Genomic DNA, 44743 nt, shown 5'->3' on the forward strand with positions numbered 1-44743 from the left:
GTTTTAGGCAGCCTGCTAAAGCGCGTACTGAGCGGGTGTAAGCGGCCAGCGCCCGTGCCTGGCGCACGTTCCGACAATCTGAAGTATGACCTGTATCACCCGCCGGCTCTCGGTGTTTTACGCGGAACGTGATAAAGTAACAGATTCAAATTCACGCAACCTGAGGATGCTCATGGATAAGACCCCTTCGCAAGAGATGTTAGCGCATGCTGAAAAGCTTTGTGCGCAGCGCGGCGTACGCCTGACTCCACAGCGTCTGGAAGTGTTGCGCCTGATGAGCCTGCAGCAAGGGGCGATAAGCGCCTACGATCTGCTGGACCTGCTACGTGAGAAAGAGCCACAGGCTAAGCCGCCAACGGTCTACCGTGCGCTGGAGTTTTTACTTGAACAGGGCTTTGTTCACAAGGTGGAATCGACCAACAGCTATGTGCTGTGCCATCTGTTTGACCAGCCGACTCACAGCTCGGCCATGTTTATCTGCGACCGCTGTGGCGTGGTAAAAGAGGAAGCGGCGGAAGGGGTGGAAGATATCATGCATACGCTGGCGGCCCGCATGGGTTTTGCCCTGCGCCACAACGTGATTGAAGCCCACGGTCTCTGTGCGGGTTGTGTGGAAGTGGAAGCCTGCAGCACACCGGGACACTGCCAGCACGATCATACCATCCAGCTCAAAAAGAAAGCCCGCTGAGCGTGAGCCGCAGCGGGAAAAAGGGTTAACGGCGCGTCCCTGCGCCATTCAGACAGGCACTAACACAAATGCTTCACTCTTCGGGTCAGGGAACGCTACCAGCGGTAGTCGTTCTTATGCTCCCAGTCTGAGACTTCTTTCTCAGCCTGATCCTTCGCATAGCCGTAACGCTCCTGAATTTTGCCGACCAGCTGGTCGCGCTTCCCTTCGATTACGGTCATATCATCATCGGTAAGTTTGCCCCACTGTTCCTTGGCTTTACCTTTCAACTGTTTCCAGTTACCGCCGATTTCGTCTTTATTCATGATAACGTCCTCATCATTCGGTGGGTTTACAGCCCGTTTTGTGCCGGACATGGTATTAACTATAGATGAGAATGCTGGGGTGGATTCGTTATTCGGAATTTTTAACCATCCTACCGATTGATAAGGCTGAGGGGATTTTCCCGGCTTACGCTACCCTGAGCCGGGCCACTGAGCTGCCCCGGTAAGCGGCGCGCAACCGCGGGAATTCACGGCTAGCCGCGATGAACGGAAATGATTAGTTAAACCAGGTGCCGCGCCGCCAGTGGCGACGCCAGATCAGCGCCAGCGACAGGCCGCGCAGGGCGAGGAACACCGCCAGCGCCAGCCACAGACCATGGTTACCGAGCAGTGGGACCGAAAGCAGCGTTACAGCAAACCCCGCCGCGGCTACCGCCATACTGTTACGCATCTCTGCGCCGCGCGTGGCGCCGATAAACATGCCGTCCAGCAGATAGCACCAGACGCCGACCACCGGCAGGATGGCCTGCCAGATCAGATAGCGATCGGCCAGCTGCTGCAGAGAAGGCAGCGAGGTTAGCAGAGCGATGATGTACTCCCCCGCCAGGCTGTAAATCAGGGCAAACGCCAGCGCCACCATGCCAGACTGCCGGCAGGCCGCCCGCCAGACTTCCAGCAGCTGGCTACCGTCGCGGGCGCCGTAGGCCTGGCCGGAGTGGGCCTCCACGGCATAGGCAAAGCCATCCAGCGCATAGGCGGTAAAGGTCAGCATGGTCATCAGTACCGCGTTAACCGCCACAATGTCGCTGCCCAGACGGGCGCCGAACACGGTCAGTGCGCCAAAACAGAGCTGCAGCAGCAGAGAGCGCAGCATGATATCCCGATTCAACGCCAGCAGCCGGCGCAGATCCCCGCGCCAGGCATTTTTTAACATCAGCAGCGACACGCCGCGCAGCGTCAGCACTCGCTTCGCCATCACCAGGCCAATGATCAGGGTTGCGTACTCGGCGGTAACCGTGGCCAGCGCCGCCCCCTGGACGTTCATCCGCAGGCCCATCACCAGCCACAGGTCGAGCACAATATTGAGCAGATTACCCACCACCAGCAGAATCACCGGCGCCCGGGCGTACTGGACGCCCAGCAGCCAGCCGAGCAGCACCAGATTGGCCAGCGAGGCGGGTGCGCTGAGCCAGCGGATTTCGAGAAACCGTCTCGCCTGCTCAAGCACCGCCTCACTGCCGCCGACAATATGCAGGGCAAGGTTAATCAGCGGCAGGCGTAGCGCAATAATCAGCACCCCGGCACCCAGCGCCAGAGCCAGCGGTTGCACCAGCGCCCGCGCCAGGCGCTGCGGATCTTTGGCGCCCCAGGCCTGCGCGGTCAGCCCGGTGGTGCTCATACGCAGAAACAGCAGCAGCATGAAAAGGAAACTGGTGGCCGTCGCCCCGACCGCCACGCCGCCGAGGTATACCGGGCTGTCCAGGTGGCCAATCACGGCCGTATCCACCAACCCCAGCAGCGGAACGGTGATATTGGAGAAAATCATGGGTAGCGCGAGGCGCCACAGTGCTTTATCGGCGGCGTTGAGCAGCATGAAGAGGGACCAGACAGAGGAGAAACATCGCAGCGTCATGCATCATGATGACGCTGCGTTAAGACGGGAGTTACAGCCACTCCCCGTTACGGATCACGCCGACGGCCAGGCCTTCAATGGTGAAGCTCTGCTGGCGCAGATCGACGACGATCGGAGAAAACTCGCTGTTTTCCGGCAGCAGTTCGACGACGTTACCCTGTTTTTTCAGGCGTTTCACCGTCACTTCCTCGTCAATGCGCGCGACGACGACCTGGCCATTACGCACGTCCTGGGTTTTATGGACTGCCAGCAGATCGCCATCCAGAATGCCGATGTCTTTCATCGACATCCCGCTGACGCGCAGCAGGAAATCGGCGTTGGGTTTAAACATCGACGGGTCGACCTGATAGTGGCCTTCAATATGCTGCTGCGCCAGCAGCGGTTCACCGGCGGCAACGCGGCCGATCAGCGGCAGGCCGTGCTCTTCTTCCGTCAACAGACGAATACCGCGAGAGGCACCGGAGACGATCTCGATCGCGCCTTTACGCGCCAGCGCTTTCAGGTGTTCTTCCGCCGCGTTTGGGGAACGGAACCCCAAGCGCTGAGCAATTTCCGCACGCGTCGGCGGCATGCCCGTCTGGCTGATATGATCCCGAATGAGATCAAACACCTCTTGCTGCCTGGTCGTTAACGCTTTCATTCCGCCCCCTGGGTGTATATACAGTTATGCTGTGAGTATATACAGCTAACGGTGATTTTGGAACCACATGGCACACAAAAATCGGCAGAGTGTTTAGATTTTGCGAGGGTTAGCGAAGAACGTTAGTGATAATGGCTCCACAGCAGCGTCCCCCAGGTGATCAGCGCGATGATAATCGCCAGCAGAACCGCCGCCGACCCCATATCTTTGGCGCGCCCTGAAAGCTCGTGAAAATCCGAGCCGATACGATCCACAACCGCCTCAATCGCGCTGTTGAGAATTTCGACTATCATCACTAGCAGGACCGAGCCAATCAGCAATACGCGGGTGATGGCGTCGACGTCCAGCCAGCAGGCGATCGCGACGGCCACGATGGCGGCGACGCCCTCCTGACGAAACGCGGCCTCGTTGACCCACGCCGCGCGAAATCCTTTCCAGGAGTAACCTGCCGCTTTAATGATTCGGGTTAACCCGGTGGTATTATTGGCCATCACAAAACCTTTTTTATGTAAATGACGTCGATGAGTGTACGCGTTTGCCGCGCGGTAACGGAAATTTTGCCCGCTTTCTGTTATTCTTGCCGCGCATTTGCATGATTAACCAGAGGCTTCACATCGTTTATGTCCGGCTGGCAACGAATTTACTATAAATTACTGAATTTACCATTACGGGTGCTGGTAAAAAGCAAGTCTATTCCGGCAGAACCCGCCCAGGAATTAGGACTCGATACCTCGCGTCCGATCATGTACGTCCTGCCCTATAACTCGAAGGCGGACCTGCTGACGCTGCGCGCCCAATGCCTGGCGCATGATTTACCTGACCCGTTTGAACCGCTGGAGATCGACGGCACGCTGCTGCCGCGTTACGTATTCATCCACGGCGGGCCACGCGTGTTTACCTATTACACGCCAAAAGAAGAGTCCATCAAGCTGTTCCACGACTACCTCGATCTGCACCGCAACCATCCGGATCTCGATGTGCAAATGGTGCCGGTCTCGGTGATGTTTGGCCGCTCGCCGGGTCGCGAGAAAGGGGAAGTTAATCCGCCGCTGCGGATGCTCAACGGTATCCAGAAATTTTTCGCCGTCTCCTGGCTCGGCCGCGACAGCTTCGTGCGTTTCTCGCCTTCCGTGTCGCTGCGCCGCATGGCCGATGAGCATGGTACCGATAAGATCATCGCTCAGAAGCTGGCTCGCGTCGCCCGCATGCACTTTGCCCGCCAGCGCCTGGCCGCCGTCGGCCCGCGTCTGCCAGCCCGCCAGGATCTGTTTAATAAACTGCTGGCCTCGAAAGCGATCGCCCGCGCGGTAGAAGACGAAGCGCGCAGCAAGAAAATTTCTCACGAGAAGGCCCAGCAGAACGCTATCGCGCTGATGGAAGAGATTGCGGCGAACTTCTCATACGAGATGATCCGCCTGACCGACCGCATTCTCGGCTTCACCTGGAACCGTCTGTACCAGGGTATCAACGTGCATAACGCCGAGCGCGTTCGCCAGCTGGCGCACGACGGCCATGAAATTGTCTATGTCCCCTGCCACCGCAGCCACATGGACTATCTGCTGCTCTCCTATGTCCTGTACCATCAGGGACTGGTCCCCCCACATATCGCGGCGGGCATCAACCTCAACTTCTGGCCAGCCGGGCCGATCTTCCGTCGCCTCGGCGCCTTCTTTATTCGCCGTACCTTTAAGGGCAACAAGCTCTATTCCACCGTGTTCCGCGAATACCTTGGCGAACTGTTCAGCCGTGGTTATTCGGTGGAGTACTTTGTGGAAGGCGGCCGCTCCCGTACTGGCCGGCTGCTCGATCCGAAGACCGGTACGCTGTCGATGACCATCCAGGCGATGCTGCGCGGCGGCACCCGACCGATCACTCTGGTACCGATTTACATCGGCTATGAGCACGTGATGGAGGTCGGAACCTATGCCAAGGAGCTGCGCGGCGCCACCAAAGAGAAAGAGAGTCTGCCGCAGATGGTGCGTGGCTTAAGTAAGCTGCGCAATCTTGGCCAGGGTTACGTTAACTTCGGCGAACCGCTGCCGCTGATGACCTACCTGAACCACCATGTGCCGGAGTGGCGGGAAGCAATCGACCCGATCGAAGCGGTCCGCCCTTCCTGGCTGACGCCGACGGTAAATAACATTGCCGCTGACCTGATGGTGCGCATCAACAACGCTGGCGCGGCCAACGCCATGAACCTGTGCTGTACGGCGCTGCTGGCCTCGCGTCAGCGTTCGCTGACCCGGGAGCAACTGACCCAACAGCTGGAGTGCTACCTCGCGCTGCTGCGCAATGTGCCCTATGCGCCAGATGCCACCGCGCCGTCCGCTTCGGCCAGTGAGCTCATCGACCACGCGCTGCAGATGAACAAGTTCGAGGTCGAGAAGGACACCATCGGCGATATCATCATTCTGCCGCGCGAGCAGGCGGTACTGATGACCTACTATCGCAACAACATCGCCCATATGCTGGTGATGCCGTCGCTGTTAGCCGCCCTGGTAACTCAGCATCGCCACCTCAGCCGCGCCGAAGTGCTGCGCCATGTCGAAACGCTCTATCCGTTCCTCAAAGCCGAGCTGTTCCTGCGCTGGGAAAAAGCGGAGCTGGCCGGAGTGGTGGATGCGCTGATTGCCGAGATGCTGCGTCAGGAGCTGATCGTCGTCGATGGCGATGTGATGAGCCTCAACCCGTCTCATTCGCGCTCCCTGCAGCTGCTGGCCGCCGGCGCGCGCGAGACGCTGCAGCGCTATGCCATCACCTTCTGGCTGCTGAGCGCCAACCCGTCGATCAACCGCAGTTCGCTGGAAAAAGAGAGTCGTACCGTGGCCCAGCGTCTGTCGGTACTGCACGGCATCAATGCGCCGGAGTTCTTCGACAAAGCGGTGTTCAGCACCCTGGTGTTGACCCTGCGTGATGAAGGCTATATCAGCGACACTGGCGACGCCGAGCCGGAAGAGACCCTGAAGGTCTACCGGATGCTGGCGGATTTGATTACATCGGATGTGCGTCTGACCATTGAAAGCGTCACGCAGGACGACGCGTAACGCGGCGGTTGCTGCCCTCACTTCCCCCCGCGATGCCGGGGGGAAGTAGACAGGGAGTTACAGGTAGCTCATCGCCAGGCCCAGGAACAGCACCAGCCCGACGTAGTTATTGTTCATAAACGCTTTAAAGCAGTTATCGCGGTCGCGATTGAAGATAAGCTTCTGCTGCCAGCCAAACAGGCCCGCCGCCACGAACAGCGACCAGTAATATTCCCAGCCCAGCCCATTCAGCCAACCCACCGCGCCCATCAGCGCCAGCACGGCTACCTGCAGAATACCGATAATCAGTCGATCGTTTTCGCCGAACAGGATCGCCGTCGATTTAATGCCGATCTTGAGGTCGTCATCGCGATCCACCATCGCATACTGGGTATCGTAGGCTACCGCCCACAGAATGTTGGCGAGGAACATCAGCCAGCAGCTCAGCGGCAGTGATTCACTGACGGCCGAGAAGGCCATCGGGATCGACCAGCCAAAGGCGGCCCCCAGCACCACCTGCGGCAGATGGGTGTAGCGCTTCATAAACGGGTAGACCCATGCCAGCGCCAGCGCCGCCACTGACAGCAGAATGGTCATGGTGTTGAGGGTGAGTACCAGCAGAAAGGAGAGCAGCACCAGCACGATAAACAGCGTTCGCGCCTCTTTCTCGGTGACATCGCCGCTCGGCAGCGGACGACGGGCGGTACGCTTCACGTGACCATCAAATTTTCGATCGGCATAGTCATTCACCACGCAGCCGGCAGCGCGCATCAGCCAGACGCCAGCGATAAATACCGCCAGGATCCACAGCGGCGGGACGCCCGGCGAGGCCACCCACAGCGCCCACAGCGTCGGCCACAGCAGCAGCAAGGCGCCGATCGGTTTGTCAGTGCGCATCAGGCGATGAAACGCCAACAGCTTATTCTGCGACAGACTCCACTCCATTTTTTTCTTCCTCTCAGTACAACGGCGACGCAGGCAAAAACAGCTCGGTCAGCAACAGGGGTTTGCCGCTCAGCCGCAGGCGGGAACGACGTCCCCACAGCGCTGCATCGCGACCAATTTCAATAAAATCGCGGGTTAACGTCGACGACGTGAACAGGTATCGGCCCAGCGGGGTCTGCCCGAGCTGCTGTAGCGCCAGCTCCGGACCACACAGCGTCGACTCCGGCACCACCGTGCGCCCGGCCAGCCAGGGCTCACCATCGGCATTGAGTATAATCTCCCGCAGCCAGTAGCGCGGCTCGGCGGGCAGCAGCGCCGCTTCATCAGCCAGCGCCTCACGTCCGATATACCCTTCGTTAACCAGGGTCACGGTGACCTGCTTTCCTTGTTGTTCAAAGCGCTGGGTCATTGAGTCCTCCAGCAGCAGCCAGTCACTCAGCGGCGGCGCCAGGGGGGGCATAACGGCAAAATAGCGCAGCGCACGCAGTCGCGTAAGCGCAGGATGGGACATGCCTGATTCTCCGGTACATAACGTGAAAGCATTGTATCGCAGAATAGGCGGTTGGTGGCGGGCAAACGTCAATATACGATCATTCACGCAACAGCCATGCAACAGGCTGCCGCGCGTGCAAAAAAAGGTGCATCCCGCGGGATGCACCTAAAGGCTGTGCCTAAACATCAGCATTGTGGGGAGACGATTACCCCTTGCCTTTTACACTGCTGATAAAGGTGGAACGAGCGGATTTCGAGCCGAGGCGCTCAGCTTCGTTCATCAATTTCAGGGCTTTGTCGATGTCACCTTGTTTCACCGCCTGCTTAATACCATTGTTGAAGTAGGTTTCGGTGTCGCTGAGCATCGGTTCGCTTTTGGCTGCCGGCGCCGCAGCGGCGGCTGCAGCGGCTGGCGCGGCTACCGGCGCCGCGGTGTTGCCGACGGTCACCGGCCCCGGGCCGGAGGAACCAAACAGCGGGCCCACCAGCACGCTGGAGGTACTGTTGGTTTTCACTTTCAGCTTCAGCACACCATCGGTGGTATGTTTGGCGATCGGGTCCGGGATATCCGGCGCCGCATTGCCTGCGCCTTTGGCATAGGCTTTCGCCGGATCCAGCAAGGTCGTGGTCTGCTGGAGATCTTTTTCAGTGGTAAATACCAGCACGTAGAGCTTCTGCTGGCCCAGCGCCGGGGTCAGGCGCATCACGCCGCCCAGGCGATCGGCGGTCATCACGCCCGGCTGCTGATAGGTAAAGTAGTTGCTGGGGAAGAACGCCGCGGGCGTCATGTTCTGATCGAGAATCAGCACGTTCGGCGCAAAAATCTGCTTGTGTTTGTTCAGTTCGCTGTCGAGGGTCAGAGTCAGCTCACCGATATTGGCCGGCACGCTCCAGGCGGCGACCGGCCCGACGATCCCCGGGACATCCAGGCGTTGACCGCCAGTGGTTAAATCAACGCTCTGCGTCTTTGATTGATCGGCAGGCGTCCAGATCAGCTGCTGCAGCGCACTGGCTGGAATAGACGGCGCAGCGCTGGTGTTCTGCGGTACAAAGTTAACATCGGCAAGGCTCATCCCCGGCACGCATGCCAACATCCCTGCGGATAAACACAGAGCGACGAGAGTTTTCTTCATTTTCATTCTTCTCACCTTGGATAGCATCGGTTTAGCGGTAGCCAGGCAATAGCGCGCTAACCCTGAATAATCAGGAGGGGCTGACGCCCCTCCCAGGTTACACTCGTCCTGCGGACGGTATTACCACCACACTTCCATCTGGGCACCGAAGGTAACTTCGCTGTCGTCACCACGGCTGGAGGTGAAAGCGCCGCTTCCGCTGCTGTCTTTTGTCTGCAGACCGGAGGTGTTGCTGTAACCCCAGTTTTCATCCCACTTCGCGTAGGTTGCGAAGATACGGATAGCCGGACGGGACCAGACGCTGTTACCTGCCTGCCATTGCTGAGCCAGGGTAATTTTGTACTGGTTGTTGTTTTCGCTGGTACGCTGGGATTTGACGTTATCGTAACCGATTTCCAGCTGGGTGCTCATGATCGGCGTCCATTTGTACATCGGACGGACACCCACGGTGTACCAGGTAGAACCGTTCTTGCTGTCCAGATCCACGTCCTGGTACATCGCCACGTACATCAGGCCCCAGTCATCGTTGAAGTCCATCGCGCCGTGATCCAGAACGCGGATCATGCTGCCGTTGTTATCAATGCTGGTCCCCTGAGAGTGACCGCTGTTCCAGGAGGTCATAGCGTCAGTGGCGTACTGAACGACAAATTTGTTGAAGCCGCCCCAGATAGACTGAGTATGTTCACCAGTCCACATCCAGCCGTCTTTCGACGCGCCGTCTTCCAGACGGTAATCATCCTGCGGGTTCGCACGGCCGTAATCGACACCTAACTCCAGCACGCCGCCCGGGTTGGTTTCCAGGCCCGCCAGACGGATGTCAAAGACGTCGTTGGCAGTTTTCGCGGCATATTTTTTGGTGTCATCACTGGAGAAGGTATAAGAACCGCCGCTTTCTGAGTTACGGGTAGCGGCCAGAGAGAGCTTACCGAAGCCAAGGTCAACGTTTTCCAGACCAGCACCCGGGCCGGAGATATCCCAGTAGTAGAAGTCGATCATGTGAACGTCATGACGCTGATAGAAGCGTTTACCCGCCCACAGCGTAGAGCCCGGCAGCCAGTCGATCAGGTTTTTACCCTGGATGTTGGCTTCACGGAACGCCGGAGAGGTGCTTTCCCAGTCATCTTCCTGATTCACGGAATAGGCAACGTTAGTATCGAAATAAAAACTCTTATCCCCTTCCTTCCACAGCTCCTGGCCCAGCTTCAGTTCCGCATAGGTTTCACATTCGTTACCAAGACGGTATTTACTTTGAGCACCGGTCGCTTTGAAGCACTGTTGCTCGCCGCCGCTACCGGTCCAGCCAATGCCGGAACGTGCGTAGCCATGGAAATCGACAGCCAGCGCCTGAGCAGACATCACGCCTGCTGCGACGGCGACCGCCAGAGGAAGTTTGCGCAGAGTAATCATCATTCTATCTCCTGAGATCATTGCTTTTCTTTGCACGCTTCGCCGGTGTACCGCCAGCCGGGTTCGCGCCTTTTTTTAATGGGAAGCCTTACACGCCCGGCTCTTTATGCAGCCGACGACAAGCGGTGCCATCCTCACGGAATAAGTGGCAACGTTCTGGCGGCAAACCGATGGCGAATGTGGCTCCCTCTTCTACCAACACCACGTCGTTCTGGCGGTAAACCAGGTTTTGACGGATGGCGGGGATCTGGATATGAATTTGCGTTTCGTGACCGAGCTGTTCGACGACCTGGACCTCACCTTCGAGGGTCACATCGGCGATGTCGCTGGGCAGTAAATGCTCCGGGCGGATACCTAAGGACATGTTGGCGCCCACCTGCACGTTGGCGCTGTCCACCGGCAGCCAGATTTGCTGACGGTTCGGCAGTTCAACCTGCACCTGATCGATAGCCGTTGCGGTAACTTTGACCGGCAGGAAATTCATCTTCGGTGAGCCAATGAAGCCAGCAACGAAGCGGTCAGCCGGATAGTGATAGAGCTCCAACGGTTTCCCAACCTGCGCCACCCGGCCGGCGTCGAGAACCACGATCTTGTCGGCGAGGGTCATCGCCTCCACCTGATCGTGGGTGACATAAATCATGGTGCGGCCCAGTCGCTTATGCAGACGCGAGATCTCAATACGCATCTGGACGCGCAGCGCGGCGTCGAGGTTGGAGAGCGGCTCATCCAGCAGGAAGACGCTTGGCTCTGCCACCAGCGTACGGCCAATCGCTACACGCTGGCGCTGACCGCCGGAGAGGGCTTTCGGTTTACGCTCCAGCAGATGGGCCAGCTGCAGCACTTCCGCAACCTGGGTCACCCGCTGGTTAATCAGATCTTTTTTCGCACCGGCCAGCTTCAGGCCAAACGACATATTTTCCGCAACGGAAAGGTGGGGATAGAGTGCATAAGACTGGAATACCATCCCAACGCCGCGTTCTGCCGGTGGGATTTCATTCATGCGGGTGTCACCGATAAACAGGTCCCCGCTGGTAATAGTTTCTAACCCGGCAATCATACGCAGCAGGGTAGATTTGCCGCAGCCCGATGGCCCGACAAACACGACGAATTCCCCTTCGTGGATATCGAGATTGATATCTTTCGATACCACCACGTCACCCCAGGCTTTCGTTACATTTCGCAGCTGTACGCTCGCCATGCCCTTCTCCCTTCGTTACAACCTGTCACTAACAGTCACATTCAAGATGGGTCGACTATGCGGCATTCATTGACCAGGCAAATCCTCCACCCCCCGGCTTTTTTATGGGGGAGGAGATGGGAGGATGAGAGATTGGCTCTCGCCGCGGGGGATGGCGGCTGGCGGGTGATTTCGTGATGGAGGCAACAAAATTGGGCACTTTTTTCTGTGCTCCAGGACGCAATACGGCCGTTTTTGCAATGGAGATCACACAACCAGCGGGTGGGGCGTAGACCCGGGGAGGATGGAAAGGGGTTGTTAAAAAAGGAAACTCATCATCGTTAAGCCACCGAAGTGTATCCACGAGTACATCACCAAAAAGGACGGGTATATGAAAATCAAAACTGGCGCTCGCATCCTCGCGCTGTCGGCACTGACCACGATGATGTTTTCCGCCTCTGCCCTCGCGAAAATTGAAGAAGGTAAGCTGGTTATCTGGATTAACGGCGATAAAGGCTACAACGGCCTCGCTGAAGTGGGTAAAAAGTTTGAAAAAGACACCGGCATTAAAGTTTCCGTAGAACACCCGGACAAGCTGGAAGAAAAATTCCCGCAGGTTGCGGCAACCGGCGACGGCCCGGACATCATCTTCTGGGCACATGACCGTTTTGGCGGCTACGCGCAGTCCGGCCTGCTGGCGGAAATCACCCCGGACAAAGCGTTCCAGGACAAACTCTACCCGTTCACCTGGGATGCGGTTCGCTATAACGGCAAACTGATCGCCTACCCGATCGCGGTCGAAGCCCTGTCCCTGATTTACAACAAAGACCTGGTGCCGAACCCACCGAAGACCTGGGAAGAGATCCCGGCTCTGGATAAAGAACTGAAAGCGAAAGGTAAGAGCGCGCTGATGTTCAACCTGCAGGAACCGTACTTCACCTGGCCGCTGATCGCTGCCGACGGTGGATACGCGTTCAAGTTTGAAAACGGCAAGTACGATGTGAAAGACGTCGGCGTGGACAGCGCAGGCGCGAAAGCGGGTCTGACCTTCCTGGTTGACCTGATCAAGAACAAGCACATGAATGCCGATACCGACTACTCCATCGCCGAAGCGGCCTTCAACAAAGGCGAAACCGCGATGACCATCAACGGTCCATGGGCATGGTCTAACATCGATAAGAGCAAGGTTAACTACGGTGTAACCCTGCTGCCAACCTTTAAAGGCAAACCATCTAAACCGTTCGTTGGCGTGCTGAGCGCGGGGATCAACGCCGCCAGCCCGAACAAAGAGCTGGCGAAAGAGTTCCTCGAAAACTACCTGATGACCGATCAGGGTCTGGAAGCCGTTAACAACGACAAACCGTTGGGTGCGGTAGCGCTGAAATCCTTCCAGGAAAAACTGGAAAAAGATCCGCGCATCGCTGCCACCATGGCGAACGCCCAGAAAGGCGAGATTATGCCTAACATCCCGCAGATGTCTGCCTTCTGGTATGCCGTTCGTACCGCGGTTATCAACGCCGCCAGCGGTCGTCAGACTGTCGATGCTGCACTGAAAGATGCACAGAGCCGTATCACTAAGTAAGAAAACGGCGGGTGGCGCTTGCGCTTACCCGCCCTACCACTACGGCTCGGACCGTAGGTCAGGTAAGCAAAACGCCACCTGACAAATAAGTTTTCACCGCTGTAGAGGATGATCCCCATGGATGCCGTTAAAAAGAGACACTGGTGGCAAAGTCCGCAACTCACATGGTCTGTGATTGGCTTACTGTGCCTGCTGGTGGGTTACCTTGTTGTTTTGATGTACGCCCAGGGGGAGTACCTGTTCGCCATCATGACGCTGATTTTAAGCTCAGTTGGCCTGTATATTTTCGCTAATCGCAAGGCGTATGCCTGGCGCTATGTCTATCCCGGCCTCGCCGGTATGGGCCTGTTTGTCCTGTTTCCGCTGATTTGTACTATCGCTATCGCGTTTACCAACTACAGCAGCACCAACCAGCTGACCTTTGAGCGTGCGCAGCAGGTGCTGATGGATCGCTCCTTCCTGGCTGGCAAAGCCTATAATTTCACGCTGATCCCGGCGGGTGACGACTGGAAACTGGCGCTGATCGACGGCGAAAGCGGTAAAAATTACCTTTCTGACGCCTTTAAATTCGGCGGTGAGCAGAAGCTGACGTTAAAAGAAACCGACGCCCTGCCGGAAGGCGAGCGCGCCAACCTGCGCGTGATTACCCAGAATCGCACCGCGCTGAACCAGCTGACCGCGGTGTTGCCTGATGACAGCAAAGTCATCATGAGTTCGCTGCGCCAGTTCTCCGGTACCCAGCCGCTGTATACGCTGGGCGAAGATGGGGTACTGACCAACAATCAGACCCACGTCAAATACCGTCCGAACAACGATGTCGGCTTCTACCAGTCAATTAACGCCGACGGTAGCTGGGGCAATGAGAAGCTGAGTCCGGGCTACACTGTGACTATCGGCTGGGACAACTTTACCCGCGTCTTCCACGATGAAGGCATTCAGAAACCGTTCTTCGCGATTTTCGTCTGGACGGTGGTGTTCTCGGTCCTGACCGTAGTGCTGACCGTGGCAGTGGGGATGATCCTCGCCTGCCTGGTACAATGGGAAGCGCTGAAAGGCAAAGCGATTTATCGCGTCCTGCTGATTCTGCCGTACGCCGTACCGTCGTTTATTTCGATTCTGATTTTCAAAGGGCTGTTCAACCAGAGCTTTGGTGAAATCAACATGATGCTCAGCACCCTGTTCGGCATTAAGCCGGCCTGGTTTAGCGACCCGACCACCGCGCGCACCATGATCATCATCGTCAACACCTGGCTGGGCTACCCGTACATGATGATCCTGTGCATGGGGCTGCTGAAGGCGATTCCGGACGATCTGTACGAAGCGTCGGCAATGGATGGCGCCGGCCCGTTCCAGAACTTCTTTAAAATTACCTTCCCGCTGCTGATTAAGCCGCTGACGCCGCTGATGATCGCCAGCTTTGCCTTTAACTTTAACAACTTCGTCCTGATTCAGTTGTTGACCAACGGTGGTCCGGACCGTCTCGGCACCACCACCCCGGCCGGTTATACCGACCTGCTGGTGAGCTACACCTATCGCATCGCCTTTGAAGGCGGCGGCGGTCAGGACTTCGGCCTGGCGGCGGCTATCGCAACGCTTATCTTCCTGCTGGTTGGCGCGTTAGCGATTGTGAATCTGAAAGCCACGCGCATGAAGTTTGATTAATTGGAATTACCAGGCGTTATTGGCGCGGACAGTTTGGACTCGGCCAGCGCGGAAGAACCGGAGCGTACACGTAGTACGTGAGGATTCTGAGCACTGCCCGAGTTCAAAATGGCAAGCAAAATAGCCTGGAGCGAAGTCAAGGGGAGTAAAATTACAATGGCTATGGTCCAACCCAAATCTCAAAAGCTGCGTCTCTTTACCACGCATCTTCTGTTACTGATTTTCATCGCCGCGATTATGTTTCCGCTGCTGATGGTTATCGCTATCTCGCTGCGCGAAGGCAACTTCGCCACCGGCAGCCTGATCCCGGAGACCATCTCCTGGGAACACTGGCGCCTGGCGTTAGGCTTCAGCGTGGAGCATGCGGATGGCCGCGTCACGCCGCCGCCGTTCCCGGTGCTACTGTGGCTGTGGAACTCGATTAAGGTCGCCGGGATCACCGCGATCGGTATCGTCGCCCTCTCCACCACCTGCGCTTACGCTTTCGCCCGTATGCGCTTCCCGGGGAAAGCGACCCTGCTGAAAGGGATGCTGATTTTCCAGATGTTCCCGGCAGTGCTGTCGCTGGTAGCCCTGTACGCGTTGTTTGACCGCCTGGGCCAGTACATCCCGTTTGTCGGCCTTAACACCCACGGCGGCGTGATCTTCGCTTATATGGGCGGTATCGCGCTGCACGTCTGGACGATTAAAGGCTACTTCGAAACCATCGATGGTTCGCTGGAAGAAGCGGCGGCGCTGGATGGCGCGACCCCATGGCAGGCCTTCCGCCTCGTGCTGCTGCCGCTGTCGGTGCCGATTCTGGCGGTGGTGTTTATTCTGTCGTTCATCGCAGCCATCACCGAAGTGCCCGTCGCCTCGCTGCTGCTGCGCGATGTGAACAGCTATACCCTGGCGGTAGGTATGCAACAGTATCTCAACCCGCAGAACTATCTGTGGGGCGACTTCGCCGCCGCGGCGGTGCTCTCCGCCATCCCGATCACGGTGGTCTTCCTGCTGGCGCAGCGCTGGCTGGTTAACGGCCTGACGGCGGGCGGGGTGAAAGGTTAAGTTTTTTTGTAACACCGGCCCCAAATTTCAGAGGAGGGCCGACGGTCTAGCCGCAATACACGACCCCAACCGGGTATTGTTGCCGTCGCCCTCAGCTGAAAAAGTAAGGTCAATGCCACTGCTATCCTCAACTGGACCCTACATAAATTCTATTTGTGACTGTTGGTCAGCGGCCCTGGAGGCCGCTTTTTTTTATTCGCGTTTCAGGCGATTGGAGTTACACAGCCAGAGCGTAATCACCAGGATCAGGATCGCCGCGGAGTAAATGAGCACCGCCAGCGGCGATTCATGATCGATGATGATCAGACGCACAATCGCGGTGATACCGATATAGACGAAATAGCGCAGCGGAAAGTGGAACCCCGACTGAAAATACTTGACGATCAGCGCGATAAACTCGAAGTAGAGGAAGTAAACCACCAGACCTTCCACCAGCCGGTATTTACTGGTTGGCTCCGGGGTAAAGAGGACATCGGCCAGATGCAGCGTCTCTTTACCGAGGAAGACGATCAAAATAATCCCCAGACACAACAGCCCAAGATTTAAAACCGTTTGCATCGCAGTGGCGATAAAATTCACCAGAGGGCGATAAACCGACGACATACATTCACCTCATCATTATGATTCTTTGAGACCTGTATAACGCAAAAATGTGATCCAGATCGATATTATTCGCTAACTTTTTGCCACCCTCGGCCAGGATGTAACAATCACAGGCCAGACGGACGGGGTAAAAAGGAAACAACCATGCTAAAAATTCGTACCGCACTGGCAGAGGATGCGGCTTTGCTCAACGAAATGGGTAATGCCAGCTATCGCCATCACTTTGCTCACCACTGGCATAACGCCGATGAGCTGGCGCATTACCTGCAACAAGAGTATTCCCTGGCCTCTTTGCAACGTAGCCTGACCGATTCGCAGTGCTGTTGGTTGATTGCTGAAGCCCCCCACCCTGTCGGCTTTGCTAAGTACACCTGTTGTCAGGCGTTGAGTGCCGAAGGTCCGTCCGGCACGCTGCTGCACAAGCTCTATCTGCTGCCGGGTGAGACCGGCCACCGCTACGGCGAGCAGATATTTCACGCCGTCGAGACGCGAGCAAAAGCGGCCGGTGAAAGCTGGCTGTGGCTGGAGGTACTCGCTGATAATCCCGCCGCGCGCCGTTTTTACGAACGCCAGGGGATGCAGTACGTGAAAGATGTCACCTTTCATTCCGCCAGCCAGCAAAGCACCTTACATATTCTGGCCAAACCAATCTGAGAGGCAGTATGCATACTCTTCGGGAAACGGCGATCCGCAACGTCACCAGCGGCGAAAACGTGGTGATCTACCAGCCCGCCAACCTCTACGACTGTATCCTTGGCGATAACGTGTTCGTCGGGCCATTCGTTGAGATCCAGGGCAATACCCGCATCGGCGCAAACAGTAAAATTCAATCCCACACCTTTATCTGCGAGTACGTCACCATCGGCCAGCGCTGCTTTATCGGTCACGGCGTGATGTTTGCCAACGACCTTTTCCGCGATGGCAAACCAAACGCCGACCGCGCCAGCTGGGGGCGGATCGAGATTGGCGATGACGTGTCGATCGGCAGCGGCGCCACGATTCTGGCCGTCAGCATCTGCGATGGGGTGGTGATCGGCGCGGGCAGCGTGGTCACAAAGTCCATTACCGAGAAAGGGGTGTGGGCAGGGAATCCGGCGAGGCTGTTGCGGCGGCTATAAATAAGAATGCCGACCAAAGGGTCGGCATTCCGTCTTAGCTGCGCATACGTTATGCGCGCCAGGCTTTATAACGGTTAATCAGACCGTTAGTAGAGCTGTCGTGGCTGCTAACTTCGCTGCCGTCTTTCAGCTCCGGCAGGATGCGGTTAGCCAGCTGTTTGCCGAGCTCAACGCCCCACTGGTCAAAGGTGAAGATGTTGAGGATCGCGCCCTGGGTGAAGATTTTGTGCTCGTACAGGGCAATCAGCGCCCCGAGGCTGAACGGGGTGATCTCACGCAGCAGGATGGAGTTGGTCGGGCGGTTGCCTTCGAACACTTTGAACGGCACCACGTGCTCCAGAGTCGCCGGATCTTTACCCTGATCGCGATATTCCTGCTCGACCACTTCACGGGATTTACCGAAGGCCAGGGCCTCAGTCTGGGCGAAGAAGTTGGACAGCAGCTTCGGATGATGGTCGGACAGCGGGTTGTGGGTGATAGCCGGAGCGATGAAATCGCACGGTACCATTTTGGTCCCCTGGTGGATCAGCTGATAGAACGCGTGCTGACCGTTGGTGCCCGGCTCGCCCCAGATGATCGGGCCAGTCTGGTAGTCCACCGCGTGGCCGTTACGATCAACATACTTACCGTTGGACTCCATGTTGCCCTGCTGGAAGTAAGCGGCAAAGCGGTGCATGTACTGGTCGTACGGCAGAATCGCTTCGGTTTCTGCACCGAAGAAGTTGTTGTACCAGATACCGATCAGCGCCAGCAGCACCGGCAGGTTTTTCTCCGCCGGGGTGGTGGAGAAGTGCTTATCCATTGCATGCGCGCCGGACAGCAGCTCAACGAAGTTGTCGAAGCCCACGGAGAGAATAATGGACAGGCCAATCGCTGACCACAGGGAGTAACGGCCGCCCACCCAGTCCCAGAATTCGAACATGTTGGCGGTGTCGATACCGAATTCGCCAACCGCTTTCGCGTTGGTGGAGAGCGCGGCGAAGTGTTTTGCCACGTGCTTGTCGTCGCCCGCGGTCGCCAGGAACCAGTCGCGCGCGCTGTGGGCGTTGGTCATGGTCTCCTGAGTGGTGAAAGTCTTGGACGCCACCAGGAACAGGGTGGTTTCCGGGTTGACGTTCTTCAGCACTTCGGCGATGTGGGTGCCATCGACGTTAGAGACAAAGTGCATGTTGAGGTGGTTTTTGTACGGACGCAGCGCTTCGGTCACCATAAACGGACCAAGATCGGAGCCGCCGATACCGATATTCACCACGTCGGTGATCGGTTTGCCGGTATAGCCTTTCCAGCTACCGGAGATAATCGCTTCGGAGAAGGTTTTCATCTTCTCCAGCACGGCGTTCACTTCCGGCATCACATCTTTACCATCAACCACAATCGGCGTATTGCTGCGGTTGCGCAGCGCGACGTGCAGTACCGCACGGTCTTCCGTACGGTTGATCTTCTCGCCAGAGAACATCGATTTAATGGCGCCTGCCAGGTCAGTCTCTTTCGCCAGGTCCTGCAGTTTAGCCAGCGTCTCTTCGGTGATGCGGTTTTTGGAGAAATCCACCAGCATCAGATCGTCGAACGTCGCGGAAAACTTGGAAAAACGGTCGCTATCTTTAGCGAACAGCTCGCTGATAGTGACATCTTTCATTTCGTCGAAGTGTTTCTGTAATGCCTGCCAGGCAGAGGTCTGCGTTGGGTTGATGTTTTTCATTAGCAATACTCTTCTGATTTGAGATTGTGACTTCGGTCGATTGTAGCGCCGGTGACGGAAAATTGTGATGATTTTTGTGACTTGTCCCTGACGCGGGTCAGGAATCGGGTCAAAACGGAGTAAAAAGCCCCATTAGTATAGCTATCATAAGGCTTTTTTCTGTTAGCCGCAGGGGCATGAAAAATCCGCATAACCGCAGCGTTGACATAGCTGGTGTTAAGCCTTTATATATCCGCAGTGCCTACGTATTAGTAGGTATCTATTGCTCGCGCATTTCACGCTACAGCGAAAGGGTATTCGTGGGGGATATAATGTCCCGGCTCCCCCGGCCAGGTGAAAGACGTCGGTAATTGCCAGAAGAGGTGCGTTGCCCAGGTAACCGTATTGGAGGAACCAGTCCGGGGAAAATACGTGAGGGGGAGCAACGCCGAGGTGAAAGAGCGTCTGGTCGCGCTCCTCACCGGCCACAGGGGCTGAATCCCCTGGGTTGTCACCAGAAACGTTCGCAGTCGGGCGTTTCATACCCGAACACCTCAGCGCCCAGAGCGGTGAGTCGGGTCTACAAGGTGGAGCACTTCTGGGTGACATCGTAGTTGTTTATCACTCTGCGCCACCCTGTTTATCGCTCTTCCCTTGTGCCATGGCTGAATAATTTGGCCTGGCTTATTAAGACATTTTGTTGCGATCCGGCGGCGTCCAGCCCCTGCCAGGATCGGTGGTCAGGAATCGTTTTAATAAGTCAGGCCCCCTGACACGAGGTTGTTATGACAGATCTAGTCGTCGCCAAATTTGGCGGCACCAGCGTTGCTGATTTTGACGCGATGAACCGCAGCATTGATGTGGCGCTGCTCGATGCCAATACCCGTATTGTTGTGCTCTCCGCCTCTGCCGGCGTGACCAACATTCTGGTGGCCTTAGCGGGCGGGCTGGAACCCACCGAACGTTTTTCCCAGCTGGATGCCCTGCGCCAGATCCAGTTCAATATTCTGGAGCGTTTGCGCTATCCCAACGTGATCCGCGAAGAGATTGAGCGCCTGCTGGAAAATATCACCACGCTGGCAGAAGCCGCCGCGCTCGCCTCCTCCACCGCCCTGACCGACGAACTGGTCAGCCATGGCGAACTGATGTCCACCCTGCTGTTTGTGGAAATTCTGCGTGAGCGCGGTATCCAGGCGCAGTGGTTTGACGCCCGTAAGGTGCTGCGTACCAACGATCGTTTTGGCCGCGCCGAACCGGATATCGCCGCCGTCGCCGAACTGACCCAGCAGCAGCTGGCGCCACGCCTGGCGGAAGGCCTGGTGGTAACCCAGGGCTTTATCGGCAGCGAAGCGAAAGGCCGCACCACCACTCTCGGCCGCGGCGGCAGCGATTATACCGCCGCTCTGCTCGGCGAAGCGCTGCATGCCACCCGTGTCGATATCTGGACCGATGTCCCGGGGATCTATACGACCGACCCGCGCGTCGCGCCAGCGGCGAAACGCATCGACGTCATCGCCTTTGAAGAGGCGGCGGAAATGGCCACCTTTGGCGCCAAAGTGCTGCACCCGGCGACCCTGCTGCCTGCCGTGCGCAGCGATATCCCGGTGTTTGTCGGCTCCAGTAAAGAGCCTAAAGCGGGCGGTACGCTGGTATGTAAAACCACCGAGAACCCGCCGCTGTTCCGCGCGCTGGCGCTGCGTCGCCGCCAGACGTTACTGACGCTGCACAGCCTGAATATGCTGCACTCCCGCGGCTTCCTCGCCGAAGTGTTCGGTATTCTGGCGCGCCATAACATCTCCGTCGATTTGATCACCACCTCCGAAGTGAGCGTGGCCCTGACCATGGACACCACCGGCTCAACCTCTGCGGGCGATACCCTGCTGACCCAGGCGCTGCTGACCGAGCTCTCCTCGCTATGTCGCGTGGAAGTGGAGGAAGACCTGGCGCTGGTGGCCCTGATTGGCAATGCGCTGTCGAAAGCCTGCGGCGTAGGCAAAGAGGTCTTTGGCGTCCTCGAGCCGTTTAACATCCGCATGATTTGCTATGGCGCCTCCAGCCACAACCTCTGCTTCCTGGTGCCTGGCGCCGATGCGGAGAAAGTTGTGCAGAAGCTGCATCATAATTTGTTTGAATAAAATTCATTAGCACGATAAACAATACCTATAGCCGGGCTCGAACCCGGCTTTTTTATAACAACATCAACACAACCAGCTGACCTGCTCGCCGCCCCATCGGGATGGCGCGGCCCGGTTCGCGTATCGCAAGGAACACAACATGCTCGCAACTTTGACGCGGCTGTTCCCGTTATGGGCACTGCTGCTCTCCGTTCTGGCCTATTACACCCCCACCACCTTCACCCCGATTGGCCCATGGGTCACCACCCTGCTGATGCTGATCATGTTCGGTATGGGCGTCCATCTGAAGCTGGAAGATTTCAAACGCGTCCTGTCGCGCCCGGCGCCGGTCGCTGCGGGGATCTTTCTCCATTATCTGGTGATGCCGCTCACCGCCTGGCTGCTGGCGCTGCTGTTTCATATGCCGCCGGAGCTTTCCGCCGGGATGGTGCTGGTCGGCAGCGTCGCCAGCGGGACCGCCTCCAACGTGATGATCTTTCTTGCCAAAGGGGATGTGGCGCTGTCGGTGACCATCTCCTCGGTCTCCACCCTCGTCGGCGTCGTGGCGACACCGCTGCTCACCCGTCTGTACGTCGACGCGCATATTCAGGTCGACGTCATGGGCATGTTGCTCAGCATTCTGCAGATTGTGGTCATCCCCATCGCGCTGGGACTGATTGTCCATCATCTGCTGCCGAAGGTGGTGAAAGCGGTAGAGCCGTTCCTGCCCGCTTTCTCGATGGTATGCATACTGGCGATCATCAGCGCGGTGGTGGCGGGTTCCGCCGCCCATATCGCCTCCGTCGGCCTGGTGGTGATTATCGCGGTGATCCTGCATAACACCATTGGCCTGCTTGGCGGCTACTGGGGCGGACGTCTGTTTGGTTTTGATGAATCCACCTGCCGTACGCTGGCGATCGAGGTGGGGATGCAGAACTCTGGCCTGGCGGCCGCGCTGGGTAAAATTTACTTCGGCCCGCTGGCGGCGCTGCCAGGCGCGCTGTTCTCCGTCTGGCATAACCTGTCCGGTTCGCTGCTGGCCGGGTACTGGTCAGGAAAGCCTATCGCCAAAAAAGCCGACAAGCGCTGAGCGTGATACGTCCGGGCGCAGGCCCGGGCGTGTGCGTTATCCAATCTGCAAACGTACTGGTTTACCTAACTTCATTAACATCATGACTAACGCATCCAGGGTAAACTTACTGGTTTTCTGATTGACCACATCTGAAATACGCGGGCGCGAAATGCTCAACTTCGCGGCAGCATCGGCCTGCTTCAATTGATGTTCATCTATCCACTCAGCGATTTCCTGCATTAACTGTCGTTTAAGCGCCATCAACTGCTCAACTTCTTTTTCCGCTTGTCCCCGAAGCTGCTCTGCGTCAGCATCATCAAAGCCCAGTTCACTGAATATATTGCTCTCTTCAGAGGTCACATGACGAATACCATCCACCCTCTTACGATTCATTTATGACTCCTGTGTTCCTGCTGTATTACCTGCAAACGGTTTCTGACAATCTGTTTTTCGTGTTCGGCGGTACGCCGCGTCTTTTTGTTAAAACAGTGCAGGACATATATCGCCTCTGCAAAACGGGCCAGATAAATTACCCGATATGCACCGGAAAAGTGGCGCAGGCGGATTTCTTCAACGCCCCGCCCCAGTTGAGGCATCGCTTTCCAGTCCGCAGCCTCTAAACCCGACTGTAAACGATAAAGCTGGAATCCGGCATCTCTGCGGACGTCCTCAGGAAACTGGCGCAGATCGTCAAAGGAAGAGCCCATCCAGACGATACGCCTTAATCTCTGTTGCTGATTGAGCATATCACATCCTTGTATAAAATTTTATACATCACCCACCCAAAATTTGTCGTCATTGGACGGTAGACGTGCCATTACCCTAAGCCAGACCCGCTCACTGGTCACGAACGAGGGAAATATTCTGCGAGGCGCTTTCCGGATGCGTTCTATTTTGCGCTGATTGCCGTACACTGGGTGCTCTGGTCTGACTGAGGGCACCACCATGGCACTCCCCCGTATTACACAAAAAGAGATGACCGAGCGCGAACAGCGCGAATTGAAAACGCTGCTTGACCGCGCGCGCATTGCGCATGGCCGCCCGCTGAGCAATGCGGAAACGAACAGCGTGAAAAAGGAATATATCGATAAGCTGATGGCGCAGCGTGAAGCGGAAGCGAAGAAAGCCCGCCAGGTGAGAAAACAGCAGGCTTACAAAACGGACAAGGAAGCGACCTTTTCCTGGTCGGCGAATACGCCGACCCGCGGCAGGCGTTAACGCCCTTTCTTTTTACGTCCCGGCTGGGTGAAACGTTTCCCGTTACCAGCCGGGCGACCCTTATCGTTGCTATTTTCCATCTTCACCACCGGGCGCTTGATCCCGGGAGTCGCCGCTTTGGCCTTCGGCCTGGCTTTCGGCTTCGCTTCGGAAGAGGAATTTTCAATCAGCTTGAACAGGTCGATCAGCTCGTCATCGGTTAGATCACGCCATTCACCCAAGGGGATCCCCGTCAGGCTCACGTTCATGATCCGCGTACGCTCAAGCTTCGTCACTTCATAGCCAAAGTGCTCGCACATACGCCGGATCTGGCGATTCAGCCCCTGCACCAGAGTGATGCGGAAAACGAACGGCGCCTCTTTCTTCACCTTACATTTTTTCGTCACCGTCCCGAGAATCGGCACCCCTGCGCCCATGCCGCGAATAAACTCATCAGTCACCGGCTTATCGACCGTCACCAGATACTCTTTTTCATGGTCGTTGCCGGCGCGCAGGATCTTGTTCACCAGATCGCCGTGGTTGGTGAGGAAGATCAGCCCCTGAGAATCTTTATCCAGACGGCCGATAGGGAAGATACGCTTGCTGTGGTTGACGAAGTCGACAATGTTGTCACGCTCGCCATCTTCGGTGGTGCTCACAATACCGACCGGCTTATTCAGCGCAATCAGCACCAGATCATCCGCTTCACGCGGCTCAATCAACCGTCCGTTCACTTTGACCAGGTCACCAGGCTTCACCTGATCGCCAATAGTGGCGCGCTTGCCATTGATAAAGACGTTGCCTTGTTCAATAAAGCGGTCCGCTTCGCGACGCGAGCAGATGCCGCTTTCACTGATGTATTTATTTAATCGGGTTGATGAGTCGGGCAGCATAGATTCTCCTGTAAAAGCGAAATATACCCTACCTTGTGGGCGAGAAAAAAGATGTGCCTTTGCGCCCTCCGGCGCAAGGTGTGATCGACTACGCCTTTTTTCACAAAAGTGTCCCGCTCAACGTCTGGCAACTTTGCGTAATGAAATATCACAGAATCAGCGGCTTAGCGCGCAATGCACAAAGGTGCCAACAACCCACTATTGATAACGCAAATGTGCAAGATTATTCGCCAGATTAGGGTGATGAAATAAAAGAAAATCCCTTTAAACGGCGGCTCTAATAGGGTTATATCAGATCAACAGCACAAACCCGCGATTTGCACAAATGTGCAGGAGCCAGCAGATGACTATGGAAAATAGCGATGATATCCGGTTGATTGTCAAAATCGCCCAGCTCTATTACGAGCAGGATATGACCCAGGCGCAAATCGCTCGCGAGCTGGGGATCTATCGCACCACCATTAGTCGCCTGCTGAAGCGCGGCCGCGAGCAGGGCATTGTCACCATTGCCATCAACTATGACTACAACGAGAACCTGTGGCTCGAACAACAGCTCAAGCAAAAATTTGGTCTGAAAGAGGCGGTGGTTGCCAGTAGCGATGGGCTGCTGGAAGAAGAACAGCTGAGCGCGATGGGCCAGCATGGCGCCCTGCTTGTCGATCGGTTGCTGGAACCCGGCGATATTATCGGTTTTTCATGGGGCCGCGCCGTGCGTTCGCTGGTGGAGAACCTGCCGCAGGCCAGCCACTCACGCCAGGTGATCTGCGTCCCCATCATCGGCGGGCCTTCCGGTAAACTGGAGAGCCGCTACCATGTGAACACGTTAACCTACGGTGCGGCAGCCAGGCTGAAAGCGGAATCCCACCTTGCCGATTTTCCAGCCCTGCTGGATAACCCGCTGATCCGCAACGGCATCATGCAGTCCCAGCACTTTAAAACCATCTCATCCTACTGGGACAGTCTGGATGTCGCGCTGGTGGGTATTGGTTCACCGGCCATTCGCGACGGCGCAAACTGGCACGCCTTCTACGGCAGCGAAGAGAGCGACGATCTCAACGCCCGCCACGTCGCCGGGGATATCTGCTCGCGTTTCTACGATATTAACGGCGGGTTAGTCGATACCAATATGAGCGAAAAAACGCTGTCGATCGAAATGGCGAAGCTGCGCCAGGCGCGTTATTCCATCGGCATCGCCATGGGGCAAGAGAAATACTCGGGCATTCTTGGCGCATTGCACGGACGCTATATTAATTGTCTGGTGACAAACAGAGAAACAGCTGAATTATTACTGAAATAACACACAGGATATGATTTCACGCAGCACGCGCTGCGGGGGATCCCTTTATCTAAAGAAATGGGAGAGCATAATGAATACCTGGTTAAATTTAAAAGATAACGTCATTATCGTAACCGGTGGCGCCTCAGGAATTGGGCTGGCCATTGTCGATGAATTATTATCCCAAGGCGCTCATGTCCAGATGATTGATATTCACGGCGGCGATCGCCATCACAATGGCGATAATTATCATTTCTGGCCGACGGATATTTCCAGCGCGACAGAGGTACAGCAGACTATCGATGCCATTATTCAGCGCTGGTCGCGTATTGATGGCCTGGTCAATAACGCCGGCGTGAATTTCCCACGTTTATTAGTCGACGAAAAAGCACCGGCCGGCCGCTATGAATTAAACGAAGCCGCTTTTGAAAAAATGGTCAATATCAACCAGAAAGGGGTGTTTTTCATGTCGCAGGCGGTGGCACGTCAAATGGTCAAACAGCGCGCCGGGGTGATTGTCAATGTTTCGTCGGAGAGCGGTCTGGAAGGCTCTGAAGGTCAAAGCTGCTACGCCGCCACCAAGGCCGCGCTCAATAGCTTTACCCGCTCCTGGTCTAAAGAATTGGGTAAATATGGGATCCGTGTGGTCGGCGTTGCGCCGGGGATCCTCGAAAAAACCGGCCTGCGGACGCCGGAATATGAAGAGGCGCTGGCCTGGACGCGCAATATCACCGTCGAGCAACTTCGCGAGGGATATACCAAAAACGCCATTCCCATCGGGCGGGCGGGAAAACTCTCGGAAGTCGCTGATTTTGTTTGCTATCTCTTGTCATCACGCGCCAGCTACATCACCGGAGTCACCACTAACATTGCCGGCGGAAAAACGCGCGGTTAAGGAGGCAGTATGGTTCACGCTATCTTCTGCGCCCACGGCCAGCTGGCCGGGGCCATGCTTGATTCGGTACGCATGGTCTACGGCGAGGTTAACGTCAGCGCCGTCGCGTTTGTCCCCGGCGAAAACGCGGCGGATATCGCCATTAACCTGGAAAAGTTAGTAAGCGCACACATCGATGAGGAGTGGGTCATCGCGGTAGATTTGCAGTGCGGAAGCCCATGGAATGCCGCAGCCGGTCTGGCAATGCGTCACCCGCAGATCCGGGTGATTAGCGGCCTGTCGCTGCCGCTGGCGCTTGAGCTGGTGGATAACCAGCATACCCTGAGCGCCGATGACTTATGTCAGCATCTGCAAACCATTGCCAGCCAGTGCTGTGTGGTCTGGCAGCAGCCAGAAACCGTTGAGGAGGAGTTCTGATGCATATTACGCTCGCCCGTATTGATGACCGACTCATTCATGGGCAGGTCACCACCGTCTGGTCAAAAGTCGCTAACGCCCAGCGGATAATTATCTGCAATGACGAGGTATTTAACGATGAAGTTCGCCGGACCCTGTTGCGCCAGGCGGCACCGCCAGGCATGAAGGTAAATGTTGTCAGTCTGGAAAAGGCGGTAGCGGTCTATCATAACCCGCAATATCAGGATGAGACCGTCTTTTATTTATTTACCAATCCACACGATGTTTTAACGATGGTGCGCCAGGGTGTGCAGATCGCCACGTTAAATATTGGTGGCATGGCCTGGCGCCCCGGAAAAAAACAGCTAACCAAAGCCGTTTCTTTGGATCCGCAGGATATTCAGGCATTCCGTGAACTCGATAAACTGGGCGTAAAACTCGATTTACGCGTGGTCGCATCAGATCCGTCAGTCAATATTCTCGACAAAATTAACGAAACAGCTTTCTGCGAATAAAAAATAGCGCCTGTTGTGATATGCCGTAGCAGGCAGGATGACTCACACCTTAAAGGTCATAAATTATGGAAATTAGTACCCTACAGATAATAGCCATATTTATTTTTTCCTGTATTGCCGGAATGGGCAGTGTGCTGGATGAATTTCAGACCCATCGGCCCCTTATCGCCTGTACCGTGATTGGCCTCATCCTGGGCGATTTAAAAACCGGGGTTATGCTCGGCGGTACGCTGGAGCTGATCGCCCTCGGCTGGATGAACGTGGGGGCAGCGCAGTCGCCCGATTCGGCGCTGGCCAGCATTATCTCCGCCATTCTGGTGATTGTGGGCCACCAGAGCATTGCCACCGGTATCGCCATTGCTCTGCCGGTGGCCGCCGCCGGGCAGGTGCTGACCGTTTTCGCCCGTACCATTACCGTGGTGTTCCAGCACGCCGCGGACAAAGCGGCCGAGGAGGCGCGCTTTCGCACCATCGACCTGCTGCATGTCTCCGCGCTGGGGGTGCAGGCACTGCGCGTGGCAATCCCGGCGCTGGTGGTCTCGCTGTTCGTTAGCGCGGACATGGTCAGCAGTATGCTCAGCGCAATCCCGGAATTCGTCACCCGCGGCCTGCAGATTGCCGGTGGTTTCATTGTCGTCGTGGGCTACGCGATGGTGCTGCGAATGATGGGCGTGAAGTACCTGATGCCCTTCTTTTTCCTCGGTTTTCTCGCTGGCGGTTATCTCGACCTCAGCCTGCTGGCTTTCGGCGGCGTGGGCGTCATCATCGCGCTGATCTACCTCCAGCTCAATCCGCAGTGGCGTAAGGCTGAACCCGCCGCCTCCACCGCCCCCTCTGCACCCGCCCTTGACCAGCTTGACGACTAACGGAGCCGAAAATGGAACAGAAAAAAATCACGCAAGGCGACCTGGTGAGCATGTTTCTCCGCTCCAACCTCCAGCAGGCCTCCTTTAACTTCGAACGTATTCATGGCCTGGGATTTTGCTACGACATGATCCCGGCGATCAAACGCCTGTATCCGCTCAAAGCCGATCAGGTCGCGGCGCTGAAGCGTCATCTGGTGTTCTTTAATACCACGCCGGCGGTATGCGGCCCGGTGATCGGCGTCACCGCCGCCATGGAGGAGGCTCGGGCCAACGGCGCGGCCATTGACGATGGCGCTATTAACGGCATCAAGGTGGGTCTGATGGGCCCGCTGGCAGGCGTCGGCGACCCGCTGGTCTGGGGCACGCTGCGGCCGATTACCGCGGCCCTCGGCGCCTCGCTGGCCCTCTCCGGCAATATTCTGGGGCCTTTGTTATTTTTCTTTATTTTCAACGCGGTGCGATTGGCAATGAAGTGGTACGGCCTGCAGCTGGGCTTCCGTAAGGGGGTCAATATCGTCAGCGATATGGGCGGTAACCTGCTGCAGAAGCTGACCGAAGGCGCCTCCATTCTCGGCCTGTTTGTCATGGGGGTGCTGGTGACCAAATGGACCACCATCAATGTGCCGCTGGTGGTCTCCCAAACGCCCGGTGCTGACGGCGCCACCGTCACCATGACCGTCCAGAACATCCTCGATCAGCTCTGCCCCGGCCTGCTGGCGCTGGGCCTGACGCTACTGATGGTGCGTCTGCTGAATAAGAAAGTGAATCCAGTCTGGCTGATTTTCGCCCTGTTCGGCTTAGGCATTATCGGCAACGCTCTCGGCTTTCTGTCCTGATTATTCCGCCCCGGCGATGCCGGGGTGACGTCAACAACATAGCCCCGAAAGATGAAGGGGATGAGGTGGTTTATGCAAACAACAACGGCCCTGCGCCTGTATGGCAAACGTGACCTGCGCCTGGAAACCTTTACCCTCCCGGCGATGCAGGACGATGAGATCCTCGCCCGGGTGGTCACTGACAGCCTGTGCCTTTCTTCATGGAAAGAGGCCAATCAGGGTGCCGCTCATAAAAAGGTGCCAGATGATGTGGCCACCAGGCCCATTATTATCGGCCATGAATTCTGCGGCGAAATCCTCGCCGTCGGTAAAAAGTGGCAGCATAAGTTTCAGCCTGGGCAGCGCTACGTGATCCAGGCCAACCTGCAGTTGCCCGACCGGCCCGACTGCCCCGGCTACTCATTCCCATGGATCGGTGGCGAAGCCACCTATGTGGTGATCCCCAATGAGGTGATGGCGCAGGATTGCCTGCTCACCTGGGAGGGGGATACCTGGTTTGAAGGATCGCTGGTCGAGCCGCTCTCCTGCGTCATTGGCGCCTTCAACGCCAACTATCATCTGCAGGAGGGGAGTTACAACCACGTGATGGGGATCCGTCCGCAGGGGCGCACCCTGATCCTGGGCGGGACGGGGCCAATGGGGCTGCTGGCCATCGACTATGCGCTACACGGCCCCATCAATCCTTCACTACTGGTAGTGACCGATACCAATAAGCCGAAGCTCAGCTACGCCCGCCGTCATTACCCCTCTGAGCCGCAGACGCTGATCCACTATCTCGACGGCCATGAGGCCAGTCGCGATACGCTGCTGGCGCTCAGCGGCGGCCATGGCTTCGACGATATCTTCGTGTTTGTGCCAAACGAACAGCTGATCACTCTGGCCTCCTCGTTGCTGGCCCCGGACGGCTGCCTGAATTTCTTTGCTGGCCCCCAGGATAAGCAATTCAGCGCCCCGATCAACTTCTACGACGTGCACTACGCCTTTACCCACTACGTCGGCACCTCCGGCGGCAATACTGACGATATGCGCGCCGCGGTGGCGCTGATGCAGGCGAAAAAGGTCCAGACGGCGAAAGTGGTCACCCATATTCTCGGCCTGAACGCCGCGGGCGAAACCACCCTCGATCTGCCTGCCGTCGGCGGGGGGAAAAAGCTGGTATATACCGGAAAAGCCTTCCCGCTCACGCCGCTTGGCGAGATCGCCGATCCCGAACTGGCAGCGATTGTGGCACGTCACCATGGGATCTGGTCCCAGGAGGCTGAAGCGTATCTGCTGGCCCACGCGGAGGATATTACGCATGATTAACCGCGATACGCTGCTGTGTATCTCTCTGGCGGGTCGCCCCGGCAACTTCGGCACCCGCTTTCATAACTATCTGTATGAAAAGCTGGGGTTGAACTATCTCTACAAAGCCTTTACGACAACGGATATTGAGGCGGCGGTAAAAGGGGTTCGCGCATTGGGTATCCGCGGCTGTGCGGTCTCCATGCCGTTTAAAGAGAGCTGCATACCGTTTCTTGACGCGATCGACCCGTCGGCAAAAGCCATCGACTCCGTCAACACCATCGTCAATGACGACGGGAAGTTAACCGGGCTAAACACCGATTACATCGCGGTTAAAAGCCTGATCGCCAGCCATCGGCTCGATACCAACGCCAGAGTGATGATTCAGGGTAGCGGCGGCATGGGGAAAGCCGTCATTGCCGCCTTCCGTGATGCCGGTTTTCGCGATGTGATCATTGCGGCCCGCAATCGCCAGCGCGGCCTGGCGCTGGCAAAACAGTATGGCTTTCAGTGGCAGCCCCTGCCGGAAGGGATCGCAGCTGAGATTCTGGTCAATGTTACACCGCTGGGCATGGCAGGGGGAGCGGAAAGCAACACGCTGGCGTTCAGCGAGGCCATGGTGGCCCAGGCCAGCGTCGTGTTTGACGTGGTCGCGTTGCCGGCGGAAACTCCGCTGATTCGCCTGGCGCAGCAACGGGGTAAGCAGACCATTAGCGGCGCGGAAGTTATTGCCCTGCAAGCTGTCGAGCAGTTCGCCCTTTATACCGGCGTACGGCCGGATAACGAGCTGGTGGCAGAAGCCTCGGCGTTTGCCAGAAGCTAGTGTCTCCCTCCCGGGAAAGGCGTCAGCCACCTCCCGGGAGGGCTATCGCGCCACAAAAGAAGCGACATAAACGGGGAAAATAATCCGTCTCAGTAGTCATCCCGTTCGTCGTCTTCATCCGGTTGCTCCATCACGCTGTAGGCCACCGAGCAGAACAGGCTGTTCAGGCGCTTCATATCCCCCAGCAGCGCCAGATGCAACGTACTGGTTTCGATACTCTGCACGTTCTGCTGATGCAGACGGTCAACGTGCGCATGCGAGTAGCGGCGGTTAAGTATGCGGAACCGGTGTTTGCTACGCCGCAGTCGGCGGGCGCTGGGTACATCGCTGGAGAAGAAGACCGACATCGCCAGCTGCAGATTGCTGAGCAGCAGATCGTACAGCGCATCCAGCTCCTTTAACCCTTCCACCGAGAAGGCGCGTCGTGCCGCCAGTGATTTATCGGCGATCTCGCTGCCCATCCGCTCGACGATATCGGACGCCTGCTCGAGGTTTAACGACATTTCAATGATTTCCGCCCAGCGCCGGGATTCCTCTTCCGCCAGCTCATCCTTTGGCATTCGCGCCAGATAGAGCTTAATGGCGGTGTAGAGTACGTTGATATCGTCCGCCATGCGGCGCAGCTCTTTCTCCTGACGCGGTTCGCCATGCATCACCTTATGCAGGCTCTCCAGCATCTGCTCCATCGCATCACCAATGCGCAGGGTCTCACGCGCGGCATTGGCCAGCGCCAGCGCCGGGGTGTCCAGCGCCGACGGGTCGAGATGCTTGGGTTTGAGATGGTTATCCAGCTCGGGCTCATCGTGAATCAGACGCTGGCACAGCTTCGCCATCGGCCCGGCGAAGGGCACCATCGCGATGCAGCGCAGCAGGTTGTAAAAGACGTGGAAGTAGATGACCAGTTCAGACTCCGCCAACGGCAGCTTGTGCATCACCGCGGCCAGCGGATGGACAAACGGCAGAATAATCAGGCTCCCCACCAGCTTAAACAGCAGGCTACCCAACGCCACGCGGCGCGCTGCCGCGTTCGCCGCGCTGTTGTTGAGCATCGCCAACAGCCCCGATCCCAGGTTGGCGCCAATCACCAGGCACAGCGCCACCGGGAAAGAGATCGCTCCCGCCGCGGTCAGCGTCGCGGTCAACAGCACTGCCGCCAGACTGGAGTAGCTGATGATCGCGAATACGGCGCCAATCAAGGCATCCAGCATGATATCGCCGGTCAGCGAGGCAAAAATCACCTGCACGCCGTTGGCCTGAGTAATGGGGTGGACGGCCTGAACAATCAGCTCCAGGGCCAGCAGGATCAGCCCCAGGCCGATCCCCACCCGCCCCAGCTGCCCGGCACGGGTTTGCTTGCGGCCAAGGAAGAAGATCACCCCGATAAATATCAGCAGCGGCGACAGCCACGACAGGTCGAAGGTCAGCACCCTCGCCATCAGCGCCGTCCCGACGTCAGCCCCCAGCACCATCACCAGCGCCGGCGTCAGGCCCACTAAATCCTGGGCAACAAACGAGGTCACCAGCATGGTGGTGGCATTGCTGCTTTGCACCAGCGCAGTGACGCCAAGACCCGCGCAGAAGGCGAGCGGCTTTTTCTCTACGCTGCTACTGAGAACGGTACGCAGGCGAGCGCCATAGACGCGCATCACCCCGGTACGCACGATATGCGTGCCCCACACCAGCAGAGCAACCGCGGACAACAGGTGTAGCAGAGTTAACACGGAATCAGCTTCTCCTTATCGTTATAGGTGTTCCGACGTTCTGGAACCTCTCTCAGTATAAGGGGTTAACCTCAATAAAGAGACAAGGCGCTCACAGAGCGCCTTGTTTGTTGTAAGGAAAGGTGACGATTTAGTCGGCATCATAGCCCAGATTAGGCGCTAACCAGCGTTCGACTTCCGCCGGGGTCATCCCTTTACGCAGCGCGTAGTCTTCGACCTGGTCGCGCTGGATCTGCGCCACGGCGAAGTACTTGCTGTCCGGATGGCTGAAATACCAGCCGGAAACCGATGCGCCCGGCCACATGGCGAACGATTCGGTGAGCTTCATGCCGGTATGGGCTTCCACGTCCAGCAGCTGCCAGATGGTGCCTTTTTCAGTGTGCTCCGGACAGGCCGGATACCCCGGCGCAGGGCGGATCCCCTGGTAGTTCTCACGGATAAGCTCCTCATTGCTGAGGTTCTCATTGGCCGCATACCCCCAGTAGACCTTGCGTACTTTCTCATGCAGATACTCGGCAAAGGCCTCCGCCAGACGATCGGCGATGGCCTTGATCATGATCTTGTTATAGTCATCATGCTGCGCTTCATAGGCGTCCGCCAGCGCGTCCTCTTCCAGGCCGCCGGTGACGGCGAAGGCGCCGATATAGTCCGCTTTGCCGCTCAGCTTCGGCGCGACGAAGTCGGCGAGGCAGTAGTTGGCGAAGCCGACCTTCTCCGTCTGCTGGCGCAGATGATGGCTCACCGTCAGCACGTGAGTGCGGGTTTCGTCGCGATAAATTTCAATATCGTCGCCGACGCGATTGGCCGGGAACAACCCGACCACGCCACGCGGGTTCAGGGTTTTCTCTGCGCTGAGTTTATCCAACAGCTCGTTGGCGTCTTTGAACAAGCGCTGTGCCTCTTCACCGACCACTTCATCTTCCAGAATCCGCGGGTATTTGCCCGCCAGCGACCAGGTCATGAAGAACGGCGTCCAGTCGATGTAGTTACGCAGCGTCTCGATGCTCGCTTCCACCTCCTGTATCCCCAGGCGATGGGCCACCGGCGGCGTGTAGCTCTCCCAGTCGAAGGCCAGATCGTTTTCCCGCGCCGCGGCCAGGGTTACCGGCGGGGTGCGCGGTTTTTTACGCCCATGCTGGATACGCACGGTCTCATACTCTTTGCGCGTGCGGGCGACAAAATCATCGCGCTGCGTCTCCGAGAGCAGCGCAGCCACCACCCCGACGGTGCGCGAGGCGTTCTGTACGTAAACGGTCGGTCCGCTGTAGTTCTGCTCGATTTTCACCGCCGTATGCGCTTTCGAGGTAGTCGCGCCACCGATCAGCAGCGGGATGGTAAAGCCCTGGCGCTCCATCTCTTTCGCCACGTTGACCATCTCGTCCAGCGACGGGGTAATCAGCCCGGAGAGACCGATCAGATCCGCGTTCACCTCTTTGGCGGTTTTGAGAATTTTGTCCGCCGGGACCATCACGCCAAGATCGATAATTTCGTAGTTATTGCACTGCAGCACCACGCCGACGATGTTTTTGCCAATGTCGTGAACGTCGCCTTTTACCGTGGCAATCACCATTTTACCGTTACTGGAGCCCTGCTCTTTGCTGGCTTCGATATAAGGTTCGAGGTAGGCCACCGCCTGTTTCATCACGCGGGCGGATTTCACCACCTGCGGCAGGAACATTTTGCCTTCGCCGAACAGATCACCGACCACGTTCATGCCGTCCATCAGCGGCCCTTCAATCACCTCGATAGGACGTTCGGCCTGCTGACGCGCCTCTTCGGTGTCCTGTTCGATAAATTCAGTAATGCCCTTCACCAGCGAATATTCGAGACGCTTTTTCACGTCCCAACTGCGCCATTCCGCCTGCTGAGCATTCGCGCCGTCGTCCGCTTTGCTGCCGCGATATTTTTCCGCCAGCTCAAGTAACCGTTCGGTACTGTCATCGCGGCGGTTAAGGATCACATCTTCGACCGCGTCGCGCAGCTCGCCCGGGAGGTCATCATAGATGGCCAGCTGGCCGGCGTTGACGATCCCCATATCCATGCCGTTACGGATCGCGTAGTAGAGGAACACGGCGTGGATCGCCTCACGTACCGGGTCATTGCCGCGGAACGAGAACGACACGTTGGAGACGCCGCCGGAGATCAGCGCATGCGGCAGCTCGCGTTTGATGTCTTCGCAGGCGCCGATAAAGTCCTGCGCATAGTTGTTATGCTCTTCGATACCGGTCGCTACCGCAAAGATATTGGGATCAAAGATGATATCTTCCGGCGGGAAGCCGACCTCTTCGGTGAGAATTTTGTAGGCGCGACGGCAAATCTCAATTTTGCGTTCGCGGGTGTCGGCCTGACCCACTTCGTCAAAGGCCATCACCACTACCGCGGCGCCATAACGGCGAACCCGTTTCGCATGGTGGATAAAGGGTTCGACGCCCTCTTTCATCGAAATCGAGTTAACAATGCCTTTGCCCTGAATGCATTTCAAACCCTTTTCAATGACTTCCCACTTGGAGGAGTCGATCATGATCGGCACGCGGGCAATGTCCGGCTCGCCGGCAATCAGGTTGAGGAAGCGCACCATCGCCGCTTCCGCGTCGAGCATCCCCTCATCCATGTTGATATCGATAATCTGCGCGCCGCTTTCGACCTGCTGACGGGCAACGTCCAGCGCTTCGCTGTACTTCTCTTCTTTGATCAAGCGCTTAAATTTCGCCGAGCCGGTGACGTTGGTACGTTCGCCGACGTTAACGAACAGGCTGTCGTCGCCGATGTTCAGCGGCTCCAGGCCGGCGAGGCGGCAGGCCACCGGCAGTTCCGGCAACTGGCGCGGCGGTAAACCGGCCACCGCCCGGCTCATAGCGGCAATATGCTCCGGGGTCGTACCGCAGCAGCCGCCAACGATATTAAGGAAACCGGCTTCCGCCCATTCGCGGATCTGCGCCGCCATGGTGTCGGCATCCAGATCGTATTCGCCGAAAGCGTTGGGCAGACCGGCGTTCGGATGCGCGGTGACATAGCATTCGGCGATGCGCGACAGCTCCTGAACATACTGGCGCAGCTCGTCCGGCCCGAGGGCGCAGTTCAGACCAAACGATAAGGCTTCGGCGTGGCGCAGCGAGTTATAGAAAGCTTCGGTGGTCTGCCCGGAAAGCGTGCGGCCGGAGGCGTCGGTAATGGTGCCGGAGATCATTAGCGGCAGGTCAACGCCCAGCGCCTCCAGCTCCTCTTTCACCGCATAGATGGCCGCTTTGGCGTTCAGGGTGTCAAATACCGTTTCAATCAGGATCAGATCCACACCACCTTCCACCAGCGCCCGGGTGGATTCGCGATAGGCGGCCACCAGCTGGTCAAAGGTAATATTACGGAACGCCGGATCGTTCACATCAGGCGAGATAGAGGCGGTACGGTTGGTCGGGCCAAGCACGCCCGCGACGTAGCGCGGTTTTTCCGGCGTGCGGGCCGTCCAGGCGTCGGCGCTGGCGCGGGCCAGCTTCGCCGCGGCAAAGTTGATCTCGGCCGACAGGGATTCCATCTGGTAATCCGCCATCGCGATGGTCGTCGAGTTAAAGGTGTTGGTCTCGATGATATCCGCGCCGGCCTCGAAGTAGGCGTCGTGGATCTCGCGGATCACCTCAGGCTTGCTGAGCACCAGCAGGTCATTGTTGCCTTTCAGGTCGCACGGCCAGTCAGCAAAGCGCTCACCGCGAAAGTCCTGCTCACTCAGACGATAGCCCTGGATCATGGTGCCCATGCCCCCATCCAGGACCAGAATACGTTCTTTTAACTGCTGATGCAGTTGCTCAACTTTGCTGCTCACACTTGCTCCCGACAACGCTCAACTCAGGCCAAATAGCCAACGAACCATACTGGCACAAACCACCGGAGCGGAAAAGACAACAACGGGCAATATGAGACATGTTCAGCTTCACTCCTCCGATGAGTCTGGTTGTGATTGCATTATCGCCAAATAAAACGAAAATTATTTCCACGATACAGAAAAAGGAGACCGCGATGGCCATTACCCCCGTTCCCGCGAAACGCGGCAGAAAACCCGCGGCTGCCACCGCCCAGCAGGCTGGCGGTCAGGTTCAGTCGCTGACCCGCGGCCTGAAATTGCTCGAATGGATTGCCGAGTCCCACAGCAGCGTCGCGCTAACCGAACTGGCGCAGCAGGCGGGTCTGCCCAATTCAACCACCCACCGTCTGCTGACCACCATGCAGCAGCTGGGCTTCGTTCGCCAGGTGGGCGAGCTGGGCCACTGGGCCGTCGGGGCGCATGCTTTCGTGGTCGGCAGCAGCTTTCTACAAAGCCGCAATCTGCTGGCGATTGTCCATCCGATCCTGCGCCAGCTGATGGAAGATTCCGGTGAAACGGTGAATCTGGCGGTGCTCGACCAGAGCGACCATCAGGCGATCATTATCGACCAGGTGCAATGCACCCAGCTGATGCGGATGTCGGCGCCAATCGGCGGTAAACTGCCGATGCACGCTTCCGGCGCCGGGAAGGCGTTTCTCGCGCAACTGAGCGAAGAGCAGGTCACCAGTTTGCTGCATCGTAAAGGGCTTCATGCCTATACGCATGCCACGCTGGTCTCCCCGCTGCATCTGAAGGAAGATTTAGCCCAGACCCGCAAGCGGGGCTACTCTTTCGATGATGAGGAACACGCGCTCGGCCTGCGCTGTGTCGCCGCCTGCATTTACGATGAACATCGCGAACCGTTCGCGGCAATCTCCATCTCAGGCCCCATCTCGCGTATGACCGATGATCGGGTGACTGAGCTGGGCGCGCTGGTCATCAAGGCCGCGAAAGAGGTCACGCTGGCGTATGGCGGGGTTAAATAAAGAAAATGCCCCAGAGGGGCATTTTAAGTAGGCCTGATAAGCGTAGCGCCATCAGGCAGATCGGCGCACCTTGCCGGATGGCGGCGTAAACGCCTTCTCCGGCCTACTGTCGGCGCCATAGCGCACGCTAAACCGCTGCTTGCGCCGGTAGGCGTAGACATCTTCCACATGGCCGTTTTTAATCCGCGTCTGCAGTTCACGCCAGTAGTCGGCGCGCAGCAGGTCGGCATGCATCTCCTCAAACAGCGGTCCAATGCGCGGGTCAGCGCACAGCCAGTGGCGGAACTCCTCCGGGAAAACATCGCCCGGCGAGACGCTATACCACGGCTCGCTGGCCAGCTCATCCTCCGGATAGCGCGGCTGCGGGATATGACGGAAATTCACTTCCGTCATATAGCAGATTTCATCATAGTCGTAGAACACCACCCGGCCATGGCGGGTGACGCCGAAGTTTTTAAACAACATATCGCCAGGAAAGATATTGGCGGCGGCCAGCTGGCGGATAGCATTGCCATACTCTTCTACCGCATCACGTAATGCCTGACCGTTAACCTGCTCCAGCCACAGGTTGAGCGGCACCATTCGCCGTTCAATATACAGATGGCTGATGACGATGCGGTCGCCAAGATCGGTGAGTTTGTTCCCCGCTTCCGCCTGCAGCAGCGCCAGCAGCGCTGGCGCGATTTGCCGTTTATCCAGCACGAAATTTTCAAACTCCTGGGTATCCGCCATCCGCCCGACGCGGTCATGCTCCTTTACCAGCTGATAGCAGGCGCGCACGTGGGCGGCGGTCATCTCTTTCTGCGGCGCGAAGCGGTCTTTGATCACCTTAAACACCCGGTCAAACCCCGGCAGGGTAAACACCAGCATCACCATCCCGCGAATGCCCGGCGCTTCAATAAACTGCTCATCGCAGCGAGTAATGTAATGCAGATATTCGCGATAACTTTCGGTTTTGGCGTGCTTCTGACAGCCAATCGCCATATACAGCTCGGCCGTCGTTTTACCCGGCAGGATCTCGCGCAGCCATTCCACCAGGGCGCCGGGCAGTGGCGCATAAACCATAAAATAGGAACGCGCGAAGCCAAAAACGATGCTCGCTTCGGCATGGGTTGTGAGGCAGGTGTCAACAAACAGCTCACCCTCATCGCTGCGGTGGATCGGCAGCAAAAAAGGCAGCGTCGCCATCGGCATGACCAGTTTGCCCACCAGCCAGGCGGCTTTATTCCGGTAGAACAGCTCATTGGCGACCTGCAGATGACAGCTGGCGAGCAGTTCCTCCCCCAGCGCCTCCTGCAGACTGGCAATGATATAGCCGATGTCCCGCGCTTTATTCTGCCACGGCAGCCGCAGCGGCAGATCGGACAGCACTTTGCCCAGCAGGTGCGACCAGCCGCGTTCCGGAAAGAAATCTTTCGCCAGCGGTCGCGGGAGAGTGCGAAAGGGGCGCTCGGGCTGCGAACTGAAAATAAAGAGCCGCTCGGGGGTCAGCGAGCGGTGGTCAAACAGGCGGCAGTAGACCGAATTGAAAAAGCTCTCGGCAATTTCAAAGCGTGGGTAATCCGGCAAAAGTTGGGTGTACTGCTGTTTCACCCGCAGAAGAAAATCGACGTCGGTACTTTTCCCTTCGGTAATGCAGCGCAGCTGCTCTACTACCAGGCCAACGTGATGATCGTAGAGATGGATGCGCTGCTTCATCGCCTGCTGCACCGCGTGCCAGTCAGCCTGTTCAAAGCGCTGCTGCGCGCCGGAGGTCACCTCGAGGAAACGCCCGTACTGGGCGTCGAATCCCTGTAATATCGTTTGGGCAATCAGTAATTCCAGACCACGCGTCATCGCTCTCCCCCATCCGGCACCACGTCATGCCGGATGGCGCGCTCGCTTATCCGGCCTGCGTCCCTTCACAGGCCCGGTCAGCGTCGCGCCGCCGGGCATGGCTCAAAACTGATCTTCTTCGGTAGAGCCGGTCAGCGCCGTCACCGACGAGGCGCCGCCCTGGATAATCGTGGTGACTTTATCGAAGTAGCCGGTACCCACCTCCTGCTGATGCGAGACGAAGGTGTAGCCTTCCGGCCCGGCGGCGAATTCCGGCTGCTGCACTTTCTCAACATAGTGGCGCATCCCTTCCCCCTGAGCGTAGGCATGGGCGAGGTCGAACATGTTAAACCACATGCTGTGGATCCCGGCGAGGGTAATAAACTGGTATTTGTATCCCATGTCCGACAGCTGCTGCTGGAAGCTGGCGATGGTTTTATCGTCGAGATTTTTCTTCCAGTTAAACGACGGGGAGCAGTTATAGGCCAGCAGTTTGCCCGGGAAACGTGCATGGATAGCCTCGGCAAAGCGGCGCGCCTGCTCAAGATCCGGTTTCGACGTTTCGCACCACACCAGATCGGCATACGGCGCATAAGCCAGCCCACGGCTGATCGCCTGCTCGATCCCGGCGTGGGTGCGGAAGAACCCTTCGCTGGTGCGATCCCCGGTAATAAACTCACGATCGTACGGATCGCAGTCTGAGGTAATTAAATCGGCCGCATCGGCATCGGTACGGGCGATCACCAGCGTCGGGACCCCCATCACATCGGCCGCCAGACGCGCCGCCACCAGCTTCTGAATCGCCTCCTGGGTCGGGACCAGCACTTTACCGCCCATATGGCCGCACTTCTTCACCGATGCCAGCTGATCTTCGAAGTGAACAGCCGCTGCACCGGCTTCAATCATCGATTTCATCAGCTCAAAGGCATTAAGGACGCCGCCAAAACCGGCCTCCGCATCCGCCACGATCGGCAGGAAGTAGTCGATAAAGCGCGGATCGTTCGGCTCAATTCCCGCTGACCACTGGATCTGATCGGCGCGGCGGAAGGTATTGTTGATCCGATCCACCACCGCCGGTACCGAGTTGGCCGGATACAGCGATTGATCCGGATACATGCTGGACGCCAGGTTAGCATCCGCGGCAACCTGCCAGCCGGAGAGATAAATGGCTTCGATGCCGGCCTTCGCCTGCTGCAAGGCCTGGCCGCCGGTCAGCGCGCCGAGACTGTTGATGTACCCTTTCTTCGCCTCACCGTGCAGCAGACGCCACATTTTCGCCGCGCCAAGCTGCGCCAGCGTGCATTCCGGATTCACCGAGCCGCGTAACTTCACCACCTCTTCCGCGCTGTACGGGCGGGTAATACCTTCCCAGCGCGGGTTCGTCCACTCTTTGTTTAATTCTTCGATTTGTTGGGTACGGGTTTTCATGTGCAGATGCTCCATATAATTTCCTGGCTCCCCAGGCTCATTGGTGAAGGACTAAATGGCGAACCACACCATCTGGCGATCAGGCCAGCAGGCGGTAGCCCGGTAATGTCAGAAAATCAATCAGTTCGTCAGAGGTGGTGATCTGCTCCATCAGCCGCGCCGCATCGTCAAAGCGGCCGTGGCTGAAACGGTGCTCTCCCAGCTCCTCCTGAATCACCATCAGCTCTTCCGCCAGCCACTGGCGGAACAGCGCCTTCGTGACCGGGGTGCCGTCGTTCAGGGTTTTCTGATGATGGATCCATTGCCAGATAGAGGTGCGCGAGATCTCGGCCGTCGCGGCGTCTTCCATCAGGCCATAAATCGGCACACAGCCGTTACCGGAGATCCAGGCTTCGATGTACTGCACCGCCACGCGAATGTTGGCGCGCATCCCGGCTTCCGTGCGCTCGCCCTCGCAGGGAGCCAGCAGCTGTTCAGCGGTAATTGGCGCATCCTCGCTTCGGGTGACCGAGAGCTGATTCGGCTTATCGCCGAGCACGCGGTCAAACACCGCCATGGCGGTATCTGCCAGCCCCGGATGGGCGATCCAGGTGCCATCGTGACCGTTGTTCGCCTCCAGCTCTTTATCGGCGGTGACTTTATTCAGCACCTGACGGTTACGTTCAGCCTCTTTGCTCGGGATAAAGGCCGCCATGCCGCCCATCGCAAAGGCTCCGCGTTTGTGGCAGGTCTTAATCAATAACCGTGAGTAGGCGCTGAGGAACGGTTTATCCATCGTCACCACCTGACGGTCAGGCAGGACGCGATCCGGATGGTTTTTCAGCGTCTTGATATAGCTGAAGATGTAGTCCCAGCGGCCGCAGTTGAGGCCGACGATGTGGTCGCGCAGCGCATGCAGGATTTCGTCCATCTGGAACACCGCCGGCAGCGTCTCAATCAGCAGCGTGGCCTTGATGGTGCCGCGCGGCAGGTCAAAACGATCTTCCGTAAAGCTGAAGACATCGTTCCACCATGCCGCTTCCTGCCAGGCCTGGGTTTTAGGCAGATAGAAGTAGGGACCACTCCCTTTCGCCAGCAACGCCTGATAGTTATGAAAGAAATAGAGCGCAAAATCGAACAGGCTGCCGGGGATAGCCTCATTACGCCAGGTGACATGCTTTTCCGGCAGGTGCAGGCCACGCACTCGGCATACCAGCACGGCGGGATTAGGCTGCAGCTGGTAGATTTTGCCGGCCTCGTTGGTGTAGCTGATGGTCCCGTTCACGGCATCGCGCAGGTTGATTTGGCCATCAATGACTTTGCGCCAGTCAGGCGCCAGCGAATCCTCAAAGTCAGCCATAAAGACTTTGACGTTGGCATTCAGCGCGTTAATGACCATCTTGCGCTCGACGGGGCCGGTGATTTCAACGCGGCGATCCTGCAAATCCGCAGGAATACCGCGGATAGTCCAGTCGCCATTTCTAATGGAAGCAGTTTCCGAAATAAAGTCTGGAAGTACACCTTCATCAATGGCCTGCTGCTGCTGCTGACGCGCGGCCAGCAGCTTATTACGCGCCGGCGCAAAGCGGCTCACCAGTTCGGTCAGAAATTCTACCGCCTCAGGCGTTAAGATCTGTTTCTCCTGCTCGCCATAGGGCTGATTAAAGGCCAGTTCATCGGTGATTGTCGCCTGCTGCGTCATTGTGCTGCTCCTCTTGGTTGATCCGCTGGAAGCGAGCGAAAGATCGTTGTGTAGTTTTCGCTCAGCACAATTAAGACTACTCAATTAATTTCTAAAATCAAAAACAATTTCCATTTTAATTTTAAATTGTCATTAACATATTGATAACAATGAAATTAAAGTTATCATCGTGTGTGAAGTGAATTTCGGAAATAAAAAAGGCACCCGAAGGTGCCAGAGGCAAAATGCTGAAACGCTTTAGGATCGTCTCGCGTAGAGTATTATTCCAGCGTCGGATTCATATGACGCAGATCGTATGGCGTAATCTGGTAGACGTAATAGTTAAGCCAGTTAGCGAACAGCAGGTTGCCGTGGCTGCGCCAGGTGGCGCGCGGTTTGTTCTGCGGATCGTTTTGTGGGAAATAGTTGTGAGGAACCTCAGGGTTCAAACCGGCTTCCACATCGCGGAAATATTCACTTGCCAGGGTATTGGCATCGTACTCCGGGTGGCCGGTGACAAAGGCGATGCGCTTATCTTTACTGGCAAACAAATACGCATCGCCCTCTTCCGTCTCCGCGAGGATCTCAAGATCGGTATAGTCACGGATAAGTCCGGCCGGAAAATCAGCATAGCGTGAGTGTGGGGCGAGGAAAGAGTCGTCGAAACCACGGGTCAGTAAGGCGTGCGGATGAAGAATATGGTGTTCATAGACGCCGGAAATCTTTTCGGCGCGGGTCTGCTTGGGAATGCCGTACAGAATGTTCAGCGCGGCCTGAACCGCCCAACAGACGAACAGCGTCGAAGTGACGTGATCCTTGGCCCACTCCAGCACCTGTTTGATCTGCGGCCAGTAAGCAACATCGTTAAACTCAACCAAACCTAAGGGAGCGCCAGTGACGATCAGGCCGTCAAAGTTCTGATCGCAGATCTCATCGAAATTACAGTAAAAGTTATTCAGATGCTCCGCTGGGGTATTACGTGACTCGCGCGCATCGATACGTAATAACTGGATATCCACCTGCAGCGGAGAGTTCGACAGCAGACGCAGGAACTGATTCTCCGTCTCGATTTTCTTCGGCATCAGGTTGAGGATTAACACCTTCAGGGGGCGAATTTCCTGAGTCGTTGCGCGTGTTGTCGTCATCACAAAGACGTTTTCATTGCGCAAGAAATTGACGGCTGGTAGCTCGTCCTGCACCCGAATTGGCATAACTCTATTACCTCATAGCATACGTATAAACGTTTAGACATCCAGATAGCTGAAGATAACCAGGAATCGGGTGAATGTCGAGTCTGCATGTTCACGGTGAGAAAATTTCACGGCGCGCGTTGAGTTAGAATATAAGAACGAAGAAAAGGAGAAAATATGGTTATTAGCATCCGCCGTTCCCGGCCTGATGAAGGGAACAAACTGATTGCGATCTGGTGTCGGTCGGTCGACGCCACGCATGATTTTCTGTCAAAAGCGTATCGAAAGGAGCTGGAGGAGATGGTACGCGCATTTTTACCGGAGGCTCCACTGTGGGTGGCGGTTAACACCGAGGACCAGCCGATCGCCTTTATGCTGCTGACCGGTGAGCATATGGACGCGCTGTTCGTCGATCCGGATGTCCGCGGCTGCGGCGTAGGGAAATTGCTGATTGAGCATGCGCTGTCGTTAACGCCGAAGCTGACGACCAACGTTAATGAGCAGAATGAACAAGCGGTCGGGTTTTATCAGAAGATGGGTTTCACAGTGACAGGTCGCTCTGAAACAGACGATCTGGGGCAACCGTATCCGTTATTGAATTTGATACATGAGCAGCAGGCTGAAGCAGACTAAGATTGACGTCGGCAACTGCTGACCCATAGACAGGGACCTCCCCGGAGGCGGTGCTGCGCACCTTGTCCGGGCTACGGATCCGTAGCCCCGGTAAGCGCCGCGCCACCGGGGAGATATACCCCACACCGCAAAAAACCCCGCACCTTTCGGGACGGGGTTCTTTTTTAACGCAAAACAAAAAGCCCGGTCTTTCGACCGG

The 44743-nt window shown here is 57.1% G+C and carries 40 protein-coding genes and 1 riboswitch; of the genes, 20 read left to right on the plus strand and 20 right to left on the minus strand.

The genetic code is table 11. The features are described 5' to 3' along the window. Positions 1-172 precede the first annotated feature (172 nt). Entirely contained in the window at positions 173-688 is a 516-nt protein-coding gene (gene zur, locus ACKLKD_RS13180) for a zinc uptake transcriptional repressor Zur (RefSeq protein ID WP_002884931.1), read from the plus strand. A 95-nt stretch (positions 689-783) separates the two neighbouring features. Here zur and ACKLKD_RS13185 read toward each other — a convergent pair whose 3' ends face one another. From ACKLKD_RS13185 to ACKLKD_RS13200, 4 genes are all read right to left on the minus strand, one after another. Beyond that, positions 784-993 carry a CsbD family protein gene (locus ACKLKD_RS13185; protein ID WP_004206293.1) on the minus strand — a complete coding sequence of 70 codons (210 nt, stop codon included), beginning with the start codon at positions 991-993 and terminating at the stop codon, positions 784-786. A 235-nt stretch (positions 994-1228) separates the two neighbouring features. Next, a complete protein-coding gene (gene dinF, locus ACKLKD_RS13190; protein ID WP_025713808.1) occupies positions 1229-2545 on the minus strand; it encodes an MATE family efflux transporter DinF in 1317 nt (438 codons plus the stop codon). A 70-nt stretch (positions 2546-2615) separates the two neighbouring features. Next, positions 2616-3224, minus strand: a complete 609-nt coding sequence (gene lexA / locus ACKLKD_RS13195) for a transcriptional repressor LexA (protein WP_025713807.1) — start codon at positions 3222-3224, stop codon at positions 2616-2618. A 122-nt stretch (positions 3225-3346) separates the two neighbouring features. Next, on the minus strand, positions 3347-3715 hold the full coding sequence (locus ACKLKD_RS13200; RefSeq protein WP_025713806.1) for a diacylglycerol kinase: 369 nt from the start codon (positions 3713-3715) through the stop codon (positions 3347-3349). Between the two features lie 129 nt (positions 3716-3844). On the opposite strand from ACKLKD_RS13200, the gene plsB reads away from it, so the two are divergent. After that, positions 3845-6268 carry a glycerol-3-phosphate 1-O-acyltransferase PlsB gene (plsB, locus tag ACKLKD_RS13205; protein ID WP_025713805.1) on the plus strand — a complete coding sequence of 808 codons (2424 nt, stop codon included), beginning with the start codon at positions 3845-3847 and terminating at the stop codon, positions 6266-6268. A 57-nt stretch (positions 6269-6325) separates the two neighbouring features. Here plsB and ubiA read toward each other — a convergent pair whose 3' ends face one another. The 5 genes from ubiA to malK all read right to left on the minus strand — a co-directional run bounded on the left by ubiA (position 6326) and on the right by malK (position 11422). Further along, positions 6326-7192 carry a 4-hydroxybenzoate octaprenyltransferase gene (ubiA, locus tag ACKLKD_RS13210; RefSeq protein ID WP_025713804.1) on the minus strand — a complete coding sequence of 289 codons (867 nt, stop codon included), beginning with the start codon at positions 7190-7192 and terminating at the stop codon, positions 6326-6328. A gap of 13 nt (positions 7193-7205) precedes the next feature. Next, on the minus strand, positions 7206-7703 hold the full coding sequence (gene ubiC, locus ACKLKD_RS13215) for a chorismate lyase (RefSeq protein WP_025713803.1): 498 nt from the start codon (positions 7701-7703) through the stop codon (positions 7206-7208). A 187-nt stretch (positions 7704-7890) separates the two neighbouring features. Continuing rightward, positions 7891-8823, minus strand: coding sequence for a maltose operon protein MalM (gene malM / locus ACKLKD_RS13220; protein WP_012543193.1), 933 nt, complete (start codon positions 8821-8823; stop codon positions 7891-7893). Positions 8824-8937: 114 nt separating this feature from the next. After that, on the minus strand, positions 8938-10227 hold the full coding sequence (locus tag ACKLKD_RS13225; protein ID WP_002884747.1) for a maltoporin: 1290 nt from the start codon (positions 10225-10227) through the stop codon (positions 8938-8940). Positions 10228-10312: 85 nt separating this feature from the next. Next, on the minus strand, positions 10313-11422 hold the full coding sequence (gene malK / locus ACKLKD_RS13230) for a maltose/maltodextrin ABC transporter ATP-binding protein MalK (protein ID WP_025713802.1): 1110 nt from the start codon (positions 11420-11422) through the stop codon (positions 10313-10315). Between the two features lie 370 nt (positions 11423-11792). Here malK and malE point away from each other — a divergent pair, with 370 nt between their 5' ends. From malE to malG, 3 genes are all read left to right on the plus strand, one after another. Beyond that, complete coding sequence (malE, locus tag ACKLKD_RS13235; protein WP_002884740.1) at positions 11793-12983, plus strand: maltose/maltodextrin ABC transporter substrate-binding protein MalE; 1191 nt, start codon at positions 11793-11795, stop codon at positions 12981-12983. A 117-nt stretch (positions 12984-13100) separates the two neighbouring features. Beyond that, entirely contained in the window at positions 13101-14645 is a 1545-nt protein-coding gene (gene malF / locus ACKLKD_RS13240) for a maltose ABC transporter permease MalF (RefSeq protein WP_025713349.1), read from the plus strand. Between the two features lie 156 nt (positions 14646-14801). Continuing rightward, positions 14802-15692 (plus strand): maltose ABC transporter permease MalG, encoded by an 891-nt coding sequence (gene malG / locus ACKLKD_RS13245; RefSeq protein WP_025713350.1) that lies wholly within the window; start codon positions 14802-14804, stop codon positions 15690-15692. Between the two features lie 192 nt (positions 15693-15884). Here malG and psiE read toward each other — a convergent pair whose 3' ends face one another. Then, on the minus strand, positions 15885-16295 hold the full coding sequence (psiE, locus tag ACKLKD_RS13250) for a phosphate-starvation-inducible protein PsiE (RefSeq protein WP_025713351.1): 411 nt from the start codon (positions 16293-16295) through the stop codon (positions 15885-15887). Positions 16296-16439: 144 nt separating this feature from the next. Between psiE and ACKLKD_RS13255 the strand changes: the two genes are divergently transcribed. After that, the gene (locus tag ACKLKD_RS13255) at positions 16440-16949 is read left to right on the plus strand and encodes a GNAT family N-acetyltransferase (protein WP_080924794.1); all 510 of its coding nucleotides are present in this window, start codon (positions 16440-16442) and stop codon (positions 16947-16949) included. Positions 16950-16957: 8 nt separating this feature from the next. After that, on the plus strand, positions 16958-17413 hold the full coding sequence (locus ACKLKD_RS13260; RefSeq protein ID WP_025713353.1) for an acyltransferase: 456 nt from the start codon (positions 16958-16960) through the stop codon (positions 17411-17413). A 49-nt stretch (positions 17414-17462) separates the two neighbouring features. Here the strand turns inward: ACKLKD_RS13260 and pgi are convergent, their stop codons facing one another. After that, complete coding sequence (gene pgi, locus ACKLKD_RS13265) at positions 17463-19112, minus strand: glucose-6-phosphate isomerase (RefSeq protein WP_012543196.1); 1650 nt, start codon at positions 19110-19112, stop codon at positions 17463-17465. 349 nt (positions 19113-19461) lie between these two features. Continuing rightward, positions 19462-19697: riboswitch (Lysine riboswitch) on the plus strand. 179 nt (positions 19698-19876) lie between these two features. Here pgi and lysC point away from each other — a divergent pair. Beyond that, positions 19877-21226 (plus strand): lysine-sensitive aspartokinase 3, encoded by a 1350-nt coding sequence (gene lysC, locus ACKLKD_RS13270; protein ID WP_080897965.1) that lies wholly within the window; start codon positions 19877-19879, stop codon positions 21224-21226. 139 nt (positions 21227-21365) lie between these two features. Next, positions 21366-22295: a ketopantoate/pantoate/pantothenate transporter PanS gene (panS, locus tag ACKLKD_RS13275; protein ID WP_087804924.1), complete on the plus strand. Its 930-nt coding sequence runs from the start codon at positions 21366-21368 to the stop codon at positions 22293-22295. Between the two features lie 36 nt (positions 22296-22331). Here the strand turns inward: panS and ACKLKD_RS13280 are convergent, their stop codons facing one another. Both ACKLKD_RS13280 and ACKLKD_RS13285 read right to left on the minus strand, forming a co-directional pair. Beyond that, positions 22332-22670, minus strand: a complete 339-nt coding sequence (locus ACKLKD_RS13280) for a helix-turn-helix domain-containing protein (RefSeq protein WP_008807319.1) — start codon at positions 22668-22670, stop codon at positions 22332-22334. Then, on the minus strand, positions 22667-23023 hold the full coding sequence (locus ACKLKD_RS13285) for a type II toxin-antitoxin system RelE/ParE family toxin (protein WP_008807320.1): 357 nt from the start codon (positions 23021-23023) through the stop codon (positions 22667-22669). The genes ACKLKD_RS13280 and ACKLKD_RS13285 overlap by 4 nt, the downstream gene beginning before the upstream one ends. 199 nt (positions 23024-23222) lie before the next feature. On the opposite strand from ACKLKD_RS13285, the gene ACKLKD_RS13290 reads away from it, so the two are divergent. Then, positions 23223-23495, plus strand: a complete 273-nt coding sequence (locus ACKLKD_RS13290; protein WP_002884625.1) for a DUF3811 domain-containing protein — start codon at positions 23223-23225, stop codon at positions 23493-23495. Here ACKLKD_RS13290 and rluF read toward each other — a convergent pair. After that, positions 23492-24367: a 23S rRNA pseudouridine(2604) synthase RluF gene (gene rluF / locus ACKLKD_RS13295; protein WP_002884619.1), complete on the minus strand. Its 876-nt coding sequence runs from the start codon at positions 24365-24367 to the stop codon at positions 23492-23494. The genes ACKLKD_RS13290 and rluF overlap by 4 nt on opposite strands. Positions 24368-24716: 349 nt before the next feature. On the opposite strand from rluF, the gene ACKLKD_RS13300 reads away from it, so the two are divergent. The 8 genes from ACKLKD_RS13300 to ACKLKD_RS13335 all read left to right on the plus strand — a co-directional run bounded on the left by ACKLKD_RS13300 (position 24717) and on the right by ACKLKD_RS13335 (position 31258). Continuing rightward, a complete protein-coding gene (locus ACKLKD_RS13300) occupies positions 24717-25664 on the plus strand; it encodes a sugar-binding transcriptional regulator (RefSeq protein ID WP_095033671.1) in 948 nt (315 codons plus the stop codon). A gap of 70 nt (positions 25665-25734) precedes the next feature. Then, positions 25735-26538 carry an SDR family oxidoreductase gene (locus ACKLKD_RS13305; RefSeq protein WP_025713358.1) on the plus strand — a complete coding sequence of 268 codons (804 nt, stop codon included), beginning with the start codon at positions 25735-25737 and terminating at the stop codon, positions 26536-26538. 9 nt (positions 26539-26547) lie between these two features. Further along, on the plus strand, positions 26548-26955 hold the full coding sequence (locus tag ACKLKD_RS13310; protein ID WP_025713359.1) for a mannose/fructose/sorbose PTS transporter subunit IIA: 408 nt from the start codon (positions 26548-26550) through the stop codon (positions 26953-26955). Further along, positions 26955-27449, plus strand: a complete 495-nt coding sequence (locus ACKLKD_RS13315; RefSeq protein WP_087804926.1) for a mannose/fructose/sorbose PTS transporter subunit IIB — start codon at positions 26955-26957, stop codon at positions 27447-27449. The genes ACKLKD_RS13310 and ACKLKD_RS13315 overlap by 1 nt, the downstream gene beginning before the upstream one ends. 65 nt (positions 27450-27514) lie before the next feature. Then, positions 27515-28315, plus strand: a complete 801-nt coding sequence (locus ACKLKD_RS13320) for a PTS mannose/fructose/sorbose transporter subunit IIC (protein WP_025713361.1) — start codon at positions 27515-27517, stop codon at positions 28313-28315. An 11-nt stretch (positions 28316-28326) separates the two neighbouring features. Next, positions 28327-29151, plus strand: a complete 825-nt coding sequence (locus ACKLKD_RS13325) for a PTS system mannose/fructose/sorbose family transporter subunit IID (protein WP_002884590.1) — start codon at positions 28327-28329, stop codon at positions 29149-29151. Positions 29152-29223: 72 nt separating this feature from the next. Further along, positions 29224-30456: an L-sorbose 1-phosphate reductase gene (sorE, locus tag ACKLKD_RS13330; RefSeq protein ID WP_117141114.1), complete on the plus strand. Its 1233-nt coding sequence runs from the start codon at positions 29224-29226 to the stop codon at positions 30454-30456. Continuing rightward, complete coding sequence (locus ACKLKD_RS13335) at positions 30449-31258, plus strand: shikimate 5-dehydrogenase (RefSeq protein ID WP_087804931.1); 810 nt, start codon at positions 30449-30451, stop codon at positions 31256-31258. Before sorE ends, ACKLKD_RS13335 begins: the two co-directional genes overlap by 8 nt. 89 nt (positions 31259-31347) lie before the next feature. On the opposite strand, the gene ACKLKD_RS13340 is transcribed toward ACKLKD_RS13335, so the two are convergent. Then, positions 31348-32979, minus strand: coding sequence for a Na/Pi cotransporter family protein (locus ACKLKD_RS13340; protein ID WP_025713364.1), 1632 nt, complete (start codon positions 32977-32979; stop codon positions 31348-31350). Between the two features lie 130 nt (positions 32980-33109). After that, on the minus strand, positions 33110-36793 hold the full coding sequence (gene metH / locus ACKLKD_RS13345) for a methionine synthase (protein WP_025713365.1): 3684 nt from the start codon (positions 36791-36793) through the stop codon (positions 33110-33112). Between the two features lie 194 nt (positions 36794-36987). On the opposite strand from metH, the gene iclR reads away from it, so the two are divergent. Next, complete coding sequence (gene iclR, locus ACKLKD_RS13350) at positions 36988-37818, plus strand: glyoxylate bypass operon transcriptional repressor IclR (RefSeq protein WP_042929560.1); 831 nt, start codon at positions 36988-36990, stop codon at positions 37816-37818. Positions 37819-37869: 51 nt separating this feature from the next. Here iclR and aceK read toward each other — a convergent pair whose 3' ends face one another. The 4 genes from aceK to metA form a co-directional block, all read right to left on the minus strand. Beyond that, positions 37870-39654 (minus strand): bifunctional isocitrate dehydrogenase kinase/phosphatase, encoded by a 1785-nt coding sequence (gene aceK / locus ACKLKD_RS13355; protein ID WP_025713367.1) that lies wholly within the window; start codon positions 39652-39654, stop codon positions 37870-37872. A gap of 102 nt (positions 39655-39756) precedes the next feature. Continuing rightward, positions 39757-41061: an isocitrate lyase gene (gene aceA / locus ACKLKD_RS13360; RefSeq protein ID WP_004206828.1), complete on the minus strand. Its 1305-nt coding sequence runs from the start codon at positions 41059-41061 to the stop codon at positions 39757-39759. Positions 41062-41140: 79 nt separating this feature from the next. After that, complete coding sequence (gene aceB / locus ACKLKD_RS13365; protein WP_080897967.1) at positions 41141-42742, minus strand: malate synthase A; 1602 nt, start codon at positions 42740-42742, stop codon at positions 41141-41143. Between the two features lie 260 nt (positions 42743-43002). Then, on the minus strand, positions 43003-43932 hold the full coding sequence (metA, locus tag ACKLKD_RS13370) for a homoserine O-acetyltransferase MetA (RefSeq protein WP_004206830.1): 930 nt from the start codon (positions 43930-43932) through the stop codon (positions 43003-43005). A gap of 156 nt (positions 43933-44088) precedes the next feature. On the opposite strand from metA, the gene ACKLKD_RS13375 reads away from it, so the two are divergent. Beyond that, on the plus strand, positions 44089-44544 hold the full coding sequence (locus tag ACKLKD_RS13375) for an acetyltransferase (RefSeq protein WP_025713369.1): 456 nt from the start codon (positions 44089-44091) through the stop codon (positions 44542-44544). Positions 44545-44743: the final 199 nt, after the last annotated feature.

The organism is Klebsiella sp. 10982 (genome assembly GCF_048589245.1).
Classification (GTDB): domain Bacteria; phylum Pseudomonadota; class Gammaproteobacteria; order Enterobacterales; family Enterobacteriaceae; genus Klebsiella; species Klebsiella quasivariicola.

Coding starts and splice junctions, on each gene's coding strand:
- ACKLKD_RS13185 (WP_004206293.1), bottom strand. CDS start 993: ATGAATAAAGACGAAATCGGCGGTAACTGGAAACAGTTGAAAGGTAAA.
- ACKLKD_RS13280 (WP_008807319.1), bottom strand. CDS start 22,670: ATGAATCGTAAGAGGGTGGATGGTATTCGTCATGTGACCTCTGAAGAG.
- ACKLKD_RS13255 (WP_080924794.1), top strand. CDS start 16,440: ATGCTAAAAATTCGTACCGCACTGGCAGAGGATGCGGCTTTGCTCAAC.
- plsB (WP_025713805.1), top strand. CDS start 3,845: ATGTCCGGCTGGCAACGAATTTACTATAAATTACTGAATTTACCATTA.
- rluF (WP_002884619.1), bottom strand. CDS start 24,367: ATGCTGCCCGACTCATCAACCCGATTAAATAAATACATCAGTGAAAGC.
- ACKLKD_RS13335 (WP_087804931.1), top strand. CDS start 30,449: ATGATTAACCGCGATACGCTGCTGTGTATCTCTCTGGCGGGTCGCCCC.
- malE (WP_002884740.1), top strand. CDS start 11,793: ATGAAAATCAAAACTGGCGCTCGCATCCTCGCGCTGTCGGCACTGACC.
- ACKLKD_RS13260 (WP_025713353.1), top strand. CDS start 16,958: ATGCATACTCTTCGGGAAACGGCGATCCGCAACGTCACCAGCGGCGAA.
- sorE (WP_117141114.1), top strand. CDS start 29,224: ATGCAAACAACAACGGCCCTGCGCCTGTATGGCAAACGTGACCTGCGC.
- ACKLKD_RS13225 (WP_002884747.1), bottom strand. CDS start 10,227: ATGATGATTACTCTGCGCAAACTTCCTCTGGCGGTCGCCGTCGCAGCA.
- panS (WP_087804924.1), top strand. CDS start 21,366: ATGCTCGCAACTTTGACGCGGCTGTTCCCGTTATGGGCACTGCTGCTC.
- malF (WP_025713349.1), top strand. CDS start 13,101: ATGGATGCCGTTAAAAAGAGACACTGGTGGCAAAGTCCGCAACTCACA.
- malM (WP_012543193.1), bottom strand. CDS start 8,823: ATGAAAATGAAGAAAACTCTCGTCGCTCTGTGTTTATCCGCAGGGATG.
- ACKLKD_RS13200 (WP_025713806.1), bottom strand. CDS start 3,715: ATGGCCAATAATACCACCGGGTTAACCCGAATCATTAAAGCGGCAGGT.
- zur (WP_002884931.1), top strand. CDS start 173: ATGGATAAGACCCCTTCGCAAGAGATGTTAGCGCATGCTGAAAAGCTT.
- ACKLKD_RS13290 (WP_002884625.1), top strand. CDS start 23,223: ATGGCACTCCCCCGTATTACACAAAAAGAGATGACCGAGCGCGAACAG.
- ACKLKD_RS13310 (WP_025713359.1), top strand. CDS start 26,548: ATGGTTCACGCTATCTTCTGCGCCCACGGCCAGCTGGCCGGGGCCATG.
- iclR (WP_042929560.1), top strand. CDS start 36,988: ATGGCCATTACCCCCGTTCCCGCGAAACGCGGCAGAAAACCCGCGGCT.
- ACKLKD_RS13300 (WP_095033671.1), top strand. CDS start 24,717: ATGGAAAATAGCGATGATATCCGGTTGATTGTCAAAATCGCCCAGCTC.
- ACKLKD_RS13325 (WP_002884590.1), top strand. CDS start 28,327: ATGGAACAGAAAAAAATCACGCAAGGCGACCTGGTGAGCATGTTTCTC.
- malK (WP_025713802.1), bottom strand. CDS start 11,422: ATGGCGAGCGTACAGCTGCGAAATGTAACGAAAGCCTGGGGTGACGTG.
- malG (WP_025713350.1), top strand. CDS start 14,802: ATGGCTATGGTCCAACCCAAATCTCAAAAGCTGCGTCTCTTTACCACG.
- lysC (WP_080897965.1), top strand. CDS start 19,877: ATGACAGATCTAGTCGTCGCCAAATTTGGCGGCACCAGCGTTGCTGAT.
- ubiC (WP_025713803.1), bottom strand. CDS start 7,703: ATGTCCCATCCTGCGCTTACGCGACTGCGTGCGCTGCGCTATTTTGCC.
- aceA (WP_004206828.1), bottom strand. CDS start 41,061: ATGAAAACCCGTACCCAACAAATCGAAGAATTAAACAAAGAGTGGACG.
- dinF (WP_025713808.1), bottom strand. CDS start 2,545: ATGCTGCTCAACGCCGCCGATAAAGCACTGTGGCGCCTCGCGCTACCC.
- ubiA (WP_025713804.1), bottom strand. CDS start 7,192: ATGGAGTGGAGTCTGTCGCAGAATAAGCTGTTGGCGTTTCATCGCCTG.
- aceB (WP_080897967.1), bottom strand. CDS start 42,742: ATGACGCAGCAGGCGACAATCACCGATGAACTGGCCTTTAATCAGCCC.
- ACKLKD_RS13375 (WP_025713369.1), top strand. CDS start 44,089: ATGGTTATTAGCATCCGCCGTTCCCGGCCTGATGAAGGGAACAAACTG.
- ACKLKD_RS13285 (WP_008807320.1), bottom strand. CDS start 23,023: ATGCTCAATCAGCAACAGAGATTAAGGCGTATCGTCTGGATGGGCTCT.
- psiE (WP_025713351.1), bottom strand. CDS start 16,295: ATGTCGTCGGTTTATCGCCCTCTGGTGAATTTTATCGCCACTGCGATG.
- pgi (WP_012543196.1), bottom strand. CDS start 19,112: ATGAAAAACATCAACCCAACGCAGACCTCTGCCTGGCAGGCATTACAG.
- ACKLKD_RS13320 (WP_025713361.1), top strand. CDS start 27,515: ATGGAAATTAGTACCCTACAGATAATAGCCATATTTATTTTTTCCTGT.
- ACKLKD_RS13305 (WP_025713358.1), top strand. CDS start 25,735: ATGAATACCTGGTTAAATTTAAAAGATAACGTCATTATCGTAACCGGT.
- metA (WP_004206830.1), bottom strand. CDS start 43,932: ATGCCAATTCGGGTGCAGGACGAGCTACCAGCCGTCAATTTCTTGCGC.
- aceK (WP_025713367.1), bottom strand. CDS start 39,654: ATGACGCGTGGTCTGGAATTACTGATTGCCCAAACGATATTACAGGGA.
- lexA (WP_025713807.1), bottom strand. CDS start 3,224: ATGAAAGCGTTAACGACCAGGCAGCAAGAGGTGTTTGATCTCATTCGG.
- ACKLKD_RS13315 (WP_087804926.1), top strand. CDS start 26,955: ATGCATATTACGCTCGCCCGTATTGATGACCGACTCATTCATGGGCAG.